Below are 57671 nucleotides of genomic sequence, written 5' to 3'. Positions count from 1 at the left end.
CTGCGCGCCATCGGTCTTCACGTTCTTGCGCACGACCTTGCCGTCGGCGCCGACCACCATCACGTAGCCGCCGGTGGTATCGCGCAGCAGGGCCTGCTGCGGCACCAGGAAGGCGTTGTTGCGCTCGCCCAGGTTGGCCTGGAAGCTGACGAAGGCGCCCGGCAGCAGGATCTGCTGCGGGTTCGGCAGCAGCGCGCGCAACGACACGGCGCCGGTGGCCGGGTCGACCGTGGTCGAGGAGAAGTCCAGCGTGCCCGGCTCACCATAGGTGGTGCCGTCGGCCAGCTTGACGTTGACCGTGGCCTTGCCGTCGCCGGACAGCGCCAGCGCGCCCTTGGCCTGCTGCGCGCGCAGCTGGGTCAGTTCGTCCACGCTCAACGAGAAGTTGACGTACAGCGGGTCGAGCTGGTCGACGGTGGTCAGCAGGGTCACATCGCCCTGGCCCACCAGCGCACCCTCGGTGACCTGCTGCTTGTTGGCCACGCCACTGATCGGCGCGGTCACTTCGGCATAGCCCAGGTTGATCCGCGAGGAGGTCACTGCCGCTTCGGCCTGCTTGACCGCGGCCAGCGCGGTGCGCTCGGCCGATTCGGCGTTGTCCAGGTCGGACTTGGAGACGAACTGCTGCGGGGCCAGCGAGCGTGCGCGGTCGGCGGCGACCTTGGCGTTGGCGTAGGTCGCGCGGGCCGAGGCCAGCTGGGCCTCGGAGGCGTTGAGCGAGGCGCGCAGCGGCGCCGGGTCGATCAGGAACAGGGTCTGGCCCTGCTTGACCTGCGAGCCTTCCTGGTAGACGCGCTTGAGCAGCACGCCGGGCACGCGTGCGCGGACGTCGGCACTGCGGAACGGCGACAGGCGGCCGACCAGCTCGCGCTGCAGCGGCAGGGTCTGCGGCTTGGCGTCGATCACGCCCACCTCCGGCGGCGGGGGCGTCTGCTGTTCCGGCTTCTTGCAGGCAGCCAGCGCGACAGCAACGGCGCACGTCAAGGCAAGGGTGCGGAGTGGGGCGGTCATCAGGAGGAACTCCGGGGTTGGTTTGTAGACGGGGCCGGCGACGGCTGAGGCGCGAAGGCGCGCAGGAAGCTGTCGACGGAGAACTCTGCCCAGCGCCGACGCAAGAGCGCGTCATCACGGTGGGGGGTATGGAAGCGCTGTTTGTCGAAATCCTGACCGGCGATCATGCTCAGCAGCAGTTCGGCCATGAAGTGCGGGTCGTCATGCCGGAGCTGGCCCTGCATGCAAACGGTTTCAATCCATTCAGCAAGATGAAGCGTCAGTGCGCCGGCGCCATGCCGGTACAGGGTACGCGCCTCTTCGGGAAACTGGGCCGCGTCGGCGGCGATCAGCCGGCAGGCCTGGCCCACGTGCGGTTGGTTGAAGTGCTCCAGGAAGTCGGTGGCGAACTGGAGCAGGCTGGCACGCAGGTCGTCAGTGCGGAGTGCACGAACCATGGCGCCGGTAGCGTGGCCGACGTGGCGCTGCATTACCCGGCGCAGCAGTTGCTGCTTGCTGCCGTAGCGCGAGTAGAGGGTCTGCTTGGAACAGCCGGCATGCTGGGCCACCGCGTCCATGCTCATCTGCATGCCCTGCTGGGCCAGCAGTTCGCGCACGGCATCGAACACGCGCTCATCGCGTGCGTCGAGGGCAACGGGAAGGTAGGCCGGGTTCACGCGGTGGACTATACCGTCCAGTTCAGGATTGTGGAATCGAATCGGTGTCGCCGCGTGTGTCTTCCGGTAACACGCTTTGCCGATCCTGTCGGCAGTGCTTAAGCAGGCGCCCGCTCCATACCGGAGCGAACTGAATAGGCGTCTAAACCGCAGCAAACCCGGATCTGCTTATTCCGTCCTGCAGCAAGGCCTTTTCGTGCGGTAGGGCTACAATTTCATTTTCCCAACTGAGCAAGCGCATCGCTCTGCCATGAAACCGCAAAAAACCGCAGCCAAGACCGTGAAAAACAAGACGAAACCAGCAGAGTCGGAGGTCGCAGTGACCGCTGGTTTCTCCCTGGAGCCGGTGTACACGGCCTTGCGCAAGCGCTACCCCGCGGCCGCACAGGCCGAAGCAGTGGCCTTCGCCACTGACTTCTACAAGCGCATGGAGTCGGACGAGTTCCCGCACCACAGCGCTGAAGAGTGGGCCGCTCTCGCGGCTGAGACGCTGGAATTCGCCCGGGCCCGCAAGGCTGGCAAGGCCAACGTCCGCGTGTTCAATCCGACCGCGAAGGCCAACGGTTGGGAATCGCCGCATACCGTGCTGCAGATCGTCAACGACGACATGCCGTTCCTGGTCGATACCGTCACCATGTCGCTGGCCGAGCAGGGCGTGGGCGTCCACGTGCTGGGCCACCCGGTACTGCGTTTCACCCGCGACAAGGCGGGCAAGCTGGTCAAGGTCGGCGAAGGTGATGCCGAGTCGGTGATGCTGCTGGAGATCGACCGCCAGCCGGCCGATGCAATGGCTGCCATCGAGCAGGCCATCAACAAGGCGCTGGATGAAGTGCGTGCGATCGTGCGCGACTGGCAGCCGATGAAGGATAAGGCGCTGGCGCTGGCCGACGACCTGGGCAGCCGCCAGCTGCCGGTCGACGACGCGTCGCGCAAGGAAGCACAGGAGTTCCTGCGCTGGGCCGCTGAGAACCACTTCACCTTCTTCGGCTACCGCGAGTACCGCGTCGAGAAGCAGGGCAAGGAAGAGGTGCTGGCGCCGCTGAACGACACCGGCCTGGGCCTGATGCGCGGCAAGGACAAGTCCGCCGCCCGTCCGGTCAAGACGCTGGCCGCGCAGGGCCTGAACACCACGTCCGGTTTGAAGGATGCGCTGATCCTGACCAAGACCAATGCCCGTTCGCGCGTGCACCGCGCCGGCTACATGGACTACATCGGCGTGCTGGAGTTCGACGCCAAGGGCAAGATCATCGGCGAGCAGCGTTTCCTCGGGCTGTTCACCTCCAGCGCCTACAACCGTCGCCCGTGGGAAATCCCGCTGGTGCGCCAGCGCCACGAGCACGTGATGAAGCAGTCCGGGCTGGCCCCCGCCAGCCACAGTGGCAAGGCCCTGCGCCATATCCTGGAAACCCTGCCGCGCGAAGAACTGTTCCAGTCCAGCGAGGACGAACTGTTCCGCACCGCGATGGGCGTGCTGGGCCTGCAGGAACGCGTGCGCAGCCGCCTGTTCCTGCGCCGCGACAAGTACAGCCGTTTCATCTCCGCGCTGGTCTACCTGCCGCGCGAGCGCTTCAACACCGACGTGCGCCTGCGCATCGAAGCAATGCTCAAGGACGCGCTGCACGGCGAGTTCGTCGACAGCTCGGTGGTGCTGGGCGAATCGCCGCTGGCGCAGGTGCACCTGATCGTGCGCCCGAAGCCGGGTGAAATGCTCGACGTTGATACCGCCGAACTGGAGCAGAAGCTGGCCCAGGTGCTGCGTAACTGGCAGGACGACCTGCGCGAAGCGCTGGTGAGCCGCCACGGCGAGACCGAAGGCCTGCGCATCGCCGCCCGCATCGGCAAGGCGCTGCCGGCCGGCTACATCGAAGACAACAGCACCGCCGTTGCCGCCAACGATGTCAGCCAGCTCGACGCGCTGACCGGCCCGGACGACCTGCGCCTGAGCCTGCAGGCCGTGCCGCGCGAAAGCGGCGATGGCCTGCGCCTGAAGCTGTATCGCCAGCTGGATGACATCCCGCTGTCGGACGCGCTGCCGATGATGGAAAACATGGGCCTGCGCGTGATCGCCGAACGTCCGTACCGCCTGTCGGTCGACAACGCGCCGGTGTACGTGCAGGACTTCGAGGTCGAGTCGACCGCTGGCGCGATCGATGCCGCCAGTGTCGATGAAGCCTTCGGTGAGACCTTCGCCCGCGTCTGGCACGGCGACGCCGAGAACGATGGCTTCAACCGCCTGGTGCTGGCTGCTGGCCTGCACTGGCGCCAGGTCGCCATGCTGCGTGGCTACTGCAAGTACCTGCTGCAGACCGGCGTGCCGTTCTCGCAGGCCTACGTGGAAGGCACCTTCGCGCGTTACCCGCTGCTGGCCCGCCTGCTGGTCGAACTGTTCGAGGCCCGCTTCGATCCGGCCACCGGCCATGAGAGCAAGGACGACATCGCGGCCGGCCAGGCCCAGCTGAAGGCCCACTTCGATGTGCTGGCCGCTGGCGACGACGCCACCCTGAAGGTGCTCAAGAGCGTGGTCGATGCCCGCAAGGGTGACCGCGACGCGCAGATGCAGGCCGCGCGCGATGCGCTGCTGAAGCTGATGGATCGCGTGTCCAGCCTGGACGAGGACCGCATCCTGCGCTCGTTCATGGGCGTGATCGACGCGACCCTGCGTACCAGCTACTACCAGACCGATGCCAACGGCCAGCACGGCCATGTCATCAGCTTCAAGTTCGATTCGGCGCTGGTGCCGGACCTGCCGAAGCCGCGCCCGTACCGCGAGATCTTCGTGTACGGCCCGCGCGTGGAAGGTACCCACCTGCGCTTCGGCGCGGTTGCGCGTGGCGGCCTGCGCTGGTCGGATCGTCGCGAAGACTTCCGTACCGAAGTGCTGGGCCTGGTCAAGGCACAGATGGTCAAGAACACCGTCATCGTGCCGGTCGGCGCGAAGGGTGGCTTCTTCGCCAAGACCCCGCCGGTGAACGGCGATCGCGACGCGATCTTCGCCAACGGCGTGGCCTGCTACAAGCTGTTCATCCAGGGCCTGCTGGACATCACCGACAACATCGTCAACAACAAGATCGTGCCGCCGGTGGATGTCGTGCGCCACGACATGGACGATCCGTACCTGGTGGTGGCCGCCGACAAGGGCACCGCGACCTTCTCCGACATCGCCAACGGCCTGGCCATCGCGCACGGCTTCTGGATGGGCGATGCGTTCGCCTCCGGTGGATCGGTCGGCTACGACCACAAGGGCATGGGCATCACCGCGCGCGGCGCGTGGGAATCGGTCAAGCGCCACTTCCGTGCGCTGGGCCGTGACAGCCAGAGCCAGGACTTCACTGCGGTCGGCGTCGGCGACATGTCCGGCGACGTGTTCGGCAACGGCATGCTGCTGTCGCGCCATATCCGCCTGGTCGCTGCGTTCGACCACCGCCACATCTTCCTGGACCCGAATCCGGATGCGGCCACGTCGTTCATCGAGCGTGAGCGCCTGTTCACCCTGCCGCGTTCGAGCTGGGCGGACTACGACACCAAGCTGATCAGCAAGGGCGGCGGCGTGTACCCGCGCAGCCTGAAGTCGATCGAGATCACCCCGCAGGTGCGTGAGGCGCTGGGCCTGGACGAGAACGTCAAGGCGCTGTCGCCGAACGATCTGATGAGCGCGATCCTGAAGGCACCGGTCGACCTGCTGTGGAACGGCGGCATCGGTACCTACGTCAAGGCTGCCAGCGAGCAGCACAGTGATGTCGGCGACCGCGCCAACAACGCACTGCGCGTGAACGGTGGCGAGCTGCGCTGCAAGGTGGTGGGCGAGGGCGGCAACCTGGGCATGACCCAGCTGGGCCGCATCGAAGCTGCCCAGGCCGGCGTGCTGCTCAACACCGACTTCATCGACAATTCGGCCGGTGTCGACACCTCCGACCACGAAGTCAACATCAAGATCCTGCTCAACGATGTGGTGCGGGCCAAGAAGCTGACCGTCGAGCAGCGCAACAAGCTGCTGGCCTCGATGACCGATGAAGTCGCCGAGCTGGTGCTCAACGACAACTATCGCCAGAACCAGGCACTGAGCCTGATGGAGCGGATGGCAGTCAAGCGCCTGGGGTCCAAGCAGCACTTCATCCGCACCCTGGAACAGCAGGGCCTGCTCGACCGCCAGATCGAGTTCCTGCCGTCCGATGCCGAGCTCTCGCAGCGCAAGGCACGCGGCCAGGGCCTGACCCGTCCGGAGCTGTCGGTGCTGCTGTCCTATTCCAAGCTGGTGGCGTTCAACCAGCTGCTGGATTCGGACATCCCGGAAGATCCGTACCTGTCCAAGGAACTGCAGCGCTACTTCCCGACCCCGCTGCAGAAGAAGTACGCCGACGCGATGGAGCGTCACCGCCTGAAGCGCGAAATCATCGCCACGGCCGTGACCAACCAGACCATCAACCGCATGGGCGCCACCTTCCTGATGCGCATGCAGGAAGACACCGGCCGTTCCATCGCCGAGGTCGCCAAGGCCTACACCATCAGTCGCGAAACGCTGGATGCGCGCGCGTTGTGGGCACAGATCGATGCCCTCGACGGCAAGGTGCCGGAGTCGGTGCAGATCGACGCCCTGGAAGTGATCTGGAAGCTGCAGCGCTCGTTCGTGCGTTGGCTGCTGTCGCGCCCGGGCGCGATGCCGGGCATCACCGAAGCGGTCAACCGCTACCAGGGACCGTTCAACGACATCCGCGTCGCTTCGGGCGTGCTGCCGGATTCGCAGCGTCCGACCTACGAAGCCCTGGTGGCCGAGTGGAAGGAAAAGGGCCTGCCGTCTGCACTGGCACAACAGCTGGCCGAACTGCACTTCCTGGAACCGGCGTTCGACATCATCGAACTGGCCCGCACCCGCAAGCTGAAGCCGGTGGACGTGTCCAAGGTCCACTTCCGCCTGGGCGATGCCCTGCAGCTGCCGTGGCTGTTCGAGCAGGTCGACGCGCTGGAAGTCAACGGTCGTTGGCACGCGGTGGCGCGTGGCGTGCTGCGTGATGAGCTTGCAGCCAACCACCGCAACCTGGCCGGGCAGGTGCTGGGCACCAAGGGCAGCAGTGCCGAGGCCAAGGTCGCTGCCTGGATGGGCCGCGACGACAACAGCCTGCGCTTCACCTTGGCGATGCTGGCCGAACTGGCCGAGCAGAAGACCCTGGACTACCCGACCGTCTCGGTCGCGGTGCAGCGCCTGGGCCAGCTGGCCGCGCATGGTGCGTAAGCGCATTCGCGCTGACGCCCCACGGATTGCTCTGCAAACCGTGGGCCCCATGCCAACCATGCTCCCAGACCCCCGCGCGGTTGGCGCGCCCCCCTGACTCAGGGGGGCTCCTGATCTGCAGCAGTTGGAGGAACGGCCCCGCGAAAGCGGGGCCGTTCTGCATTGTCTGGTAGTGCCGGCCGCTGGCCGGCAACCTCATGAATCGCAACCGGGTGCAGCAGCCGGCCAGCGGCCGGCACGACCGGGTATGCTCTTGCTGGCACACCCACCCGGATCCACCGATGAGCGACACCCCCCGCATCGCTTTCCTGGCCAGCAGCACCGAACCTGCACAGATGGCCCGCGCGGCGATGATCTCGCGTTATGGCGATCACGCGCCCGAGCAGGCCGACGTGCTGTGCCCGCTGGGTGGCGACGGTTTCATGCTGCAGACCCTGCACCGGCACGGGCACCTGGGCAAGCCGGTGTTCGGCATGAAGCTGGGCACCGTTGGCTTCCTGATGAACCATTACCGCGGTGACGATGACGTGCAGGCCCGCATTGCGCGTGCCGAGCCGGCCAACCTGCGCCCGCTGGAAATGGTGGCGCTGACCGAGTCCGGCACCAGCACCGGGTCGCTGGCCTACAACGATGTCTCGCTGCTTCGGCAGACCCGGCAGGCGGCCCATATCGGCATCGACCTCAACGGCCAGGAGCGGGTGGCCGAGCTGATCGGTGACGGCGTGCTGGTGGCCACCCCGGCCGGCAGTACCGCCTACAATTATTCCGCGCACGGCCCGGTGTTGCCGCTGGGGTCGCATACCATCGCGCTGACGCCGCTGGCCCCGTATCGGCCGCGACGCTGGCGCGGGGCGATCCTCAAGGCCGACACCGAAGTGCGCTTCCGCGTGCTCGATCCCTACAAGCGTCCGGTCAGCGTCACCGCTGATTCGCACGAGACCCGCGATGTGGTCGAGGTGACCATCCGTGAGTCGAGGGACCGTCGTGTGACCCTGCTGTTCGACCCGGAGCACAACCTGGAAGACCGGATCCTGAGCGAACAGTTCGTTTTTTGAGGACAATGGGCGGCCGGCCCCGCCGACCGCTTGAAGGACCCCCACCGATGGGCGACAACTCCCCCCGTTTGCTGACCGTCGCGGTCACCTCGCGCGCACTGTTCGACCTCGAGGAGAGCCATGCGCTGTTCGAGAGCGATGGCGTGGCGGCCTATGCCGAGTTCCAGCGCCAGCATGAGGACGACATCCTCGGCCCCGGCGTGGCCTTTCCCGTGGTGCGCAAGCTGCTGGCACTGAACCAGGGTGCCAGCCCGGAGAACCCGCGGGTCGAGGTGATCCTGCTGTCGCGCAACTCGGCCGATACCGGCCTGCGCATCTTCAACTCGATCCAGCATTACGGCCTGGGCATCATCCGTGCGACGTTCACCGCTGGCGAGCCGACCTGGCCGTACGTGAAGCCGTTCGGCACCGACCTGTTCCTGTCGGCCAACCCGGAATCGGTGCGCAGTGCGCTGCGCCATGGCATCGCGGCGGCGACCATTCTGCCCAAACCACCGGGCGAGACCGCTGCGGCAGCGGCCGACCAGATCGATACCGGTCGCCCGGCCGGCCAGCTGCGCATTGCCTTCGACGGTGACGCAGTGATCTTCGGTGACGAGAGTGAGCGCATTTCGCGCGAGCAGGGCGTGGAAGCCTTTGGCCGCCACGAACGCGAACGCGCCCGCGAGCCACTCAGTGGCGGCCCCTTCCGCGGCTTCCTGTCGGCCCTGCACACGCTGCAGGAAGTGTTCCCGGCTGGCGACAGCGCGCCGATCCGTACCGCACTGGTGACCGCGCGGTCGGCCCCGGCGCACGAGCGGGTGATCCGCACCCTGCGGGAGTGGGGCGTGCGCCTGGACGAAGCGCTGTTCCTCGGCGGCCGGCACAAGGGGCCGTTCCTGCAAGCCTTCGGTGCCGACATCTTCTTCGATGATTCGCAGCACAACATCGACAGTGCCCGCGAGCATGTGGCTGCCGGCCACGTACCGCACGGCGTCGCCAACGAGGGATAGGGCGGATTCGACCGGTAGGTGCCAAACTTGGTTGGCGCTGCCGTCAGGCCACGGGTCCGATCAAGGGCTGCCCGACATCCCCAACTGCAGGTCCACCACTTTCCAGCGCAGGCCCTGCGGCTCCAGCACCACCTTCATCGGTGGCTGGCCGGGGCCGCGATCGACATCGATCACGAAGCGATCGAACGCCTCGAAATGGTGCTCGGCGTGCTTCAACGGCCGCGCAGGTTCGGTCGCGCCGAAGGCGTCGCCACCCTGCAGTTCATTGCGGCCACGCTTCCACAGCACGTGGCCCTGCAGCATCGCGCCGATCCCGGTCGGGGTCACCATGGTTTCCACCGCGGCCCCCCCGAGCTGGTCGCCCAGGCCGTAGAGGAGGGCTCCGAACGGGCTGGCCGCCACGTCCGGGCCCGCCTGGCGCACCAGGTAATCATTGAGCTGCGCACGCAGGCTGCTGCGCACGCGCGGGAAATCGACGTAGCGCTCCAGGCGCGCGGTGTCGCGTTGCTCGATGGCCTTGGACAGGCCATTGACGGTCAGGTACGGGCCGCCGAACCACCAGGCCGCCAAGGCCAGGACCAGCAGCACAAGCAGTGCGGTGAGCTTCTTCATGCCGGACAGACTGCCGCAACGGCGGCAGTGCCGGGTGAAGACTCACTGACTGGGCGAACCACGGCCATCGCCGAAGGCATCGACCAGCCGTTGCCGTTCCGCCGGAGTCAGCGCTTCCAGCCGCGTCGCCAGCACTTCGTCCAGGCTGCGGGTGCGGGTGGTGCCGAGGATGCCGCTGGCAACGCCGGGATGGCCCAGCGCATAGGCGAAGGCGGTCTGGGCCGGGCTCTGGCTGTGGATCGCGGCCACCGCGCGCCGCATCTGACGGGCACTGCGCATCAGCTGGCGGCTGCTGGGTTTCAGCCAGGCGCGCGCCAGGTACCAGCCATCGGCCAGCCGTGGCAGGCGGGCACGCGCGGGCAGCAGGTGGCCCTGCGCCAGCACGGTGCCGGCCAGCACGCCGGTACCCACCGCCTGCAGCTGATCGATAAGCGGTTCGCGGTCCTGCTGCAGGGCGTTGTAGTCCAGCAGCACCACATCGAAGGCATCCGGATGAGCGATCATCCAGCGCAGGGTCGAGGCCGAGTGGGTGTTGATGCCGGTGTAACGGATCAACCCACGTTCGCGCAGGCGCTGCAGTGCCGCCAGCAGGTCGTCACTGATGTCGTGTTCGCTGGCGCCATGCAGCTGGTAGACATCAAGATGGTCCAGGCCGAGGTTGCGCAGCGACGCCTCGCAGCTGGCGGTGATGGCCGCGGGCGAGAAATTGCGTTGCTCGGCGCCGCTGATGCCGGCCTGGCCGGTCAGCGTGCCGCCCTTGCTTGAGATCACCAGTGAATCGCGCGGGTACTGCTTCAGCAACGGGCGCAGGATGCGGCCCAGGCGCGGCTCGGCATGGAAGCCGGAATAGTTGTGACCGGTATCGAGCAGGTTCACCCCGTGGGCAAGCGCATGCTCGACCACGGCAGCTGCCTCATGCTCGGGGAAGTGGCGATGACCCCAGAAGCCGGAGCAGCCCAATCCGATCGGTGAAACGGCCAGGCCGGTGCGGCCGAGCACGCGCCGCTGGCGGGCCAGCGGAAGATTCTGCGACATCAGAATTCCAGGTCCAGCGCAGCGCACAGGTAGTCGACGAACGGGCCGAGCGCGGCCAGGTCCTTGCCCAGCGTGGACAGCAGGCGTGGGCCGGTCATGGTGGCGTCGTCCAGCGAGCGCCACATCACCCAGTTGCGGTGCTTGAGGTCGTCGATGAACTCGAAGTCGGCCGGGAAGCCACGCGGGGGCCGCACCAGCTTCTCGCTCTCCTCGAAATCGAAGCGCTTGCGCAGGGCCGGCGCATGCGCGGCGGCCTTCCAGCTGCCCGGGTTGTCGAGGATGAAGTGGCGCACGCGGCGCTGGGTTTCCGGTTCTGGATGCCACAGGCCGGCGCCGACGAAGCTCTCGCCGGGTTGCAGGTGCACATAGAAGGACGGCGCGGCCACCTCTCGGCGGCGCTCATGGAACAGGCGCGCACCCTGCCAGGTCTTGTACGGTGACTTGTCATTGGAAAAGCGCGCGTCACGGTGGATGCGGAACAGGGAGCCGCCGACGCCGCGGGTATCGGCGCGGAAGTGCTCGCTGACCTCGGCCAATGCCGGCTGCAGGTCGCCCAGCAGGCGCAGGAACGGCTGCCGAACGTGGTCTTCATACTGCTGGCGGTGGTCGTTGAACCAGGTCTTGTCGTTGTGCCGCGCCAGGCTGCGCAGGAACTTGAAGCTGGCGTCCGAGAAATAGGTACTCACAAGGTCTCCTGCAGGTGCTCGCCCCAGTCGCGCAGCGATTGCAGCAGGGCCTGGCGCCGCGCGTCGTCGGGCGACTCGGCGGCCAGCGCATCGAGCTGTTGCTGGTACTGGGGCAGGTTGAGTTCGCCCAGGCCGCCGTCGCCGAGCAGGCGCTGGCGCCGGTAATCCTGCCAGCGCTGGCGTTCAGCCGGCGCGAGGCTGTCGGGATGATTGCGCGCACGGTAGCGGAACAGCAGCTCCGGCAGGCGCGGGTCGCGGAAGCGGCCTTCCAGCGCGGCCAGCTGCTCCGGCGCGGTGGTGCGTGCCAGCGCCAGCAGCGGCTTGTCGCCATTGCCGAGGAAGCCGTCATACAGCGAGGCATCGACATCGGCCACGGTCGCGACGCGGGGCTGGTTGTAGACCTGGCGTGCCTTCTCGGCCAGCTGTGGAGCGAACGCGCGCAGCCGTTCCACCTTGGCTTCGATCGCGGCCACGTCCAGGCCGAGGCGCGCATGGTCATCGGCGCGCAGGTGGTTCCATGCGATCAGTGCCGGCACCTTGTTCAGGTGCACTTCCTTCAGCGGCACGCGTGCCACGCCTTCGGGCAGCTCGCTGGCCCGCATGTACAGGCGCTGTGCGATCACCTCGGCCGGCAGGTCGAGCAGGTCGTCGATCTCGCCCTCCAGGTCGAACACGATCACCCGGTTGTTGATGGTCGGGTGCACGGCCAAGGGCAGAACCGGTGCGGCGCACAGGCGGCTGGCAGGGTAGCGCATGGAAATGTGCAGAACCGGCTTCATCGCCGCCACGTCCAGCAAGCCGCCGACGAAGCGCTTGTCGCGCAGCTTCAGCGCGTACTCCCACAGCCGCGGCTGCGACTGCTTGAACAGCCGTGCCATGCCGATGGTGGCGCGCACGTCTGACAGCGCTTCGTGCGCATCGCCTTCGCGCACATTGTTGGCCTCGGCCAGGTACTCGAGCTTGAACGAGGTGGCGCCGTCTTCGCGCAGCGGCCACCGGATGCCGTCCGGGCGCATGGCGCGCATCAGCCGCAGCATGTCCAGCAGGTCCCAGCGCGAGTTGCCGTTGCGCCACTCGCGCTCGTAGGGATCGTGGAAGTTGCGGAACAACCCGTAGCGGACGAACTCATCGTCGAAGCGCAGCGTGTTGTAGCCCAGCGCGCAGGTGCCGGATCGCGACATCAGTTCGTTGATGCGGTCGAAGGCTTCGGCCTCGCTGATACCCTCGGCCAGGGCCTGCTGCGGGGTGATGCCGGTGACCAGGGTGGCCATCGGCGAGGGCAGCAGGTCATCGGCCGGGCGCACGAAGAAGCTGACCGGCGTGTCGATCTCGTTGAGGTCGGCATCGGTGCGGATCGCGGCGAACTGCGAGATGCGGGTGCGCCGCGGGTCCTGGCCGAAGGTTTCCAGGTCGTAGAACAGGAAGCTGTCGGCCATCAGTGCGCGCCCTCCAGGACGGGCAACTGTGCGTGGATCTGCGCTTCCAGTGCGGCCCAGTCGATGTTGTCCAGTGAATCGTGACCGGTGGTGGCTGCAACCAGCAGGTCGCGCTGCAGTTCGGTGCGGCGCAGCGCCTCGGCGTAGGGCGTGTGCAGGAAGGTGACCATCGTGTAATGCGGCACGAAGCGGGTCGGCCAGCGCCGCTGCAGTTCCTGCTCCAGCTCGCGTTGCAGCAGGAATGCAGGGTCGGCCACGCGGTCGCGCATCTCCAGGTAGTTCTCAAGCGCCATCTGCTGGATGGCACGTGCATTCGGTTTGCGTTCGGCCTCGAACGCGGCGAACGCACCTTCCAGATCATCCGCTTCCATCAGATGGCGGGCCAGAGCCACGCAATCCTCGAACGCGCAGTTCATGCCCTGGCCGTGGAACGGCACCATCGCATGCGCAGCGTCACCGATCAGCACGGCGCGGCCCTGCTGATGCCAGCGGTCGAGGGTGAGCGTGCCGAGCAGGCCCGGCGGGTGCTGTTCCCAGTCCACGCGCAGGTTCGGGATCAACGGCAGCGCGTCGGCGAACTCGCGTGCAAACAGGGCCTCGGCCTGCGCACCGGTATTGACCGTGGCGAAGCTGGGATCGCCCTGGTTGGGCAGGAACAGGGTGACCGTGAAAGTGCCTTCGTGGTTGGGCAACGCGATGCACATGTAGTGGCCGCGCGGCCAGATGTGCAGCGCATTGCGCTCGATGCGGAAGCCGCCGTCGGCGGTCGGCGGGATCTCCAGTTCCTTGTACGAATGGTCAAGGAAGGCGATGTCCTCGCCCAGCGGCGCACGGCGGTTCATCGCCGCGCGCAGTGCCGAGCCCGCGCCGTCGGCACCGATCAGGGTGTCAAAGCGGATGTCATGCGGGCTGTCGTCACGGTCATCGATGAAACGCGCGTAGCCCGCGTCGAAATCCACGGTATGCAGGCGGCGATGGAAGTGCACGGTGGCACCGGCCTGTTCGGCCAGTTCCAGCAGCGTGGTGTTCAGATCGCTGCGATGGATCGACCAGATCACCTCGCTGTCGTCGCGGCCATAGCGCTGCAGCTGTGGTTCGCCGTCGCGCGGATGCACCATGCGCCCGCGCATCATCACCGCGCGCGCCATCACCTCGTCTTCCACGCCGGCCTGGCGCAGTGCATTGCGCCCGCGCTCGGCCAGCGCCAGGTTGATCGAACGACCGCTCTCGTAGTCGGCAATGCGGGGATCGCCACGTCGTTCGTACAGGGTGATGCGCCAGCCTTGCCGTGACAGCAGGATGGCCAGCAGGGACCCGGCAAGGCCGGCACCGATAATGCTCAACGAGCGGGAGGCGTGTGCGATCAACGAACTGTCCAGCAGCAGGGGAGGGGGCGGCTTACAGGCCGGCCCAGGCTTCCACTTCCTCGACGAAATGGTGCACGTCCAGGTAGCGGTTGTAGAGCGGGGTGGGCGAGATGCGGATCACGTCAGGCTCGCGCCAGTCGCCGAGCACGCCGATGCCGCGCAGGTGCTCGAACAGTGCACGGCCACGCTCGCGGCCACCGATCACGCGCAGCGACAACTGGCAGCCGCGGCGCTGCGGATCGGCCGGGGTAATGATGTCCAGCACCTGCGGCAGGCGTGCGCGGACCAGCGCTTCGAGCAGGCCGGTCAGCGCCAGCGATTTGCTGCGCAGCGCCTCCATGCCGGCACGCTCGAACAGGTCCAGCGAGGCACGCAGTGGTGCCAGGCCAAGGATCGGTGGATTGCTGAGCTGCCAGCCTTCGGCACCGATGGCGGGGGTAAATTGGGGCGCCATCTGGAAGCGGGTCGATTCCTCATGGCCCCACCAGCCGGCAAAGCGCGGCAGGGTGGTGTCGCGGTGGTGGCGCTCGTGCACGAACGCGCCAGCCACCGCGCCGGGGCCGCTGTTGAGGTATTTGTAGTGGCACCACACGGCGAAATCGGGCGCCACGTCATGCAGGCGCAGCGGCAGGTTGCCAACCGAGTGCGCCAGGTCGAAGCCGATGCGTGCGCCCTGCAGGCGTGCGGCGCGGGTGATCGCATCGAGGTCGAAGGCCTGGCCGGTGCGGTACTGCACGCCGGGCCACAGCACCAGTGCCAGGCGCGGGCCGTGCTCGGCGATGGCGCGTTCGATCGCGGTCAGCGAAATCGTGCCGTTGGCTTCGTCCGGCTGCACTTCCACCAGGCACTCGGCCGGGTCGAAACCATGGAAGCGGATCTGAGCTTCCACCGCGTGGCGGTCGGTCGGGAATGCGCCGGCTTCCATCAGGATCACCGGGCGCTGCGTGGTCGGCCGGTAGAAGCTGACCATCATCAGGTGCAGGTTCACGCTCAGCGTGTTCATCGCTACCACCTCGCTGGGCAGTGCGCCGACCACTCGGGCCAGCTGCGCGCTCACCAGGCGGTGGTAGGACAGCCACTGCGTCGGGCCGGTGAAGTGGCCTTCCACCGCCAGTTCGCCCCATTGTTTCATCACTTCCTGCACCGCTGCCTGCGCACCGCGCGGCTGCAGGCCCAGCGAGTTGCCGACGAAGTAGGTCTGCTCGCCGCCACCATGGCGCGGAATCAGGAATTCGCCACGCAGCGGGCGCAGCGGATCGGCGGCGTCCAGGGCGATGGCGTGGGTGCGGCTGAGCAGGTCGGACATGGTCGGGCAACAGGCTGCAACGGGACCGCCAGTGTAGCGCCTGGCGGCGTGCCTGCTGCCGAACCTGTAGCGCCGAGCCCATGCTCGGCTGCCGGGCCACGAAGCCGAGCATGGGCTCGGCTCTACAGGGCAGGTGCTCAGCCCGCCGCCGGCACCGGCAGCGGATCCACGTGCCCGCACTGGCTGCAGGTGCGCAGTTCCAGGCTGGCGTGGTAGTGCGCAAACACCTTGGGCAGGTCGGTTTCGATGTTCTGCAGCGGGAAATACTCTTCGTGCAGCTTGTGGTTGCAGCGCTCGCAGTGCCAGATCACGCCGTCCAACTCATGCGGCAGCCGCTTGCGCTCGACCACCAGGCCGATGCCCCCGGGCGGGCGGCGCGGCGAGTGCGGCACCTTCGCCGGCAACAGGAAGATCTCGCCGGCGCGGATCGGAATGTCGCGTACCGCGCCGTCCTCCTGCACCTTCAGCACCATCTCCCCTTCGAGCTGGTAGAACCACTCGGGGCCTTCGTCGTAGTGGTAGTCGGTACGCGAGTTCGGCCCGCCGACCACCATCAAGATGAAATCGCCGTTGTCGATCATCTTGTTGCCCACCGGCGGCTTCAGCAGGTGGCGGTTCTCTTCGATCCAGGCGTGCAGGTTGATCGGCGGAGCGAGCATGGTGGTCATCCGTAGGGGATCAGTCGCGACGGCCCTTGCGCGGCACGAAGGACAGCGCTTTTTCATACGCCGGCTGCAGCTCCTCCAGCGAACCGACGTCGATGCCCATTTCACGCACGCGGCCGTCTTTCAGGCTGTAGACCCAGCCGTGCACCATCAGCTTCTGGCCGCGGGCCCAGGCATCCAGCACGATGGTCGAGCGGCAGAGGTTGGCGACCTGCTCGATCACGTTCAGCTCGCACAGCCGGGCGTGCTTGAGTTCGTCGTCTTCGATGGCGTCGAGGATGCCCTGGTGCTTCTGCACCACGTCACCGACATGGCGCAGCCAGTTGTCGGCCAGGCCGACGCGGGTGTTGTGCAGGCAGGCATGCACGCCGCCGCAGCCGTAGTGGCCGACGATCAGGATGTGCTTGACCTTCAGCTGGTCCACCGCGTACTGCACCACGCTCAGGCAGTTGAGGTCGGTGTGGGCGACCACGTTGGCGACGTTGCGATGCACGAACACTTCGCCCGGCGCCATGCCGATGATCTGATTGGCCGGCACGCGCGAATCGGAGCAGCCGATCCACAGGTACTCCGGGTGCTGCTGCTTGGCCAGCTGGTGGAAGAAGTCGGGGTCCTCCTTCTCGATGCGGTCGGCCCAGTCGCGGTTGTTCTGCAGCAGCTTGTGGATGTCTTTCATGTTCGGTCCCTGGCGTCGGGTGGGGGCGCACCGCAGCCATCCGGCTGCGACGTCGCGGGAATCTGGGGTGTTCAGCCGCTGCGGGCGGCCTGTTCGCGGTGCCAGCGCATCCACTGCGCCAACTCGGTGGAGGAAGGGGTGCCCAGCTGTTCCAGTTCGGCGATCACGGCGCGCTGGTTGGCGTCGGGATGGTTCTGGCTCAGCTTCAGCTTCAGCTGCACGTGTTCGACCTGGAAACGGAAGCCGATGATGGCGCGCAGTTCCGGGCCATGTTCGGTGCGCGTGGCATCGAACTGCCAGGCCTGGCCGACGCTGGCTTCGAATCGGTCGCTGATCGCGCCGACCAGCCCGGCCAGCGCATCGGTGTCGTCGAAGGTGTGCAACTGGCCACGCAGCTCGGCGGCGGCGTAGTTCCAGGTCGGCACCCGTGCGGCAGGCTCCTTGTCCGGATACCAGCTGGCCGAGACGTAGCCGTGTGGTCCGTCGACCAGCACCTTGGCCGCACCGCTGTGGCGCGACTGCGGGTTGGCGCGGGCCCAGTGCCCGCGCAGCTCGATGCGCTCGCCCTCGCGCCGGTACAACACCGGCATCCGCGTCAGTTCCGGCAGGCCATCGCTGCCGGGGGTGAGCACGGTGACGAACGGATCGCGCGCCAGCAGGCGGTCCAGCCAGAGCAGGTCGGTCTCGGCGAAGGCGCGTGGAGTGAACATGCCTGGATCAGGCGCGCGCGCCCAGCGACTGGATCATGCGGCCGCGCAGACCCTCGTCGTTGTCGGCCTGCGGCGGCTGCACTTCGTGCAGGCTGAAGCCGCGCACCAGCGCGTCTTCCTCGTCCAGGCCGTCATACTCGACGAATTCGGCGTCGAACAGCTGCGAACGGGCGGTGTCTTCGCTGTCATAGCTCAGCGTGTTGCCATCGCTGTCGAGCACCTCAGCGGTGCCGGCCGGGCGAACGCGCAGGCGCGCCCAGATCAGGGTGTTGCCGAGGCTGGCCAGCCACCAGCTGTCGCGCGAGGCAGAAATGTCATTCATGGGGGTTACCAGAGCGAGGCCAGCCAGAGCAGGGCAGCCATGCCCAGTCCGGCCAGCAGGGTCAGCAGCGATACCCAGGCCGGCGTCGCCAGTCCGGACAGCGAGCGGTCCGGCTGCTGGCGATAGTCGCGGCGCAGCAGCCAGGCCAGGGCATCGGGCTTGAGAAAGGCACCGCTGCCGAAGCGCTCGGCGAGCGCCGGATGGCGGTCGCGCACGTGCACCAGGGTCAGCGGCCAGAAGATCACGAAGGCACTGAACCCGGCCACTGCAACGCCGACGAAACACAGGGCGAAGAACAGGGTCATGGGAGCCGTACCTCCGTGGTCGTGTGGGGCTTAGAAGTCCGCGCTGCCCGGGGCGCGCGGGTAGGGGATCGCGTCGCGGATGTTGGACAGCCCGCAGACGTACACCACCAGGCGTTCGAAGCCCAGGCCGAAGCCGGCGTGCGGCACCGAGCCATAGCGGCGGAAGTCGCGGTACCAGCTGTAGTGCTCGCGATCCAGGCCGAACTGGGCCATGCGCGCGTCCAGCACGTCCAGGCGCTCTTCGCGCTGGCTGCCACCGATGATCTCACCGATGCCCGGGGCCAGCACGTCCATCGCGGCAACGGTCTTGCCATCGTCGTTCAGGCGCATGTAGAAGGCCTTGATGTGCTCCGGATAGTTGGTCACCACCACCGGACGGCCGACATGCTCCTCGGTCAGCCAGCGCTCGTGCTCGGTCTGCAGGTCCAGGCCCCATTCCACCGGGAAGTCGAACTTCCTGCCGGACTTCTGCAGCAGGCTGACCGCATCGGTGTAGTCGATGCGCTCGAACGGTGCGTTGATGAAATCTTCCAGCTTGGTGATCGCGTTCTTGTCCACGCGCTCGGCGATGAAGGCCAGGTCGTCGCTGCGCTCGTTCAGCACGGCGCGGAACAGGTACTTCAGGAACTCTTCGGCCAGGCGTGCGTCTTCGGCCAGGTCGGCGAAGGCGATTTCCGGCTCGATCATCCAGAACTCCGCCAGATGGCGGGTGGTGTGGCTGTTCTCGGCGCGGAAGGTCGGGCCGAAGGTGTAGACCTTGCTCAGCGCCAGGCAGTAGGCCTCGACGTTCAGCTGGCCGGACACGGTCAGGAACGTTTCCTTGCCGAAGAAGTCGCGGCTGAAGTCGATCGCGCCCTTCTCGTCACGCGGCAGGTTCACCATGTCCAGGGTGGACACGCGGAACATCTGGCCGGCGCCTTCGGCGTCGGAGGTGGTGATGATCGGGGTGCTGATCCAGTTGAAGCCGTTCTCGTGGAAGAAGCGGTGCACGGCCTGGGCCAGGCAGTTGCGGATGCGGGTGACTGCGCCGAACAGGTTGGTGCGTGGGCGCAGGTGCGCCACTTCGCGCAGGAACTCCGGCGACATCGGCTTGGGCTGGATCGGGTAGGTGAGCGGATCTTCGACCCAGCCGACCACTTCCAGGGTGCTGGCCTGGATCTCGAACGACTGGCCCTTGCCCTGCGACTTCACCAGGGTGCCGGTGCCGATGACCGAGCAGCCGCTGGTCAGGCGCTTGATCTCGTCGAAGTTGGCCAGGGTGTCGTTGGCCACGACCTGGATCGGGGCGAAGCAGGAGCCGTCGCTCACATTCACGAAGGCCAGATTCGCTGAACCGCGCACCGTGCGCACCCATCCGCGTACCGTGACTTCGCCGCCTTCCGGGATCTTCCCGGCAAGCGCATGTTCAACGCTGACCACCGTCATGACTTGAATCCTCTGCTGATCGACTCGATCTGTGAACACGGGAGTTTACCGGTTGCAGCGTTCTGCTTGCGAGGCATTTTTCGCGGCAACGGCTCCTTATAATGTTCCCGTACCTCTGGAGTAGCCCCATGGCCGTCAGCCTGACCCCCATTGCCTTCGAGCGCGTGCAGCGCTTTGTCGCCCAGACCCCCGGCGCGCTGGGCCTGCGTTTCGGCGTGACCAAGACCGGCTGCTCCGGTTGGGGCCACGTGACCGACCTGGCCCGCGACGAGCGCGAGGGCGATACCGTGTTCGAGCAGGACGGCGTGAAGATCTACGTCGACGCCAAGAGCCTGGCGCTGGTGGACGGCACCGTGATCGACTTTGGCAAGCAAGGCCTGAGCGAGACGTTCACGTTCAGCAACCCGAACGCCACCGCCGAGTGTGGCTGCGGCGAGAGCTTCACCACCGACGCCGACAAGGCCTGAGGCCGGTTCTGGCGCCCGCCGGGCATGGCCGGGCGCTGGGGGGGGGGGCAGGTTCAGCCGCCGCGGGCCGGTTGCCCGGCACCCTCATCTGCGCCATAATGCGCGGCTTCCTGCCTTCCTGGCGGGAATCCTTGCCCCACCGCGGTCTCAACGGCGGGGGGCTGTCCGGCCGCGAGGCCACATCCGAAAGGTAGAAAAAACATGAGTCGTCATTACGAAATCGTGTTCATGGTCCACCCGGACCAGAGCGAGCAGGTCCCGGCCATGATCGAGCGCTACAAGTCGCTGGTCGAGAACGGCAACGGCACCATCCACCGTCTGGAAGACTGGGGCCGCCGCCAGCTGGCGTACCCGATCCAGAACCTGGTGAAGGCCCACTACGTGCTGATGAACATCGAAGCCGACCAGGCCGTTCTGAACGAACTGACCGAGAGCTTCCGCTTCAACGACGCCGTGCTGCGCAACCTGGTCATCAAGCGTGACGAGGCTGACACCGAGCAGTCGCTGATCATGAAGAGCAAGGACGAGAAGGGTGACAAGCCGGAGCGCGGTGAGCGCCGTCGTCGTGACGACGAAGAAGGCGAGTCCAACAACACCGCTGACAACGAAGCCGGCGACGACGCCGCTTCCGCCGCCTAAGGAGCCTTCCCATGTCCAAGTTCTTCCGTCGCCGCAAGTTCTGCAAGTTCACTGCTGAAGGTGTGAAGGAGATCGACTACAAGGATCTCAACACCCTGCGCCAGTACCTGACCGAGAACGGCAAGATCGTGCCGAGCCGCGTCACCGGTACCAAGTCGAAGTACCAGCGCCAGCTGGCGACCGCCGTCAAGCGCGCTCGCTTCCTGGCCCTGATCCCGTACACCGACAACCACGACGTCTGATGCCGGCGGGGCGGCCCGGTGCCGCCCCCGCTGTGCCAGCTATTCGGACAGCCTTTGTTGCGGGGCATCGCCTCGCTAACGAATAACTCATCTGGAGCAATACCATGCAGCTGATCCTCCTGCAGAAAGTCACCAACCTCGGCAACCTGGGCGACCTGGTCGACGTGAAGCCGGGCTACGGCCGTAACTTCCTCGTGCCGCAGGGCAAGGCCGTGCCGGCCACCGAGAGCAACAAGGCCGAGTTCGAAGCCAAGCGCGCCGAGTACGAAGCCAAGGCTCAGGCCATCCACGCAGAAGCTGAAGGCCGCAAGGCCAAGCTGGAAGGCGCGAGCGTGACCATCGCCGCCAACGCTTCGACCGAAGGCAAGCTGTACGGCTCGGTCGGCCCGCGCGACATCGCCGAAGCCTTCACTGCCGCCGGCCTGCCGCTGGAGAAGAGCGAAGTCATCCTGGGTGAAGGCGCCTTCCGCAACATCGGCGAATACGACGTGCTGGTCCACCTGCACGCCGACGTCGAGACCACCGTCAAGGTCGTCGTCGTCGCCGAAGCCTGATCCCACGCCGCAAGGCCTGGCATCACCGCAGAACGGGCGCCCGCAAGGGTGCCCGTTTTGTTTTATGGTTCCGTTTCGCCAGCTCGGGCCACGTGCGGCCGGCGGGGCAGGGCCGGGCAATGTTCCACGCCCATTCGTAGAACACGGCCACATCGGTATACTCAGGGCGTCACACCCGTTCCACGGGCATCGATCCCAACAGGATCAATGACTTGGAGGGTAAACGCAGGCCGCTTGCCGGCCCCAGTCCGGAACCCCTATGCGTCTTTCCACGATCAAGCTGTCCGGCTTCAAGTCGTTCGTCGATCCGACCACCCTGCACCTGCCGACCAACATGACCGGCGTGGTGGGCCCCAATGGCTGCGGCAAGTCGAACATCATCGACGCCGTGCGCTGGGTCATGGGCGAGAGCTCGGCCAGCCGCCTGCGCGGCGACTCGCTGACCGACGTGATCTTTTCCGGTTCCAATGCCCGCAAGCCGGTGTCGCAGGCCACGGTCGAGCTGATCTTCGACAACTCCGACCACACGATCTCCGGCGAGTACGCCTCGTTCAACGAAATCTCGGTCAAGCGCACGGTCAGCCGCGACGGTACCAGCAACTACTACCTCAACGGCACCAAGTGCCGCCGCCGCGACATCACCGACCTGTTCCTCGGCACCGGCCTGGGCCCGCGCAGCTACTCGATCATCGAGCAGGGCATGATCAGCCAGATCATCGAGGCGCGCCCGGAAGACCTGCGCGTGTACCTGGAAGAGGCGGCCGGCATCTCCAAGTACAAGGAGCGCCGCAAGGAAACCGAGACCCGCATCCGCCACACCCGCGAGAACCTGGACCGGCTGGGCGACCTGCGCGACGAGATCAGCAAGCAGCTGGAGCACCTCAAGCGCCAGGCCAAGCAGGCCGAGCAGTACCAGGCCTTGCAGGAAGAGCGCCGGGTCAAGGACGCCGAGTGGAAGGCGCTGGAATTCCGCGGCCTCGACGGACGCCTGTCCAAGCTGCGCGAAGGGTTGTCGCAGGAAGAAACGCGGCTGCAGCAGCTGATTGCCGACCAGCGTGATGCCGAAGCCCGCATCGAAACCTCGCGTGCGCGGCGCGAAGAGGCTGCCGACGCGCTCAACACCGCGCAGGCGGCGGTCTACCAGGTCGGCAGTACGCTGGCGCGCCTGGAGCAGCAGATCCAGCACCGGCGCGAGCTGTCGCAGCGCCTGCACAAGGCGCGCGATGAAACGCAGCAGGCGCTGGCCGAACTGGGCCAGCACATCAGCGGCGACGAGGCCAGGCTGAGCGTGCTGCGCGAGGCGGTGGAGGCCGCCGCCCCGCAGCTGGAAGCACTGCAGGAAGAGAACGAGATCAAGCAGGAAAGCCTGCGCGAGGCTGAAGAACGGCTGGCCAGCTGGCAGCAGCGCTGGGAACAGCACACCTCGCAGAGTTCGGAGGCCTCGCGCGCCGGCGATGTCGAGCGCACGCGCGTGGACTACCTGGACAAGCAGATCCTCGATGCCGACCGGCGTCGTGAAGCCCTGGCCGCCGAGCGTGCCGGGCTGGACGTGGACGCGCTGGAAGAAGCCTTCGAGCAGCTGCACCTGCAGCACGACACGCAGAAGGCCGCGCTGGATGAACTGAGCGAAGACGTCGAGCTGCGCAAGCAGGGCGTGGCGGCGGTGCAGGAACAGCAGCGCAATGGCCAGAACGAACTGGCCGAACTGCGCAAGCAGGCCAACGGCCTGCGCGGTCGCCTGGCCTCGCTGGAAACCCTGCAGCAGGCCGCGCTGGGCCAGGAGCAGGGCGCGGCAGTCGCCTGGCTGAAGGCGCGCGGGCTGGATTCGGCGGCGCGTGTCGGCGAACGCCTGGATGTCGATGCCGGTTGGGAAAACGCGGTGGAAAGCGCGCTTGGCCAGTTGATCGAAGGCGTGCTGGTCGATGACCCGGCCAGCCTGGTCGACGCGCTGGGCGAACTGGGCGAGGGCCACATTGCACTGGTCGCCAACGATGGCGCGGACCTGAAGGTCGCGCCGACCTCGCTGGCTGCACGCGTGCGTGGCCCGGCAGCGATCCGGCGCCTGCTGGCGCACCTGCACGGTGCCAGGGATCTGGCCGAAGCCAAGGCGCTGCAGGCCAGCCTGCCCGAAGGCGATTCGATCATCACCCAGAGCGGCGAGCGCCTGGGCCGGGGCTGGCTGCGCGTGTCGCGCTCCGGTGCCGCCGAGCAGGGCGCGCTGCTGCGCGAACGTGAGATCCAGGAACTGCGCGAGCAGATCGAACAGCTGCAGGACCGCGAGGCCGAACTGGAAGACCAGCTGGCCGGTTTCCGCGAGCAGCTGCAGGCGGCCGAACAGCAGCGCGAGGACGCGCAGCGCGCGCTGTACCAGGCCCATCGCGCGGTGTCCGAACTGGCCGGCCAGTTGCAGGGCCAGCAGGGCAAGGTGGAGGCTGCACGCACGCGCATCGACCGCATCGAAGGCGAGCTGAAGCAGCTGCAGGAAACGATTGAAGCCAACAACGAGCAGGCGCGCGAAGCGCGCTCGCGGTTGGAGAACGCGGTCAGCAGCATGGGTGACCTGGAGTCGACCCGGCAGCGGCTGGAGGGCGAGCGCCGCCAGCTGACCGAGGCCCGCGACCTGGCCCGCGATGCCGCCCGTGCGGTGCGCGAGCGCTCGCATGCGCTGGCACTCACCCTGGAATCACAGCGCGCGCAGCTGGCCTCGTTGAGCCAGGCGCTGGAGCGCATGGGCACCCAGCGTGGGCAGTTGGATGCGCGACTGGGCGAGCTGCACTCGCAGCTGGACGAAGGTGATTCGCCGGTCGAAGCGCTGCAGGCCGAACACCAGAACGCGCTGGAAGAGCGCGTGCGCGCCGACCGCGTGCTGACCGAGGCGCGGACGCTGCTGGACGGCATCGACGCCGAGTTGCGCAACTACGAGCAGACCCGCCACCAGCGCGACGAACAGGCGTTGGCCCAGCGCGAGCGCATTTCGCAGCGCAAGCTCGACCAGCAGGCCTTGGTGCTCAGCGCCGACACCCTGCAGGCGGCGGTGGAAAAGGCCGGCTTCGTGCTGCAGGACGTGCTCAATGCACTACCCGAGGACGCCCGCCTGGGCGACTGGGAGCAGGCCGTGCACCAGATCGACGCACGCATGCGCCGGCTGGAGCCGGTCAACCTGGCCGCCATCCACGAGTACGGCGAGGCTTCGCAGCGTTCGGACTACCTGGATTCGCAGCACGCCGACCTGACCACGGCGCTGGAAACACTTGAGGATGCCATCCGCAAGATTGATCGCGAGACCCGCGGGCGCTTCAAGGACACCTTCGACCGCGTCAATGCCGGCGTCCAGGCGCTGTATCCGCGCCTGTTCGGTGGTGGCCACGCCTACCTGGAACTGACCGGAGAAGACCTGCTCGACACGGGTGTGACCATCATGGCGCGCCCGCCGGGCAAGCGCGTGTCCAGCATCTCGCTGCTGTCCGGCGGCGAGAAGGCGATGACCGCAGTGGCGCTGGTGTTCGCCATCTTCCAGTTGAATCCCGCCCCGTTCTGCCTGCTGGACGAGGTGGACGCGCCGCTGGACGAAGCCAACGTCGGCCGCCTGGCCAACATGGTCAAGGAAATGAGCGAGAAGGTGCAGTTCCTGTTCGTCAGCCATAACAAGGCGACGATGGAGGCCGCGCACCAGCTGTCGGGCGTGACCATGCGTGAGCCGGGCGTCAGCCGCCTGGTCAGCGTGGACCTGGAAGAAGCGGCGCGATTGGCGGGCGCGGCCTGACGTGCCATCCTAGTTACCTGAATGAATTAGCCGGAGAACCTATCGAATGTCCGACACGGCACTGTTGCGCATCGGCATCCTGGCCGCCGGCCTGCTGTTGATCGCCGCGATCTTCCTGTTTGGCCGTCCGAAGAAGAAGCCCCAGGGCCGTCGCGTGGAGAACACGGAACCGGCCAGTGGCGAGCGCCGCGAACCGGTCCTGGGCGAGGACGGCGTCGTGGTGGCTGAGGGCCGCGTCGAACCGGGCATGCGCGGGGAAGGCGAGCAGGCCGAACTTGGCCTGGCCGACACTGACCCGGGCGCGGCCAACGACCTCGGCAAGCGCACTACCCAGGATTTCGACAAGATCGTCTCGCTGTTCGTGGCCGCCCGTGCCGGCGAGCAGCTCCGCGGCGAAGACATCGTGGTGGCGGCCGAGAAGACCGGCCTGGTATTCGGCCACATGAACGTGTTCCACCGCCTGGTGGAAGGCCACCCCGAGCGCGGCCCGATCTTCTCGATGGCCAGCATCATGAAGCCGGGCAGCTTCGACATGGCCAACATCCGTGCCATGGAAACCCCGGCCATCGCCTTCTTCCTGACCCTGCCGGCGCCGCTGACCGCGCTTGATGCCTGGGAGAAGATGCTGCCGACCGTGCAGCGCATGGCCGAGCTGCTCGATGGCGTGGTGCTGGATGACAGCCGCAATGCCTTGGGCCGCCAGCGCATCGCGCACATCCGCGACGAGCTGCGTGCCTACGACCGCCAGCACCAGGCACCGCCGCTGACCAAGACCCCGCGCTGGTAAAGCCTGTTGTGCCGGCCAACGGTCGGCACCCACCCCGGAAGATCCACGCCATGCGTGAATGGAGCGAACCAAGGTTCGCCCCCGCCAACAGGGTCAGGCCGGTACGCCGGCCACCTTGGCGAACGCACGGCGGAATGCGGCCATCTCGTCTTCGGTGCCGACGGTCACGCGCACGCGCTGTGGCCAGATCGGCCAGCTGCGGCCAATGATCACGCCGTTGTCTGCCATCGCCTTGGCAAAGGCGGCACCGTCGCGCTGCACATCCACCACGAAGCAGTTCGCTTCCGACGGCACGCAGCTGAAACCACGCTTGCCCAGCCATGTGATGGTGGCCTGCCGCACCTGGGCATTCTGCAGGCGCCGCTGCGCGATCAACTGGGGATCCTGCAGGCTGGCCAGTGCCGCGGCCAGTGCTGGCACGGGCAGCGGGTTGTCGCCCAGGCTGGCCAGTTCGCGCAGGCGGTCGGGGTGTGCGGCCGCCACGCCCAGGCGCAGGCCGGCCATGCCGTACAGCTTGGAGAACGTGCGCAGCACGATCAGGTCATCGCGCTGCGTCACCCGGGTGATCAGGCTCGGCTGCTCGCTGTACTGCAGGTAGGCCTCGTCGACCAGCACGCGGGTCGATGCGGGCTTGTGGGCCAGCAGCCAGGCGAGCTCATCCGGTGGGCTGATCGAACCGGTCGGGTTGTTCGGATTGCACACGTACAGCAGCCCGGTCGGGCGTGCGTGCGCGGCGGCGACCATTGCACGCAGGTCATGCGCGCCGTCGTCGCGCAGCGGCACTTTCTGCACGTGCGCACCGTGTGCGGCGGCGACCTCGCCCAGCGTCTCGAAGGTCGGATCGGCGACTACCAGTCCTGCCTGCGGGCCGGTCCACACCATGGCGGCGCGGTTCAACGGCTCGCTTGAGCCGGGATAGAGGCGCACGTGGTCGGCCGGAATGCGTGCCTGCTTGATGAAGGCATCGCGCACCTGTGCAGCCAGGGCGAAGCGGTAGCGGCCGCAGCTGGCGATACTGTCGCGCGCGGCCTGCTGGGCCGCCGGCGAGGGGCCGTAGGGGCACTCGTTGAAGTTCAGCAGTACCACGCCTTCGGTGGGGGCAGGAGCGGCGGCCGTTGCGGGTTGGGTCTGGCCAAGCTGCGGCAGCCCGCTGCCGGCGACGGCGAGGCCAGCACCGGCCAGTTGCAAGAAGCGTCGACGGGAAGCAGGCAGGGTCACGGGCAGGATTCCGAAGGGCAGACCGTCGCACGCTAGCGCTGGTTGCGGTGGGCGGCAAGCCCGCTTTCTGTAGTACCGAGCCATGCTCGGCTGCAGGTGTGCCAACCAAGGTTGGCACCTGCCGGGGCGGGGAGAAGGTCGGCATCCACCAGGGCAGGGGAGCGCCCGTCGAGCATGGCTCGGCGCTGCGAAGGGGGGGCATTACAGGGCCTGACGGCCGAGCGCGGTAGAATCCCCGGCCATCCCAGAACCACCGGATTCCGATGAGCTCCAGCCCCGCCGAACGCGCCGAAGATCTCCGCCGGCAGATCGCCCAGGCCAACCGCGCCTACCATGAGCTGGACGCCCCGGAGATCCCCGACATCGACTACGACCGGATGGTGCGCGAGCTGGAAGCACTGGAGCGCGAACATCCGGAACTGGCCCGGGCCGACAGCCCGACCCAGCAGGTCGGCGCGCGTCCCTCCGGCCGTTTCCCCGAAGTCCGCCATGCGGTGCCGATGTTGTCGCTGTCCAACGCCTTCAGCGATGAGGAAGTGGCGGATTTCGTGCGCCGCATTGACGAACGCCTGGGCCGCCGCAGCCTGCAGTTCTCGGCCGAGCCGAAGATGGACGGCCTGGCGATCAGCCTGCGCTACGAGGATGGTCATTTCGTGCTCGGCGCGACCCGCGGCGATGGCAGCACCGGCGAGGACGTGACCGCCAACCTGCGCGAGATCGGCGATGTTCCCAAGCGGCTGCACGGCAAGGACTGGCCGGACGTGCTCGAGGTGCGCGGCGAGGTCTACATGGCGCGTGCCGATTTCGAGGCCTACAACGAACGTGCGCGCCTGCACGGCGGCAAGGTGCTGGCCAACCCACGCAATGCGGCGGCTGGATCGCTGCGCCAGCTCGACCCGAAGATCAGTGCGCAGCGCAGGTTGAGCTTCTTCGCCTACGGTACCGGTGAAGTGCAGGGCGGCGAGCTGCCCGATACCCATTCGGGCACGCTGGCGCAGCTCGGCGCCTGGGGTTTCCCGGTCAGCGCGCTGTGCAAGGTGGTGGAAGGCACCGACGGCCTGCTCGGCTACTACCGCGATATCGGCGAGCGCCGCGACAGCCTGCCGTTCGATATCGATGGCGTGGTCTACAAGCTCGATGACCGTGCCGGCCAGCAGGCGATGGGCTTCGTCTCGCGCGCGCCACGCTGGGCCATCGCGCACAAGTTCCCGGCGCAGGAACAGAGCACTACCGTGGAGGCGATCGAGATCCAGATCGGCCGTACCGGTGCGGCCACGCCGGTCGCGCGCCTGGCGCCGGTGGCCGTGGCCGGCGTGATCGTGTCCAACGCCACCCTGCACAACGCCGACCAGATCGCACGCCTCGACGTGCGCGTCGGCGACAGCGTGATCGTGCGCCGCGCCGGCGACGTGATCCCGGAAGTGGTCAGCGTCATCCTCGATCGCCGCCCGCAGGGCACCACGCCCTGGCAGATGCCGACGCGCTGCCCGGTGTGCGGCTCGGAGATCGTGCGCGAGGAAGGGGCGGCCGCATGGCGCTGCTCGGGCGAGCTGTCCTGCCCGGCGCAGCGCAAGGAAGCCATCGCCCATTTCGCTTCTCGCCGCGCGATGGACATCGACGGCCTGGGCGACAAATACATTGAAACCCTGGTCGACGCTGGCATCGTCAAGAGCGTGGCCGACCTGTACCGGCTCACTCGTGACCAGCTGCTGCACCTGAAGCTGGTGCTGGACGCTGAAGATCCCTCGGCGCTGGCCGCCGCACTGAAGCTGCACCTGCCGGCCGAAGGCAGTGGCGCGGTGCTCAATGCGGTGCTCAGGCTGGACGGCAACGATCCGGGCTGGCGCGCGCAGGCGCTGGCGCAGCCGGCCCGCTTCGAATGGAACACGAAGAAGATCGCGACCAAGTGGGCCGACAACCTGATCGCGGCCATCGACGCCAGTCGTGCCGCCACGCTGGAACGGCTGCTGTTCGCGCTGGGCATCGAGCACGTGGGCGAGAGCACGGCCAAGGCGCTGGCGCAGTGGTTCGGTGACCTGGAACTGATCCGCCACCTGCCGTGGCCATTGTTCAAGCGCGTGCCGGACATTGGTGGCGAAGTGGCGCGCTCGCTCGGCCACTTCTTCGAACAGCAGGGCAACCAGCAGGCCATCGATGACCTGCTGCAGGTCGGCCAGGTTCGCATCAGCGATGTGCACGCGCCCAGCGCGAGGCTGCGCGAGGGGCTGGACCTGGCGCAGCTGTTGGTCGAATCAGAGATTCCCGGCATCACCCGCCTGCGCGCGGAGAAACTGGTGGCCGCGTTGCCCGGTGCCCAGGCGGTGCTCGACGCCGAGCATGGGCAGTTCGTCAACGCCGGATTGCCGGACGACACCGCGCGTGGCCTGGCCCAGTGGCTGGACAGCGAGGGCCACGGCGCAATGCTGCTGGCAGCCGAGAAGGCGATGCAGCAGATCCTGGCCAAGGCACCGGCGCTGGCCGAGATCGTGGCCGGCCCGCTGGATGGGCAGACCGCGGTGCTGACCGGCACCCTGGCCCAGCTCACGCGCGACGCCGCCAAGGAGCGCCTGGAGGCCCTCGGTGCAAAGGTCTCCGGCAGCGTCTCGAAGAAGACCAGCTTCGTGGTCGCCGGTACCGAGGCCGGCTCCAAGTTGGACAAGGCGCAATCGCTGGGCGTGCCGGTATGGGACGAAGACCGCCTGCTGGCTTATCTGGCCGAACACGAATGATGACCCCGCCCGGTGCATGGCGCCCGGCATGAAACACAAAGGAACACCGATGCAGACCGCCCCGCTGGATTTCCGCCTGGCCACCCGTGCCGACGAGGAGCTGTTGATCGCGCTGATGCGTGAGTTCTACGCCGAAGACAGGATCGACTTCGATGACGGGCGCGTGCGTCGCGGCGTGGACGCGTTGCTGGCCGATCCGCGCAATGGCGAAGTGCTGTTGTGGTTGGACGAGGCGGGCGAGGTGGTCGGCTACGCGGTGATCGCGATGGGCTTCAGCCTGGAGCAGGGCGGCCACTTCATGCTGCTGGACGAACTGTACCTGAGCCATCGCGCGCGCGGTCGTGGCCGCGGCAAGCAGGCGCTGGCCATCTGCGAACAGCGCGCTCGCGGTCGTGGCGTCAGCCGCCTGCGCCTGGAAGTGAACCACCACAACGAACTGGCACGCCGCCTGTACCTGGCCAGCGGCTACATCGACGATACGCGCGATCTGCTGACCTTGCCGCTCGACCATCCGCGCCCGGAGGGCATCCTGTGAGCGAGGCCCTGCTGCGCGCGCTGCAGCAGCGCGCCGTGCTCAACGCGCTGGTGCGCCGCTTCTTTGCAGAACGCGATGTGCTGGAGGTGGAAACGCCGATCCTGTCGGTGGCAGGCAACACCGAGCCGAACATCGACAGCTTCCATACCGATTTCACCGGGCATGTCGATGCCGGCGGACGCCGCCGCTGGCTGCGCACCTCGCCGGAGTATCCGCTCAAGCGCCTGCTCGCTGCCGGCGTGGGCGACTGTTACGAACTGGGCCGGGTGTTCCGCAATGGCGAGGCCGGTGGTCGCCACAACCCGGAATTCACCATGCTGGAATGGTATCGGGTCGGCTGGGACCACCATCGGCTGGTACAGGAGACCGCCGAGCTGATCGGACAGGCGCTGGCCCTGGTTGGACGCCGTGCGACCCTGCGCGTGCTGAGTTACCGCGAGCTGTTCCAGCAGCACCTTGGCGTGGATCCGTTCGAGGCGGATGAGTCCACGCTGCGTGCCGCGTTGGGCGAGGTGCACATTGACCCGGTCGGATTGACCCGTGATGACTGGCTCGATCTGTTGATGACCCATCGTATCCAGCCGCATTTCGATGACGCGGTCATGACCGTGGTGCATGACTGGCCAGCCAGCCAGGCCGCGCTGGCACGCATCCGCGCCGGCACACCGCCGCTGGCCGAGCGTTTCGAGCTGTACCTGGGTGCAGTGGAGCTGGCCAACGGCTATCACGAACTGAACGACGCCGACGAGCAGCGCGCCCGCTTCCAGCGCGACCAGCAGCGCCGCCACGAACGTGGGCAGGTGCAGCCGCCACTGGATGAGGCGCTGCTGGCGGCATTGCCAGCATTGCCGGCCTGTGCCGGCGTTGCGCTGGGGGTCGACCGCCTGCTGATGGCGATGAACCGCACACCCCGCATTGCAGATGTGTTGGCCTACGACTTCGCCCACGCGTGACCATCACGCGTTGCTGAACATCCCAGGCTGAACGAAACGCGGGTTCTGCGCGCTTGCGTCGGCAAGCGGGATGATGCTTTTATCACGGCCAATGCCGGACACTGGCATGCAGTTCATCCATTCCTGCTGGGGAAGGCTTTGGTCAAGTGGTTTGCGGTTGTCGCTGCACCGGTGTACTCCATCGCGCTCTGGGGTGCCTGGCTGCCGTCGCCGGCGTCGGCCCAGCAGGTGGGCTACGACGATGAAGTGGTGACCTGCGAGTCCCGCGACATGGGCTGGGTGCACTGCGACATCGATGTGGCCAACGGCGTCGATCTGGTGCGCCAGCTGTCGAGCAACAGCTGCATCCGCGGTAGCGAGTGGGGCACCGACCGCAGCGGCGTGTGGGTCACCCTTGGCTGCCGCGCCGAGTTCCGTGCGCGCCGTGCGCAGGGTGCGGCACCTGCGGCAACGGAAGGCAAGCGCCTGGTGCGCCGCGTGGTGCGCTGCGAATCCAATGGCCGTCCGCAGAGCTGCCCGGTGCGCCTGGATGGCGCCCCCGTGCGCCTGCTGCGCCAGCTGTCGGTGCTGCCATGCCGCGAGGGGCAGGGCTGGGGCTACAAGCGCAATGAGATCTGGACCAGCCGTGGTTGCCAGGGCGATTTCGAGGTGGCCGACGAGGATGGCCGCTTCGTCGATGTGCCGCGTCGCCTGACCTGCGAATCGAAGTCGAAGAAGCGGCGTTTCTGCGGCGCCAGCATCTCCGTTGGCGCGGTCGTTTCCGAGCAGCTGTCGAGCACGCCCTGCGAGGAAGGCAGTACCTGGGGCTGGAGCCGCAACGGCATCTGGGTGGACGGCGGCTGCCGCGCCGAATTCTCGGTGAATTGAGCCCGGGCGGGCTCCAACGCTGCCGGGCGTGGCCCTACAATGGGCCCATGAACACTGCCTCCGACATCGACTACGCCCGTTATGACCACATCCGCCCGATCCTGTGGACCGGCGATGCCCTGCAACTGCTGGACCAGCGCAAGCTGCCGTTCGTGGTCGAGCATGTGGTCTGCCATGACAGTGACGAGGTTGCCAGCGCCATCCACGCGTTGACCGTGCGCGGCGCGCCGGCCATCGGCATCGCCGCCGCCTGGGGCGTGGTGCTGGCCGCGCGCGAGGTGCAGGCCGCCGACGGTGCGCATGCCCTGCAGCAGCTGGAACCGGCACTGCAGCGCCTGAACGCATCGCGCCCCACTGCGGTCAACCTGGCCTGGGCGCTGGCGCGCATGCGCCGTTGCCTGCACGCCGCCGGCGCCGACTGGAAGGCACTGCTGGAGGCCGAAGCGCAGGCCATCGCCGAGGAAGACCTGGCCGCCAATCGCCACATGGGCGCGCTGGGCGCTGGCTTGATCGAGGCCGGCAGCGGTGTGCTGACCCACTGCAATACCGGCTCGCTGGCCACCGCCGGCTTCGGTACCGCGCTGGGCGTCATTCGCGCCGGCATGGCCCAGCACCGCATCGCGCGCGTGTTCGCCGGCGAGACCCGGCCGTGGCTGCAGGGCGCGCGCCTGACGGTGTGGGAGCTGCAGCAGGATGGAATCGACGCCACCCTGATCGCCGACTCGGCGGCCTCGCACCTGATGAAGACCGGTGCCGTGCAGTGGGTGATCGTGGGCGCAGACCGCATCTGCGCCAATGGTGATACCGCCAACAAGATCGGCACCTACCAACTGGCCATTGCCGCGCGCCACCATGGCGTGAAGTTCATGGTGGTGGCGCCGTCCTCGACCGTGGACATGGAGACCGTGGACGGCAGTCAGATCGAGATCGAGCAGCGTGATCCGGGCGAGCTGTACGGCGTGGGCGGCACCCGCACCGTCGCCGAGGGCATTGCCGCCTGGAACCCGGTGTTCGACGTCACCCCGGGCGAGCTGATCGACGCCATCGTGACCGAGCGCGGGGTGATCCTGAACCCGACCGCCGAGAACATGCGCGCCGCCTTCGGCGGCTGAGGCGGGCAGGACCGCGGACGTCTGTAGAGCTGAGCCCATGCTCGGCTGCGGCGGATTGCCGGCCGAGCCGGGCATGGGCTCGGCCCTACAGCATCGGTAGGGTCCCTAAGTTCCTGATTTGTGCCGGTAAAATCCCCGTAAAGGCAGGCGGAAAATAGCCCGTTGTGGTAGTATCCACAGGTTGAATCGAGGTTCCGGCGCGACCCCCTCCCGCAGAGGGCTGCGCCGGACTGGACCGCTACCAGACAACGGAACCCGAATGGCAGAAACCGCCAAGGAAATCATCCAGGTCAACCTGGAAGACGAGATGCGCAAGAGCTACCTCGATTACGCCATGAGCGTGATCGTGGGCCGCGCGCTGCCGGATGCGCGCGACGGCCTCAAGCCGGTGCATCGTCGCGTGCTGTACGCGATGAATGAACTCAACGCGCACAGCAACAAGCCCTACTTCAAGTCGGCGCGTATCGTCGGTGACGTCATCGGTAAGTACCACCCGCATGGCGATCAGTCGGTGTACGACACGCTGGTGCGCCTGGCACAGCCGTTCTCGCTGCGCTACATGCTGGTCGACGGCCAGGGTAACTTTGGTTCGATCGACGGCGACTCCGCCGCGGCGATGCGATACACCGAGGCGCGCATGTCGCGCCTGGCGCATGAGCTGATGGCCGATATCGACAAGGAAACCGTCGATTTCCAGCCCAACTACGACGAAAAGGAACTGGAGCCGACGGTCATGCCGACCCGGTTCCCGAACCTGCTGGTCAACGGCTCGGCCGGTATCGCGGTGGGCATGGCGACCAACATCCCGCCGCACAACCTGAGCGAATCGATCAACGCCTGCATTGCGCTGATCGACAACCCGGAGATCGACGTCGACGGCCTGATGGAGTACATCCCGGGCCCGGATTTCCCGACTGCCGGCATCATCAACGGCACCGCCGGCATCGTCGCCGGCTACCGCACCGGCCGTGGCCGCGTGCGTATCCGTGCCAAGGCCGACATCGAAGTGGCCGATAACGGCCGCGAGTCGATCATCGTCACTGAAATTCCTTACCAGGTGAACAAGGCGCGTCTGATCGAGAAGATCGCCGAGCTGGTCAAGGAAAAGAAGATCGAAGGCATCAGCGAGCTGCGCGATGAGTCCGACAAGGACGGCATGCGCATCTACATCGAGATCAAGCGCGGCGAATCTGCCGAGGTTGTGCTGAACAACCTGTACCAGCAGACGCAGATGGAATCGGTGTTCGGCATCAACATGGTGGCGCTGGTCGACGGCCGCCCGCAGTTGATGAATCTGAAGCAGATGCTGGAGGCGTTCGTCCGCCACCGTCGCGAAGTGGTCACCCGCCGCACCGTGTTCGAGCTGCGCAAGGCGCGCGCCCGTGCCCACGTGCTGGAAGGCCTGACCGTCGCGCTGGCCAACATCGACGAGATGATCGAACTGATCAAGACCTCGCCGAACCCGAACGAAGCACGCGAGCGCATGCTGGCGCGCGTGTGGGAGCCGGGCCTGGTCGGTGCGATGCTGGGTGCCGCCGGTGCCGAAGCCTCGCGCCCGGAAGACCTGCCCAAGGGCGTGGGCCTGATCGAGGGCGGCTACCAGCTGACCGAGATCCAGGCCACCCAGATCCTGGAAATGCGCCTGCACCGCCTGACCGGGCTGGAGCAGGACCGCCTGACTGACGAGTACAAGCAGCTGCTGGAAGTGATCGCCGGGCTGATCCACATCCTGGAAGATCCCGACCGCCTGCTGCAGGTGATCCGCGAGGAGCTGGTCAACGTCAAGGCCGAGTTCGGTGACGAACGTCGCACCGAAATCCGCCACAGCGAAGAAGACCTGGACATCCTCGACCTGATCGCACCGGAAGACGTGGTGGTCACCGTGTCGCATGCCGGCTACGTGAAGCGCCAGCCGGTCAGCGTGTACCGCGCGCAGCGCCGCGGCGGCCGTGGTCGCAGTGCGGCGGCGACCAAGGAAGAGGATTTCATCGAACAGCTGTGGCTGGTCAACACGCACGATACGCTGCTGACGTTCACCAGTTCGGGCAAGGTGTTCTGGTTGCCGGTCTACCAGCTGCCGGAAGCGGGCTCCAACGCCCGCGGCCGTCCGATCATCAACTGGATTCCGCTGGAACCCGGCGAACGCGTGCAGGCCGTGCTGCCGGTGCGCGAGTACGCCGATGGCCAGTTCGTGTTCTTCGCCACGAAGAACGGTACGGTCAAGAAGACTCCGCTGGGCGAGTTCGCCTTCCGCCTGGCCCGCGGCAAGATCGCGATCAACCTCGATGAGGGCGATGCCCTGGTCGGCGTCGGCCTGACCGACGGCCAGCGCGACATCCTGCTGTTCGCCTCCAACGGCAAGACCGTGCGCTTCGGCGAGGACAAAGTCCGCTCGATGGGCCGTACCGCAACTGGCGTGCGTGGCATCAGGATGCCGGCCGGCGAGGAAGTGGTCAGCCTGATCGTGGCCGAAAGTGCCGGTGGCATCGAGGACGAGAACGAGGACGACAACGGTGTCGAGGAAGCCACCGCCACGGGCGATGCGGTGGTCGATAGTGCCGACGACGCCAGCGTGCAGTACATCCTCACCGCCACCGAGAACGGCTACGGCAAGCGCACCCCGCTGCCCGACTACCCGCGCAAGGGCCGTGGCACGCAGGGCGTGATCGGCATCCAGACCACCGAGCGCAACGGCAAGCTGGTCGCCGCAGTGCTGATGGGCTCCCGCGACGAAGTCCTGCTGATCTCCGACGGCGGTACGCTGGTGCGTACGCGTGGCTCGGAAATCAGCCGCGTCGGCCGCAACACCCAGGGCGTGACCCTGATCCGCCTGTCCAAGGACGAGAAGCTGCAGGCGGTGGAGCGCATGGACGCCTCGATCGACGAGGACGAGGACGAGGTGGCTGCCGCCGCCCCGGCCACGACCGACGGCGCAACGGCTGCTGCCAGCAGCGAGGACGCCGCGCAGGAGTGATCCTGCCGCGAGCCTGGGGTACCCGACGACGCCGGCCCTGTGCCGGCGTCGTCGTATCCGGATGCCACGCATACGCGCGCGCTTCACACAGGCGGTGGGATAACGGCGCATGCTGCCCCCGGAGATCGACGATGTCCGCCACGCCGCAGTCCGTTCCTGCTCCCGTCCGCGCCTCACGGCACCCTCTCGTTACCGTGCTGTCGCTGCTGCTGGTCGTGCTCGGCCTGGTCATCGGCGGGCTCGGCGCGTGGCTGCTCAGCCTGGGCGGGTCGGCGTACTACGCCATCGCCGGGGCCGGCCTTCTGGCCAGTGGCCTGTTGTTGTTCGGCAATCGCCGCAGCGGCGCGCTGCTGTATGCGCTGGTGTTCGTCGGCACGCTGCTGTGGACCTGGTGGGAATCGGGCAGCGACTACTGGCGCTGGGTGCCGCGGCTGGGCCTGGTGACCGCGCTCGGCATCGTGCTGGCGCTGCTCGCGCCGACCCTTCGCGAACCGGTTTCAAAGCGCCTGTCGCGCAGCGTGGCGGGCGTCCTGATGCTGGTGTTCGTCGCTGCCTTCGGGTTGGCGTTCGCACCGCATGGTGAAGTGGACGGGCACCAGCCGTTCCCGGAAGGCGCGGCCAGCGCCGGACTGGAACCCACGCGGGATACCACCGGCCTGCAACCGGCCGACCAGCCTGCCGAGGGAGACTGGCCGGCGTGGGGGCGCAGCAATGCAGGCACCCGCTATTCGCCACTGCAGCAGATCACCCCGGCCAACGTGGCCACGCTGCAGCCCGCCTGGCAGTTCCGCACCGGCGATATGCCGAAGAAGCGCTGGGGTGCGGAAACCACGCCGCTGAAGATCGGCGACCGCCTGTACCTGTGCACTGCCCGTAACCGCCTGACCGCGCTCGACGCCGCCAGTGGCAAGGAAGTGTGGCGCTTCGATCCGAAGGTGAAGGACGCCTCGATCCCGTACACCGCCGCCTGCCGTGGTGTGAGCTACTACGAGCAACCGGCAACGCCGATCCTGGCCGATGCCACCCTGGCCGATGCCGCGGCCGATCTGGCGTTGCCCGAACCGCCGCCCAGCGTGAGCCGCAGCGCTGCACCGGGCAGTCGTCCGGCGTGCTGGGCGCGCATCATCGAAGGCACGCTGGACGGGCGCATCATTGCAGTGGATGCAGATAGCGGCCGTCCCTGCGCGAATTTCGGCAACAACGGCCAGGTCGACATCACCCTCGGGATGGGTGAGGTGCCACCCGGCTACGTGTCGATCACCTCGCCCCCGGCCATCGTGCGCGGCGTGATCGTCACCGGCCACCAGGTGCTGGATGGTCAGCGCCGCGACGCGCCATCGGGCGTGATCCAGGCGTACGACGCGATCACCGGCAAGCTGCGCTGGGCGTGGGACATGGACCAGCCCGAGCGCAGCGGCCTGCCGCCGCATGGGCAGACCTACACGCGCGGCACGCCGAACATGTGGACCACCGCGACCGGTGATGAGGCGCTGGGGCTGGTCTATCTGCCGCTGGGCAATTCTGCGGGCGACTACTGGAGTGGCTCGCGTACGGAAAACCAGAACCGCTATGCGACGTCGCTGGTGGCGATCGATGTGGCCACTGGCAAGCCGGCCTGGCATTTCCAGGCCGTGCGCAAGGATGTGTGGGACTACGACCTCGGTTCGCAGGCCAGCCTGATCGACTACCCGACGGCGGCAGGCAAGGTGCCGGCGATCCTGCTGCCGACCAAGCAGGGTGACATCTACATTCTCGACCGCCGCAACGGCCAGCTGCTGACCGCTGCCGAAGAGCGCAAGGTGCCGGTCGGCGGTGTCGAACCGGAACAGCGTTCACCCACCCAGCTGTTCTCGCTGTACCACACGCTGCGCCGCGAGCATGATCTGACGGAGCGCGACATGTGGGGCATCACCCCGATCGACCAGCTGATCTGCCGCATCCAGTTCCGCAAGGCCTATTACGAAGGCTTCTACACGCCGCCGAGCAGTGATCGCCATTCCATCGAATACCCCGGCTACAACGGCGGTTCGGATTGGGGCAGTGTGTCCATCGACACGCGCCGCGGCGTGATCGTGGCCAACTACAACGACATGCCCAACTACAACCGGCTGGTGCCACGTGCCGAAGCCGACCGCCTGGGCTGGCTGCCGCGCGAAAAGATCCGTGCCGACAGGGGCGGTGGCGAGGGCGCCGGCGATCCGCAGGTGGGAACGCCGTATGGCATCCAGGTCAACGCTGGCTGGCGGCTGCCGTTCACGGGTCTGCTGTGCAAGCAGCCTCCCTACGGCGGCATCCGCGCCATCGACCTGCGCACCGGCAAGCTGTTGTGGGATCGTCCGTTTGGCAGTGCGCGCGGCAATGGGCCGTTCGGCATCCGTTCCGGCCTGCCGATCGAGATCGGCACGCCGAACAACGGCGGTTCGGTGGTGACCGCCAGCGGGCTGATCTTCATCGCCGCCGCCACTGATGATCTGCTGCGTGCCATCGACCTGAAGACCGGCAAGGAACTGTGGCACGCGGCGCTGCCCGCGGGCGGGCAGGCTACGCCGATGGTGTATGAACAGGACGGACGCCAGTTCGTGGTGATCATGGCCGGCGGCCACCATTTCATGGAAACCCCGAACGGCGATTACGTGATGGCCTTCGCCCTGCCCAGATAGGGCCGACAGGGTACAACCGGCTGGGTAGAGTCGACTGTTAGTCGACTATCGCGCGAAGCGCGGGCTTTCCAGCGTGGGAGAGAAGAGCAGTCGATTAACAGTCGACTCTACCCAGTCCACTCCACATCCCCGGACGCTGTATCGGGATGATTCCTGATTCTGGCATTGGTAGTGAACCGATGCCGGAAATCCATGCGGGCGGGCATTCTCGAACTCATGCCAAGTCCCCAACTGCTTTCCGGGCGGCGATCCATCGCCGGCAATGTCTACACCATCACCATGGTGTGCCGGAATCGCTATCGCGTATTCGATTGCCCTGCCAATGCCCACCTTGCCATGCAGCTCCTCGGATCGATGGATCGGGAAGGCCTGACTGCATCACTTGCCTGGATCATCATGCCGGATCACATTCACTGGCTGGCTCAACTTCGTAGTCATTCGCTGGGCTACTGCGTGCAGCGTTTCAAGGCACGCAGCAGCTTTTTAATAAACCGACGGCGAGGGAGCCGGGGTGCAATCTGGCAGGCAGGCTACTACGATCATGCAATCCGCAGTGATGCATCGCTGCACAGGCACGCTTGCTACATTCTGGCAAATCCCGTTCGAGCCGGTCTTGCCGCGCAGATCGGTGACCATCCGTATGGATGGTGCCGCTGGCCGTTGAGCGAGCTTGAGCCGGCAGGCGAGCGCGAATGGTGATGGCACCGGCCGGGTGGCGTCTACCGGGTAGAGTCGACTGGGTAGAGTCGACTGCCTTTCTCAACCACAGCCAAAGAGCCCACGCTGCGCGCGTTACTCGACTAACAGTCGACTCTACCCAATCAATGTTGCTCGGTTGGTGCCGGTACCCGCACCATCTTCGTCATCAAGTGTTCCACCACACCCGCCGGGTCCGCAGTGCGGCCGACATGCGTGCTCGACATCTGCACAACCGAGCTGCGCTTGGCGGTGAGGAAATGAAAGCGGGCGCGCGCGGGCAGCTGTGCGATCGGTCCGGCGCTGGCGTCGCCACGGCAGATGGCCACGATCGCATCCAACCACGGTTGCAACGCATCCTGATCAAGCGCTGGAGCGAACGCGTGCAGGCGTGCTGGATCGATCTCGATGGCCGCTTCCAGATGGCGCGCGCCGGGGCAGGAGACGATCACTCCGACGTTGATGAACTCCTCGCGTTCCACCCGCGGTACCACGCGGATGACCGCATAGTCATACGTGTGCAGCGTGGGCACGGACGGCCTCCTGCACGAACACCGCACGCACTTTCAGGCGGTGCTTGAGATAGTCGATGTAGCCTTGGCGATAGGCCTGCGGACTGTCGAATGCCGGCTCGTTGACCAGCCAGCTGTCCGGCACCAGGCCGACGATGCGCTCGATCTCGGCATCGCTCAGGCGCGCGGCCAGTTCGGTATCCACCTCGGCGATGCGGCTGGCGAACGACAGCAGCACATGGTCGCGGATCAGCACGAACGGCTTTTCGCAGGCATCGCCGGCATTGGCCCAGTCGTGGTGGAAGTACATCGCCGCGCCGTGGTCGATCAGGTACAGCTTGCGGTGCCACACCATCAGGTTGGGGTTGCGGGTGGTGCGATCGACATTGCTGGTGAACGCATCGAACCAGACGATGCGGGAGGCAAGGTCGGCGTCCACCGGCATCGCCGCCGGATCGTAATTGATCGCACCCGGCAGGTAGTCCAGGCCCAGGTTCAGGCCCTCGCTGGCGCGGATCAGCTCCTGGATCTCCGGGTCGGGTTCGGTGCGGGCGAACTCGCGATCCAGCTCGACGAACAGGATTTCCGGAATCGGCAGGCCCAGCGTGCGTGCCATCTCACCGGCAATCAGCTCGGCGATCAACGCCTTCGGGCCTTGGCCGGCGCCGCGGAACTTCAGCACGGCCATGCCGTCGTCGTCGGTCTCGACCACGGCGGGCAGGGAGCCGCCTTCCCGTAACGGGGTGATGTAGCGGAGGGCATGTACGGTGCGCATGGGCGCATTCTAGCGTGGGTGCAGGTACAACCCTCTGATCGGCGAGGACCGATTTCGGCCTTCACCTGTCCCTTCCGCCTGCGATGGCAGCATCGTGCTCCAGGAACCCTTGGGTTCATGGGCGCACTGGCACTCTCGATGCCGAGGCTTCGGGCTGGGCACCTGCTCGGCTGCCAGCGACGCGCACTGCGAAGCGGAAACCTCATCCACGATGTCCAGCAGGCTACGGAGGTGCACCGATGAGCGATGAATTCACTCCCATGCTGCCGCCCTTGGACGATGCCAAGGTCGAGGAAATGATCGGCAAGGTGGTGCTGGTGGGCGTCACCCGCTATGGCGGTGACGGCCAGGTGCAGGGGCTGGAACAATACGCCGGTACGGTGCTGCGCATCAGCGCCGACGAAGGCGTGGTGCTGGCGGACGAGAATGACGGCCATGAGCGCTATCTGCCCCCGATGCTCGACCAGTACCTGCCCGCCGAGCCCGGCGAGTACCGCATGCGGAACAGTGGCATGATCGTGGTCGACCCCGATTACCTGACTGCCTGGGACCTGCACGCCCAGCAGTGACGACAGACCACGCCTGGCAGATGCCGGTCCATTGCCGGCCTCTCCGGGCGTGTTCCACTTTGCCCCATCCGGCCACTAGCCCTTCCGGCCCATTCACGACAACCCCTGCGGTGCTAGATTCGGGACCTTGCCCGATTCCGGGTACCCATTCACACCCAGGGGATAAGGATGCTCATCCGTCGAACCTCTCTGGCGGCGGCCGTTGCCGTTGCCACCTTCGGCCTGCTGGCCGCTGGCCCGGCGCTTGCAGACTACGCGAAGCCGCCGGAGCACCTGCTCAAGGTGTTGAAGGCACCGCCGCCGCCGGCGCCGAACGTGGCCCCGGGTGGCCAGCGCCTGCTGCTGACCACTGCGCAGACCTACCCGTCGATCAGCCGTGTCGCCCAGCCGTACCTGAAGCTGGCTGGCGTGCGCCTGGAACCGAAGAACCGCAGCCGCCATGACACCCCCGGTGGCTATGGCATCCCGGCCTGCGTGGCCGACTTCACCCTGGTCGACATCGGCAGTGGCCAGCAGACCAAGGTCAACCTGCCGCAGGGCTGCGCCACCGGCGCGCTGTGGTCGGCCGATGGCAGCCACTTTGCGTTCCAGAACGCGGTCGATACCAGCGTGCAGCTGTGGGTGGGCGATGCCGCTACCGGCCAGGTGAAGCAGGTGCCGAATGTGCAGCTGAACCCGATTTTCGGCTATACCGTGCAGTGGCTGGGCGGCAGCCAGAACCTGCTGGTGAAGCTGGTGCCGGCCAACCAGGGCCCAGCACCGTCCAACGGTGACGTACCGACCGGCCCGGATGCACAGGAGTCGCTGGGCAGCAGTGGCGAGAGCAGCACCTACGAAGCCCGCGACACGCTGACCAGCGTGCATGACGAGAAGCTGTTCGCTTATTACGGCGCCTCGCAGCTGGCCGTGGTCGATACTGCCGCCAACGGCGTGCGTCCGGTCGGGCAGCCGGCGCTGTTCAACGAAGTCAGCGCCGCGCCCGATGGCGTGCACGTGCTGACCGAATCGATCAAGGCGCCGTACTCGCATGCGGTGACCTACCAGCGCTTCGCCAACGACGTGGCCGTGCTGGATATCGCCAGCGGCAAGTCCACGCCGATCGCCAGCCTGCCGCTGGCCGACCGCGTGCCGGTGCACGGCGTACCGGAAGGCCCGCGTGGTTTCGACTGGCGTGCCACCGATCCGGCCACCCTGGTCTATGCCGAAGCGCTGGACAAGGGCGACTGGAAGGTCAACGTGCCGCATCGCGATCGGGTGCTGATGCTGAAGGCGCCGTTCAACGGCAAGCCGGTCGAGATCACCCGCACCGCACAACGCTTCGAAGGCTTCGCATGGACTGCCGACCCGGCCGTGGCGTTCCAGTTCGAGAACGACGAGAACCGCCACTGGATGCAGACCCGCATCGTCGATGTGGACCAGCCGAAGAAGGAAGGCCGCCTGCTGTGGGACATGTCCAGCGATGAGCTGTACGGCAACCCCGGCAACCTGGTCTTCACCCGCCTGCCGAATGGTGCGCAGGTCGTGCGCCGGGAGGGCAACCATGTTTTCCTCAGCGGCCGTGGTGCCTCGCCGCAGGGCGACCGTCCGTTCCTCGACCGCCTCGACCTCGGCACGCTGAAGAGCGAGCGCCTGTTCCGCAGCAGCGCCGATGCCTACGAGCAGTTCCTTGGTTTCAGCAATACGCCTGGGCGCTACCTGACCTGGCACCAGTCGGTGATCGATCCGCCGAACGCCTTCATCCGTCAGCAGGGTGAGGCGGTGGCCGATGCGAAGACCGGCGAGGCGCAGTTCGCGTCCACCGCGACCGCGCTGACCAAGCTGGTCGACCCGACTCCGGAAGTGCGCCAGATCAAGAAGCAGCTGGTGACCTACAAGCGTGCCGATGGCGTGGACCTGTCGTTCACCCTGTACACGCCGCCGGGCTACAAGGAAGGCCAGCGCGTGCCGGCGATCCTGTACGCCTACCCGGCCGACTTCGCCAACGCCGCTCAGGCGGGGCAGGTGTCCGGTTCGCAGCAGACCTTCACCCGCCTGCAGCCGTACCGCCTGATGCTGCTGGCCGGCTACGCGATCATCGACAACGCCTCGTTCCCGATCGTGGGTGACCCGAAGAACGCCTACGACACCTACCTGGAGCAGCTGGAAGCTGACGCCAGGGCGGCGGTGGACAAGGCGGTGGACATGGGCGTGGTCGATCGCAACCGCATCGGCGTGACCGGCCACAGCCATGGCGGCCTGATGACCGCCAACCTGATCGCCCATACCAACCTGTTCAAGGCTGGCGTGGCGACCAGCGGTTCGTACAACAAGACCTTTACCCCGTTCGGCTTCCAGAACGAGCGTCGCTCGGTGTGGCAGGCGCAGGACGTGTACCTGAAGGCCTCTCCGTTCTTCTATGCCGACAAGATCAAGCTGCCGCTGCTGCTGGTCCACGGCGAGGACGACGCCAACCCGGGCACTGAGCCGTTCCAGTCGCGCAAGCTCTACCAGGCGATCCGAGGCAACGGCGGCATCACGCGGTTGGTGATGCTGCCGAACGAACCGCACTGGTACACCGCATTGGAATCGAACGAGCAGCTTGTGGCGGAAATGCTGAACTGGTTCGACACCTACGTGAAGAACGCCAAGTAAGGAGACGGGAAGGCCGCCCCAGGGCGGCCTTGCTGTATCGGGATGTGAGTGGGTAGACGGCCTGGATCCGGATGCGCAATCGGGAATCGGGAAGCCACCTGCCATGCGGCATCCGGGTCCACCCGGGCTGCTAAGCTGGGAGTGGAAACAGACCAGGAGACATCGATGCATCGCAATGGGATGCGCGCCATCACTTTTGTCATCGCGACGCTGTTGGCCGGGATGACACACGGAGTGGAAGCGCAGGCTCTGCGGGCAGATGACCGCAGCTACTTTGGCAGCGCCTCCCAGGAACGTGAGGCGTGGAAGAACCTCGAGCGGAGGACCCATGCCCTCAAGGCACTTCATGCGCCGCCAGACGTGAGGTTCCAGCAGGCCGAACAGCTGTATGGCGAGTGCCTCCGGCACCATGGCTACCTGCATCTTCAGGCAGCGCGTAATGCCGACGATGCCCGGCTGACCAACACCCAGGGCGAAGTGGCCGGCACATGTGGACGCATCGCGGCGATTGCCAAGCAGGCATTACGTGATGCGCCCGCGCACGCTGCCTGGATCGAGCCGCATGCCGACCTGCGTGAACGGGCGTTGCGGGAGGGTGTGCAGCGGGCCAATGCAGCGCTGGTGGATGCGGTCGACACGTTGGCCGACCCGGCGCTGGACAGCTTCGGGCGACTGCACCGGCAGCTGCTGCAATCGGCGCCCTTTGCGCGCTTCGAACATGAAGGCGGCACGTTTGACAGCCGCACCGATGCGCGAGCCCTTTCCCGCCTGCCGGACCGTTCACTGCGCGAAGCGGCATGGCGTGCTTACTGGCAGGGAATGGCGTTGCGGCGCAGCGAAATGGCAACGGTGCTGCTGGGCCTGGTCCGCCTCAACGAGCAAGCGTCGGAACTGCAGGGCGATGGAACTGCGCCCGACCGCAGCTACCGGCACATGGGCCTGGATCAGGCCGCCGTCGACGCAACACTGGCGGCGGTAGCGCGCCACGCGCCGCTGCGACGCAACTATCAACAGATGCAGTTGACCCATCTTGAGCGCATGGGCCAGGCCTCTCCAAGGATCTGGGACATGGGCCTGCCTGATGCGGGCTATATCCCTCCGCCGCTTGACCTGGCGCAATTGCGTGATGCGGCGGCGGCATCAATGCAGGTGCTGGGGCCGGATTACGTGACAGGGCTGCGCGGACTGCTCGATCCTGCGGGCGGACACATGGATCTGGGTGGATCGGCAGAGCGGCGCGCGATGGATGCGTTTTCGATCAGCGCCCCTGGCGCGCCTTCGCTGCTGTTCGTTGGTCATCGACAGGGCGATTTGGAGGGGGATGTCCAGATCGCTCACGAAGCCGGCCATGCCATGCATGGCCAGTTGATGCAGCGCGGCGGCGCATCATCATTCCAGCGCAACGGCAACAAGTGGTTGACCGAGGCCTTCGCCATCTACAACGAACTGAAGTTCCGCGATCAGCTCTACCGGCAGGCCAGTGATCCACGTGCCAAGGCGTATTACCTGAAGTCGTTGCTCGATGACATCATCCTGCAGCTGTTCGTATCGTCTGAAGAGGCCGATCTGGAACAGTCCATCTATCAGGACGTGGCCGCCGATGAGGTTGGCAACGCAGACGCGCTTGATACGCTGACGATGAAGGTGCTGGGCAGGTACGGGGGCGCATCGGAGCAGTATCCCGAGCTGCGCAGCACCTGGATATCCAAGCGGCTGATGTATGAGGATCCGCTTTACCTGGCCAATTACCTGTATGCCGGACTGATTGCGGTGCAGCTCTTCGCCCAGGACCAGCAGGATCCGGAGGGATTCAGGGAGCGCTACCTGGCCGTCCTGGGCGAAGGGTTTGATCGCCCGCCGCAGCAGCAGGTCGAGCAGTTGCTGAATGCGAAGCCCGACTGGCCACGCCTGGTCGAGGAGGATCTGGGCATCTTCCAGCAGTACCTGGCGCAGCTGCAGGTACTGCACGCGGAAATCGAGCGCCAGCGCGGTCGCTGAGTCGACAGCCTGCTGCTGACCGGCACCCGGGTGATGTACGCGGTGCGCAGCGAGCCGGACGCGCTTTCCGCGGTCCTCGACTCGGCCAGCAATGCGCCGGCCGCGCGTGAAGCGAACCGGATGCGGCCCCAGGGTGACCTCGTGTCATTGGCCGTTGCGGTTGCGTAACCATATGTGATGCGGGTGCCATGGCGTGCAGAAGCTGCGATACGCTGCAGGTCTGTTGCTGTCTGCCATGGGTTTCACCAATGAAGTCCAAACGTGTTGCCGCAGTGTTGGCGCTGGTGATGACGCCGATCCTGCATGCCCAATCACTCCCCTCCGAACTGGCGCAGCTGGGCATTGTTGCCGGCATGCCCTATGCCAAGGCCAAGCGCCTGATGGATGCGGCAGGGTGGCAGGCGAGTCCGGTCCAGGGCGCGCCTGAGTCACTCGAGGGCTTTCCGGAAGTTGGATGCCAGAAGGACGCCAAGCAATGCGCAACAACCTTCGAAAAGGGCGGGCAGCAGGTCGCGATGCGATTGGGCACTACCCTGGCAGGGCAGCCGTTCGTGCAGGGCGTGGACTGAGCGCGCGTTGCGTTCAGGCCAGCGGTAGGCGGTCCTGCGCGTGCGACAGCCGATCGTGCAGCTCGCGCACATGCTCGGCCTTGGCATGCACCCGGGAGGTGTCGCCGAAGCTGCGCAGGTAGGTGCACGCGGCAAAGCCGGCACTCTTCTTTTCGTACTCGGCAATCCAGGCCAGTCGATCCGGATTGTTGGCCTGTTCGGCTGACCACGCGGCCACCGGCGGCCGGATGCGGTACTTCAGGCCGACGCGCCACGGCTTCGGTGTCAGTCGCGCACGGAAACAATGCTGCAGCCGGCACATGCGCGCGTACAGGGTGTCGGTGCCCAGTGCCTTGAAGAATGCCTGGAGCTGCTCGTCCTCCGGTGAGAACGTGGCATGCATCGCCAGCACGCGCAGCCCGGCGGGTGTGCGGTAGGCACGCAGGTGCCAATCGGGATGCTGTTCGCTGAACGCGTCCACGCGTTTCAGCGCAAGCCCCTCAGCACCGCCGGCGGCGGCCAGGCGCTGCTTCCGCCGCATCAGCAATGCCGCGTTGACCAGCAGCACTGCCGCCACGCCCAGTACCAGGCCCACCAGCCAGTGCCAGAGCAGGGTGCCGATGATGGCGCCGGCAAGCAGCAGGATCGCAGCGACGATGGCCGGTATCACGCAGCCGGCCGGTGGCTGCGCATGATCGATGTCGGCAAACAGCACGTCGGGGCTGTTGAGGCACAACGCGCCATAGCTGTTGCGGGTGATGATGACATCGCCGTCGCGCTGCACGATCTGCTCGCGGATTGGCACACCCTCCACGCCATAGTTGCTGCGCACCTCGCGACGCGGCAGCACCTGCCCGGCGAGGATGGCATTGAGGGCTTCGTTGGCGCGGCGGTCGGCGTGGGCCTGGGCCTGGGCAGGTCCCTCATCGGACCAGCCGAAGCGGCGCACGACCACCGGCCGGCCACGGAAACGGGCCTGCAGGCGGGCTTCGGCCCAGTACGCGGGAACGATCATCATCGTGCGGTGCTCCATCATCCATGGCAGGTGCCTGAGTGAGTCTGGCACAGCCCCGAAGGGCCTGCATGTGCCCGCTGCGGTGGCCGGGGCGGAGTGATAGATTGCGCGCTTCGCATGCACTCCACCAAGGACGGAGCGATGTCCAGTTTCCCGCGTTGCCTGCTTGCCCTGGCCTGTGCCGGGACGGTCGGCGTGGCACAGGCGGGTACTCCGCCGGGGCCGCAGATCCTCACCACCGATGCCAGCCGCTTCTACGCGCTCTACGACAGCACCGGCGGCAAGCCCAGCGTCGCCCAGCTGGCCGGTTACCTGGCCGAAGGCAGTACGGGCCTGGGTGAACTGGCGAAGGCGCGCCGGGTCACGCCCGAACGCATTGCCGAAGCCATTGCCAGCCAGCCCGGGGTGTATGCGCAGGGCCGCAGCTGCCTGGCGGAGCTGCCGGCGGTGAAGCAGCGCCTGGTGCAGGTGTTCGGCAACCTGCAGGCGATCTATCCGCAGGCCGCGTTTCCTCCGGTGACCCTCGCGGTCGGCCGTGGTCGGCCGGTCGGGTTGACCTCGAAGAGTGGGGTGATCATCGGCCTGGAAGCGCTGTGCGCAGCCGATTTCATGAATCCCAACGTGCCGGACCGTTTCGTGCACGTGATCGCGCACGAGTACGTGCACATCCAGCAGACCGGCCTGAACGATTTCGAGCCCGGCGACCCGCATGCGACGGTGCTGCGTGTTTCGCTGGGCGAAGGTATCGCCGAATTCATCGCCGAATTGATTTCCGGCAACGTCGGCAACAGTCGCCATGCGGCGTGGACGCGCGGCCGCGAGGTCCACATTGAAAGCGCCTTTGCGCTGGATGTGGACAGTACCGATCTGTCGCCGTGGCTGTACAACTACAAGCCCGGTTCGCAGGAGCCCTATGACCTCGGGTACTGGGTGGGCTACCGCATCGCCAAGGCCTATTACCTGCAGGCCAAGGACAAGCGCGATGCGGTGCGTGCGCTGATCCAGCAGGACAACCCGAAGGCGATCCTGGCCGCCAGCGGCTGGACGCCCGGCATGTGGATGCCGGCCAAGGTGACCGGCGTGGCAGCGCGCGCGGCAGCACGCTGATTGCAGGCCGGGGCGCTAGACTGCCACCGTGAACCGGGAGAGTCTCCATGCGTATTCCTGTTGTGCTTGCCGGAACGTTGGCCATCGCCTTCAGCATTGGCTTGACCGTTCCGACCGCGGCTGCTGAAACGGGCGCGGTCAATCCGATGCTGCTCAAACCCGTAAAGCAGCTGCGCCCTGATGAGATTCGTTTCATGCAGCAGCGCCTGGCCGATTGGCCGCAACTGCAGCGTTATCGCGACGCCAACGCACGACTGCTTGCCGCTGTACCGGGGCAACCACGCGTGGTGTTCTACGGTGATTCCATCACCGAGGGCTGGGGCAGGGAAGGCAGCGCATCGTTCTTTCCCGGCAAGGGCTGGCTCAACCGCGGCATCAGTGGCCAGACCACGGCGCAGATGCTGGTGCGGTTCCCGCAGGACGTGCTGGCACTGAAGCCGCAAGTGGTGGTGATCCTGGCCGGCACCAACGACATTGCCGGCAACACCGGCCCGTCCACGCAGGCGATGATTGAAGACAACCTGCACGCGATGGTGGACCTGGCACGCGCACATGGCATCGCCGTGGTACTGGCATCGGTGCTGCCGGTCAGCGATTACCCGTGGTTGCCGGGCACGGCACCTGCTCCCAAGGTGCGCGCATTGAACGCGGCATTGAAGCGCTATGCCGATGTGAAGCAGCTGGTCTATCTGGACTACTACACGCCGATGACCAATGCCGCCGGAGGGCTGGATCCGCAGCTGGCCGAGGATGGCGTGCATCCCACGGCGAAGGGCTATGCGGTGATGGCGCCGCTGGCGGAGGCTGCAATCAGGCGCGCAATGGCGCCGGACTAGGCACAGCACCCGCAATGCACAGCGTCCAGCCCGTCGAGGTAAAATGGCCCTGGAGCTGGCCACGCAGCGTGGCCGCCAGGGACGATGGGGTGGGTGATGCGGAAGGGAATCCAGGGATGGCTGCGCCGCAGCGGCGCAACGATGGCACTGCTGCTGGCGGCCGTACCGGCGTTCAGTGCAGACACGGCGGCGCCTTCGCCGCTGACGCGTGAGCCGGTGGCCGGAGTTTCACTGGCCGAATGGACCGCCCGCTGGTGGCGCTGGGCCGATGCCCAGGGCGGCGCGCCCTATCTCGACCCGGATGGCCGTGTATGCGATGTGGGCCAGGAAGGCCCGGTCTGGAACCTGGCCGGCACCAATGGCCGTTTCCGGCCACATCGCGAATGCGTGGTGCCGGCGGGCAAGTACCTGTTGCTGCCGATCATCAACATGGCGCACTACCAGGTGGATGAGTCTGTGTCCTGCAAGGAGCTGCAGGCCGGGGCGGCGGTCAACAACGATTACCTGATCAGTGCAGTGGTGCTGCTGGATGGGCAACCCCTGGGCGACATGCGCATGCATCGGGTGCGCAGTGAAGGCTGCTTCCGCATGGATGCCGATGACGCAGACTCACGGCTGGCCGCCGCCGACGGCTACTGGGTGATGCTCAAGCCGTTGCCGCCGGGCCGGCATACCCTCAGCGTGGGTGCCAACTACGGCGTGCCGGAGGGCGGCGCGTACAGCCGCATGCGGCAGTCCTTCGAGTACGTGCTGCACGTGGGAGGGCGTACCCAGGTCGTATCGCGCGGACAGCACATGATGCCGGTGGCGGCTCCCTGAGGCTCAGGCGTCGTCCTGCTTCAACGCTGCGTCGGCGGCCAGCAGCGCTTCGGCGGCCGCACTGAGCGGCGGCGAGGGCGGGGCGACCACGCCGATCGCTTCCATCATCTTCGGCATGCCCAGGAACTTGCGCGCGCGACGGTCGTAGATGCCGGTGACCAGCAGCGCGCGCGTGGCGATCTTCTGCTCGGCACCGATCAGCACGCGCTGCTCCATGATGCCGCGCGAGCCGACCCAGCCCACCAGTCGTGTTTCCAGGGTGAAGCGCTGGAACGGCTTCAATTCGCGGCGGAACTGGATGGTGCCGGCGCCGACGATCGGCGCCCATTTCTCGCGCAGCGCCACCTGGCCCAGGCCCATGCGCAGGATCAGGTCCAGCCGGCCCAGGTCGAAGATGTTCCAGTAGCGGCCGTTGGTCATGTGCAGGTTGCTGTCCAGGTCGTTGGGCAGCACCCGGAACTGCAGCCGCGAGACGCCGAACGGGGCCTCCAGCTTCGGCCGGAACAGGCTGCACAGCAGCAGGTGGAGCAGACGGAACCAGAGATTCATGGCTATGACGACTGTTATAGAATCGCCGGTACGCTAATCTATGACGATTGTCTTAGCAAGGAGACCGCCGTGAGCCCGCGACCGTCCGATGCCCCACAGCGCGTGATCGATGCCGCGGCGCAGATGCTGGCGCGGGTAGGCCTCAATGCCACCAGCATCCGTGAGGTGACCAAGCTGGCCGAGGCGCCGTTGGGTTCCACCTACCATCACTTTCCCGGAGGCAAGCAGGAGCTGCTGGCGCGCGCCACCCACATGGCCGGCGACAAGGTGGAGGTGCTGCTGATGGAGCTGCTGAAGGATGGGGCGGTGCAGGGCCTGCAGCAGTTCCTGGCGATGTGGCGCGAGCGTCTGCTGCGCTCCGATTTCCGCGCCGGCTGCCCGGTGCTGGCCGCTGCCGTGGAGGAGCCGGTGGAGGCCACGCCCAGCCAACCCCGCGCGGCGGCGGCCGAGGTATTCATGCGCTGGCAGGGGCATCTTGCCTCGGCGTTCGTCGCTGAAGGGCATGCCCCGGCAGCGGCGGGTGAACTGGCCAGCCTGGTGATCGCCAGCGTGGAGGGCGCGGTAGCGATGTGCCGTGCGCTGCAGGACATCGCCCCGTTCGACCAGGTGGCCGTGCAGCTGCTGAAGGCGGCCACGCGGCCTTGATCGGCCGGTGCGGGCAGGCCAGACTCGCCAGCAGCCCACGACTGGATGCCGCCATGGACGAATTGCACCATCGTCAGTTGATCGAGCACTACCTGCAGGCCTACAACCGCTTCGATATCGACGCCATGCTGGCCGTGCTGGCGCACAACGTACGCTTTGAGAATCACAGTGGCGGCCAGCTGACGATGGTCACCGAAGGCGTCGATGCCTTTGGCGAGCTGGCACGCCAGTCTGCGCGCCTGTTCCGGGAGCGCGAACAGCGCTTGCTGGCGCTGGTTTTCGATGGTGATCGGGCGACGGCGACGATTGGCTGGCGCGGCGTGTTCGCGCAGGATGGTCCCGATGGACCGCGTGCGGGCACCGAGCTGGAACTGCAGGGCCAGAGCGAGTTCGTGTTCGCGGGAGGCCGCATCGAACGGATCATTGATCGCAGCTGAGGATCGGCCGCTTGGAACCGCCGTCTGGACAGCGGAGCTGCCCGCGGTAGAATCCGCCCAACATCGCCTACGCGTGCCCGGCAAGGATGTCCGCATGCAGCATCAGGTTCCCGAGGTCCCTGGCCGCGATGCCTCCCGCCCCCTGGCGGCGGCATGAAGCGCTCGCGCCATTTTTCACGCAGCCCACTGACATTGCCGATGAACCGCGGCAGCGAAGTCGTGCGTGCGCGCAGGCACTTGCAGCAGCGCGGTTGGCCACGCCTGCAGATGGCGCTGATCGTCGCCCTGACCGGCGCTGCAGGTTTTCTTGCCTCGCACCTGCTGCGCCTGGCCGGTATCGACGCGATGTGGTTTCGCTACCCGATGGCCGTAGTGCTGGCCTACGGCGTGTTCCTGCTGCTGATGTGGATCTGGATCCGCTGGCGTTGGGACAACGTGCTGGATGGCCTGTCGCCGGATGTGGGCGGTGGCAGCCCATCCCCTCGCGGCAGTGCCGTGGAATCACCGTGGAGCGGCGCCGGCGGCCGTTCCGGCGGTGGCGGTGCGTCGGCCTCGTGGAACGAGCCGGCATCGGTGAGCAGTGGCGACGCCGGAGAGCTGCCGTTGGCCGGACTCGCTGAAGACGAAGCGGGCTTGCCGTTGCTGGCCACCCTCGGCATCGTCGCGCTGGTGGCGACCGTCCTGCTGGCCAGCGTGTGGGTGGTGTGGTCGGCGCCGGTGCTGATGGCCGAACTGCTGGTGGACGCGGCGATCGCCGGCGGCCTGTACCGGCGCATGCAGGGCATGCACGAGCAGGGATGGTGGCGGGTATGCGTGTCGCACACGGTCTGGCCGCTGATCGGCCTGTTGCTGTTCTTCGCGGTGCTGGGCTGGCTTGCTCAGGAACTCGTGCCGGGTGCGAGCCACCTGCTGCAGGTCATCCAGGGGCTGTAATGCGGTTGCTTCCTGGCCTGGTCCCGACCTGTTTTCAGCCGCCCTGAACAGTGGGCTATGATCGCGGTCGCCGAGGATTCGTATCCTGGCGGTTTCACCTATCCGGAGCTTGTCGTACTGCATCGGGAACCGGGGCGCTGGATGGCCGAACGCCCACTGAGACACACAACCACTGACGAGGAAGAGCGCATGGATGTCGCTGCACGCAGGAACAGGACGTTGTTTCGTTGGATCATGGTGACGCTGCTGGCGGTGTTGTTGCCGTTTGCAGCACTGGCGCAGCCGGCAGCCGGGCAGGGCGATGGCGCTGAAGCCGGCACTGCCGCGGAAGAGGCGCAATGCCGCGCCTGCGCCTATGAGCGCATTGGACCGAAGGTTGATATCGGCCTGGTGGCACTGGTGTCGCTGCTGGTGGTGGGTCTGCTGGTAGCGGTGTCCCGCGAGTGGGGAACCACCTCGCAGCGCTGGACCTGCCGCACGCTGTCCCTGTTGCTGGTGGGCATCGGCGCAGCGTTGCTGTGGTGGGCCGGCAGCATCCTCTACCTGGGTTACAACCCTTGGCAGGAGCAGCTCGCACCCAGCGACGGCTCGCTCGGTTCGACGCTGCTGAGTACGTCGCCGAAGTGGCTGGCGGCACTGGTGCTGGTCGGCTTCGCGCCTTCCATCTGGAAGCGCAGCGAGCGCCTGCCGCCCTGGCGTATCGGCTGACCCTGGAACGACGGCGCCGGATCACACCCGGCGCCGCCTGCAGCAATCACTCAAAGCGCCAGCGCACGCCCGCGTAGACGCCGCGGCCTTCGCCCGGCGTCGAACGCGCGACATCCTTGCCGGCGTCGTCATAGCCTGGCGTGACGGTGGCGACGTAGCGGCGATTGCCTAGGTTGCGCATCTCTGCCCAGGCCTGCCAGCGGCCACCGGGTGCGTCGTAGCCGATGCGGCTGCCGAAGATCACATGGCTGTCGGCCCAGTAGCTGTTGGCGTAGTCCACCGCGATGCGCGAGGCGTATTCGGTATTGAGCGCCGCGTACAGGCCGGATGCATGATCGAAACGCAGCTCGGCCTGGTAGGCGTGGCGCGGCAGGCCGGGCAGGCGGTTGCTGCCGAAACGTGCATCGTGGCGGTAGCGGAAATCGCTGAAGGTATACGCCTGGCGCAGCGACAGGCGGCCCGGTGCAGCCTGCCACAGCGTGCTGTCCAATCCGGCTTCGATACCGCGGTGCACGGTGGGGCTGGCATTGTTCTCGGCGATGAACAGGTTCGGCACCGGTTGCAGTTCGACGCTCAGCAGTTCGTGGTTCACGTGGGCGTAGTAGCCGGTCAGTTCCCAGCGGCCCAGCGCCGCGTCACCGCGCGCGCCCAGTTCCAGCGTGGTGGCGGTCTGGTTCTGCACCGGCACCGGCGCGCGCTGGCGGCCGGTAGACGGGCCATTGCCCGGCCCGAAGTACTGGTTCGAGCCCCAGATCATCGACCATGGGTGCGGTGCCTCCACCGAACGGCTGAGGTTGCCGAACCACTGGGTCTGCGCGCTGTGCTGCCAGGTAAAGCCCAGTCGCGGTGCGTAGTCCCAGTCGTGCTCGCGCAGGCGGCCGCCGCTGCTCGGCCAGGTCACCTGCACATCGCGACGGGTGTTGATCAGTGCCAGCCCAGCCTGCATGCGCAGGCGGTCATTGAAGGTGAGGGTGTTGCTGACGTGCAGTGTGCTGTCGGTGCCGTGGTGGCGGAAGTCGCGCGTGCGCGTGCCGGCGGCATAGCCGTTGCTGGCAAAGCGCAGCGACTCGCGCACATCGGCGTCCAGATCGTGGGTGGCGCGCAGGCCGACCGTGGTCTCGCTGTCCAGGCCGAACAGCCGGTGGCGATGGCGGTAGTCCAGCGTGGCGTTGAGGTTGGCGTAGTCCAGCTGCTGCCGGTACAGGCTCTCGTTCAAGTCCATCGGGTAGGAGTGGTAGACAAGCCCGGCCTGCAGCGACGAGTCCTCATCGATCTGCAGCGTGGTGACATTGCCTACCCAGGTGCTGCCCGGCTGCGGGCGGCGCGCATCGATGGCCAGGTTGGCCGCATTCGCGGCGTGTGGATCGTTGCGGATCTGGTCGCGGGTCAAGCGACCGGGCGTTTCGTGCCTGGTCTCGCGGTAGCGCACGAAGAAGCGCGTCTGCAGGTCGGGCGTGATCTGCCAGCCGATGTTGGCCATCGCGCCCTTGCCGTCGCCGCGCGCATGGCGCTGGTAACCGTCGAACTCGGTATCGGTGTAGGCCAGGAAGTAGTCGACATCGCCGTTGACGCCGCCCCAGCTGAGGCCACGCTTCTGGTAGCCACGGCTGCCGGCTTCGTAGTGCAGCTGCACGCCCGCCGAATCACGGCCGCTGCGGCTGACGTAGTCGATGGCACCGCCCAGCGCCAACGCGCCGCGCTCGAAGCCGTTGGCGCCGCGCAGGACTTCCACGCGCGACAGCCACAGCGGTTCCAGCAGCTCGTAGGGCGTGCCACCTGGGCCGGTCAGCGGCAGGCCGTCGATCGACACCGCAATGCCCGAGGCATGCGCGCCCGGCCCCCGGTTGATGCCCGACCCACGGATCGAGATCTTGGTGCCCTCGTTGCCCGGCGACTGCGCGCTGATGCCCGGCTGATAGGCCAGCACATCCGCACTGGAGGACAGTCGGCTGTCGGCCTTGGCCACGTCGATGACGTTGCTGGCGCCGGGTACGCGCTTCAGCGTCTCGCGCGCCTGCGCGCTGGCATCGCCAGCAGCGGTGACCTGCACCGCATCCAGCGTGGTGGCCTGCGGGGCTGCAGCGGCGGTGGAGGCGAGGCCAAGGGAAACGGCCAGGAACAGCAGCGAGGGGGTGGGGCGGTACGACGAGAGCGACATGCGCAAATACTGTAAACCACCAAAGTGGCGCGCAAGTTAACAGGTCGGCGGAGCCACGTCACCCACCGGCGGCGTATGGCCGCCCGCGGTGTTCCTGTAGAGTCGAGCCCACGCTCGGCTAATCGCGTGCAGCGCGGGTTGTCTGCCATCGCGACGAAGAGCAGCCGAGCATGGGTTCGGCTCTACAGCAGGGTTTATGGCGAGGGTTTCGTCAGCGTCTTCGACTTTGCGTAGAGCTGATCAGCTGCTTCCTTCTCGCCCAATGCCGCATGACACTCGGCCAGGCTGTCCCACACATTGGCCGAATCCGGATACAGCTCGGTGTTGAGGGCGAATACCTTCAACGCCCTGCGTGCACCCAGGCTCTGGCGGATGGCATAGCCGCTGGCGTTGATCGCACGTTCCAGCTCGCTGCCCGTCACCCGGTTGTTATCGCGCAACCAGCTGCGTATCGCCTGGGCGGCGCCTGCATCATCATCCAGCGCATACGCGACCAGCCCCTCGGACAGCACCGCGTGCGGAAACGCCTGCGGCGCCGCGACCGCCATCGTGCTCTCCACCAGCGTGCTGGACCAGACATTGCGGGCGCTGCCGTTGGTCAGGTACACGAACACCCAGTAGCCGTCGGCCAGCGTGTCCTTGTACGCCAGCCGCGCACGTACACGGGTGCCGCCATCATGGCCGACCTGGGTGTAGCCGTCGCTGCGGGTGGTGTCCCATCCGGTGGAGAAGAAATTGCTGCCGCCACCGCTCAGTTTCTGCGGCTGCCAGAACTTTTCCAGGGTCGCCGTGCGCACCAGCTTACTGGTCGCCAGCGCCTGCAGGAAGCGGTTCATGTCGCCCACGGTGGTCTGCAGATCGGCATGGCCCCAGCCGTAGTCCGGCCAGGGATCTTCATTGGCAGGCTGCAGTTGGCCATCCTTGCCGATGTACGGCACCGCCGCGCGCCGGGCCGGCACGCTGGCAACGCCCCACGAGGTGCTGGCCATCTTCAATGGCTGCAGGATGCGTTCGCGCGCGATGGCCGGGTAGGGCTTGCGGTAGTGCGCTTCCAGCAGCGCCGTCAGCACCAGGTAGTTGGCCTGGGTGTACTGCACGCGGCTGCCGGTGGCGAACTGCATCGGTGCAGCGCCGGCCACCTTCAGCGCAGTGCCAAGGTCAGGCGCTACACCGGGGTAGCCCGTGCTCACCCAGCGGTTATCCACCCGGTCGTAGTACTCGCCGATGCCGGAGCTGTGGTTGAGGAAATCACGCACGTGGATTGCCTGCCATGCTGCAGGCAGGTCCGGCACATAGCGGCTGGCCGGTGTATCCAGATCCACCTTGCTCTGATCGACCAGTTGCATCACCAGTGTGCTGGTCAGCAGCTTGGCCATCGACTGTGCGGCGAAGATGGAATCGACGGTGGCAGGTGTGTGCGTAGCGCGATCACATTCGCCGCTGGCGCCCTGGTACAGCACCTGGCCGTTGTGGGCGACCAGTACCGCCTGGCCGGCAATGCCGTAGCGCTCGCGGTTGACCTGCAGTTGGGCGTCGAGCTGGGTAGAGAGGCCGGCGGAGAGGTCATTCGCTGATGCGGGCGGAGCAGCGAACAGGACGCAGAGCAATGCAGCAGCAAAGGTGCGGTACATCGCGGTGATCCATCAGCGGTGATGGCGCATGGTGGTCACGACGGAAGAGCGGGTCAAGGGCACCGATTCCCGCATCAGGGAGAGCCGGCCAGCGGCCGGCACTACCGGAACGTGTGGT

49 protein-coding genes (1 of these 49 cut by a window edge) are annotated in these 57671 nt (G+C 66.8%); 28 read left to right on the top strand and 21 right to left on the bottom strand.

All coding sequences use genetic code 11. From position 1 onward, the window contains the following. On the bottom strand, positions 1-1011 hold the 5' portion of the coding sequence (locus tag ACM0PK_RS00380) for an efflux RND transporter periplasmic adaptor subunit (protein ID WP_414607301.1). It extends 258 nt beyond the left edge of the window; the window shows 1011 of its 1269 coding nt (coding positions 1-1011); its start codon is at positions 1009-1011; its stop codon lies off the left edge, out of view. Further along, complete coding sequence (locus tag ACM0PK_RS00375; protein ID WP_061480087.1) at positions 1011-1667, bottom strand: TetR/AcrR family transcriptional regulator; 657 nt, start codon at positions 1665-1667, stop codon at positions 1011-1013. Before ACM0PK_RS00375 ends, ACM0PK_RS00380 begins: the two co-directional genes overlap by 1 nt. Before the next feature lie 250 nt (positions 1668-1917). Between ACM0PK_RS00375 and ACM0PK_RS00370 the strand changes: the two genes are divergently transcribed. The 3 genes from ACM0PK_RS00370 (at position 1918) to ACM0PK_RS00360 (ending at position 8941) form a co-directional block, all read left to right on the top strand. Beyond that, positions 1918-6894 carry an NAD-glutamate dehydrogenase gene (locus ACM0PK_RS00370; protein WP_111201565.1) on the top strand — a complete coding sequence of 1659 codons (4977 nt, stop codon included), beginning with the start codon at positions 1918-1920 and terminating at the stop codon, positions 6892-6894. A gap of 281 nt (positions 6895-7175) precedes the next feature. Beyond that, positions 7176-7949, top strand: coding sequence for an NAD kinase (locus ACM0PK_RS00365; RefSeq protein WP_111201564.1), 774 nt, complete (start codon positions 7176-7178; stop codon positions 7947-7949). A 47-nt stretch (positions 7950-7996) separates the two neighbouring features. Next, positions 7997-8941, top strand: a complete 945-nt coding sequence (locus ACM0PK_RS00360; RefSeq protein ID WP_005417414.1) for a 5'-nucleotidase — start codon at positions 7997-7999, stop codon at positions 8939-8941. A gap of 60 nt (positions 8942-9001) precedes the next feature. Here ACM0PK_RS00360 and ACM0PK_RS00355 read toward each other — a convergent pair whose 3' ends face one another. From ACM0PK_RS00355 to asnS, 12 genes are all read right to left on the bottom strand, one after another. Beyond that, positions 9002-9553 carry a DUF2939 domain-containing protein gene (locus ACM0PK_RS00355; RefSeq protein ID WP_111201563.1) on the bottom strand — a complete coding sequence of 184 codons (552 nt, stop codon included), beginning with the start codon at positions 9551-9553 and terminating at the stop codon, positions 9002-9004. Positions 9554-9595: 42 nt separating this feature from the next. Further along, positions 9596-10588 (bottom strand): aldo/keto reductase, encoded by a 993-nt coding sequence (locus ACM0PK_RS00350; protein WP_111201562.1) that lies wholly within the window; start codon positions 10586-10588, stop codon positions 9596-9598. Continuing rightward, positions 10588-11274: a DUF2461 domain-containing protein gene (locus ACM0PK_RS00345; protein ID WP_053500718.1), complete on the bottom strand. Its 687-nt coding sequence runs from the start codon at positions 11272-11274 to the stop codon at positions 10588-10590. The genes ACM0PK_RS00350 and ACM0PK_RS00345 overlap by 1 nt, the downstream gene beginning before the upstream one ends. After that, positions 11271-12710, bottom strand: coding sequence for an exodeoxyribonuclease I (gene sbcB, locus ACM0PK_RS00340; protein WP_414607300.1), 1440 nt, complete (start codon positions 12708-12710; stop codon positions 11271-11273). Before sbcB ends, ACM0PK_RS00345 begins: the two co-directional genes overlap by 4 nt. Then, the gene (locus ACM0PK_RS00335; protein WP_111201560.1) at positions 12710-14077 is read right to left on the bottom strand and encodes an FAD-dependent oxidoreductase; all 1368 of its coding nucleotides are present in this window, start codon (positions 14075-14077) and stop codon (positions 12710-12712) included. Before ACM0PK_RS00335 ends, sbcB begins: the two co-directional genes overlap by 1 nt. Positions 14078-14108: 31 nt before the next feature. Further along, positions 14109-15383 carry a kynureninase gene (gene kynU / locus ACM0PK_RS00330; protein ID WP_088497051.1) on the bottom strand — a complete coding sequence of 425 codons (1275 nt, stop codon included), beginning with the start codon at positions 15381-15383 and terminating at the stop codon, positions 14109-14111. Between the two features lie 137 nt (positions 15384-15520). Further along, entirely contained in the window at positions 15521-16042 is a 522-nt protein-coding gene (locus ACM0PK_RS00325) for a 3-hydroxyanthranilate 3,4-dioxygenase (protein ID WP_414607299.1), read from the bottom strand. Between the two features lie 19 nt (positions 16043-16061). After that, positions 16062-16724 (bottom strand): carbonate dehydratase, encoded by a 663-nt coding sequence (gene can / locus ACM0PK_RS00320; RefSeq protein WP_005417406.1) that lies wholly within the window; start codon positions 16722-16724, stop codon positions 16062-16064. Between the two features lie 71 nt (positions 16725-16795). Then, on the bottom strand, positions 16796-17434 hold the full coding sequence (locus ACM0PK_RS00315) for an FMN-binding negative transcriptional regulator (RefSeq protein ID WP_111201559.1): 639 nt from the start codon (positions 17432-17434) through the stop codon (positions 16796-16798). A 7-nt stretch (positions 17435-17441) separates the two neighbouring features. After that, complete coding sequence (locus tag ACM0PK_RS00310; RefSeq protein WP_005417404.1) at positions 17442-17756, bottom strand: hypothetical protein; 315 nt, start codon at positions 17754-17756, stop codon at positions 17442-17444. Positions 17757-17761: 5 nt separating this feature from the next. Next, positions 17762-18061, bottom strand: coding sequence for a hypothetical protein (locus ACM0PK_RS00305; protein WP_005417403.1), 300 nt, complete (start codon positions 18059-18061; stop codon positions 17762-17764). A gap of 30 nt (positions 18062-18091) precedes the next feature. Next, complete coding sequence (gene asnS / locus ACM0PK_RS00300; RefSeq protein ID WP_414607298.1) at positions 18092-19486, bottom strand: asparagine--tRNA ligase; 1395 nt, start codon at positions 19484-19486, stop codon at positions 18092-18094. A gap of 128 nt (positions 19487-19614) precedes the next feature. On the opposite strand from asnS, the gene ACM0PK_RS00295 reads away from it, so the two are divergent. From ACM0PK_RS00295 to zipA, 6 genes are all read left to right on the top strand, one after another. Continuing rightward, on the top strand, positions 19615-19953 hold the full coding sequence (locus ACM0PK_RS00295) for a HesB/IscA family protein (RefSeq protein ID WP_111201558.1): 339 nt from the start codon (positions 19615-19617) through the stop codon (positions 19951-19953). A gap of 201 nt (positions 19954-20154) precedes the next feature. Beyond that, positions 20155-20592, top strand: coding sequence for a 30S ribosomal protein S6 (gene rpsF, locus ACM0PK_RS00290; RefSeq protein WP_005410228.1), 438 nt, complete (start codon positions 20155-20157; stop codon positions 20590-20592). An 11-nt stretch (positions 20593-20603) separates the two neighbouring features. Further along, on the top strand, positions 20604-20834 hold the full coding sequence (gene rpsR, locus ACM0PK_RS00285) for a 30S ribosomal protein S18 (RefSeq protein WP_002804494.1): 231 nt from the start codon (positions 20604-20606) through the stop codon (positions 20832-20834). Positions 20835-20938: 104 nt separating this feature from the next. Beyond that, positions 20939-21388, top strand: coding sequence for a 50S ribosomal protein L9 (rplI, locus tag ACM0PK_RS00280; RefSeq protein ID WP_005417398.1), 450 nt, complete (start codon positions 20939-20941; stop codon positions 21386-21388). A 259-nt stretch (positions 21389-21647) separates the two neighbouring features. Continuing rightward, positions 21648-25151: a chromosome segregation protein SMC gene (gene smc / locus ACM0PK_RS00275; RefSeq protein WP_414607297.1), complete on the top strand. Its 3504-nt coding sequence runs from the start codon at positions 21648-21650 to the stop codon at positions 25149-25151. A gap of 46 nt (positions 25152-25197) precedes the next feature. Then, the gene (gene zipA, locus ACM0PK_RS00270) at positions 25198-25938 is read left to right on the top strand and encodes a cell division protein ZipA (RefSeq protein ID WP_061480035.1); all 741 of its coding nucleotides are present in this window, start codon (positions 25198-25200) and stop codon (positions 25936-25938) included. 93 nt (positions 25939-26031) lie between these two features. Here the strand turns inward: zipA and ACM0PK_RS00265 are convergent, their stop codons facing one another. Further along, a complete protein-coding gene (locus ACM0PK_RS00265; protein WP_414607296.1) occupies positions 26032-27156 on the bottom strand; it encodes a pyridoxal phosphate-dependent aminotransferase in 1125 nt (374 codons plus the stop codon). Positions 27157-27413: 257 nt separating this feature from the next. On the opposite strand from ACM0PK_RS00265, the gene ligA reads away from it, so the two are divergent. The 8 genes from ligA (at position 27414) to ACM0PK_RS00225 (ending at position 39685) form a co-directional block, all read left to right on the top strand. Continuing rightward, positions 27414-29885 carry an NAD-dependent DNA ligase LigA gene (ligA, locus tag ACM0PK_RS00260; RefSeq protein ID WP_414607314.1) on the top strand — a complete coding sequence of 824 codons (2472 nt, stop codon included), beginning with the start codon at positions 27414-27416 and terminating at the stop codon, positions 29883-29885. 49 nt (positions 29886-29934) lie between these two features. After that, complete coding sequence (locus ACM0PK_RS00255) at positions 29935-30420, top strand: GNAT family N-acetyltransferase (protein ID WP_061480038.1); 486 nt, start codon at positions 29935-29937, stop codon at positions 30418-30420. Next, a complete protein-coding gene (gene epmA, locus ACM0PK_RS00250; RefSeq protein WP_414607295.1) occupies positions 30417-31373 on the top strand; it encodes an EF-P lysine aminoacylase EpmA in 957 nt (318 codons plus the stop codon). The genes ACM0PK_RS00255 and epmA overlap by 4 nt, the downstream gene beginning before the upstream one ends. 138 nt (positions 31374-31511) lie before the next feature. Continuing rightward, positions 31512-32240: a DUF3011 domain-containing protein gene (locus ACM0PK_RS00245; protein ID WP_227836983.1), complete on the top strand. Its 729-nt coding sequence runs from the start codon at positions 31512-31514 to the stop codon at positions 32238-32240. A 47-nt stretch (positions 32241-32287) separates the two neighbouring features. Then, positions 32288-33352, top strand: coding sequence for an S-methyl-5-thioribose-1-phosphate isomerase (mtnA, locus tag ACM0PK_RS00240; protein WP_111201551.1), 1065 nt, complete (start codon positions 32288-32290; stop codon positions 33350-33352). Positions 33353-33611: 259 nt separating this feature from the next. Next, positions 33612-36326 (top strand): DNA gyrase subunit A, encoded by a 2715-nt coding sequence (gene gyrA, locus ACM0PK_RS00235; protein WP_414607294.1) that lies wholly within the window; start codon positions 33612-33614, stop codon positions 36324-36326. A 131-nt stretch (positions 36327-36457) separates the two neighbouring features. Next, positions 36458-38986, top strand: a complete 2529-nt coding sequence (locus ACM0PK_RS00230; protein ID WP_414607293.1) for a membrane-bound PQQ-dependent dehydrogenase, glucose/quinate/shikimate family — start codon at positions 36458-36460, stop codon at positions 38984-38986. A gap of 216 nt (positions 38987-39202) precedes the next feature. Next, positions 39203-39685, top strand: coding sequence for an REP-associated tyrosine transposase (locus ACM0PK_RS00225; protein ID WP_180869922.1), 483 nt, complete (start codon positions 39203-39205; stop codon positions 39683-39685). A gap of 122 nt (positions 39686-39807) precedes the next feature. On the opposite strand, the gene ACM0PK_RS00220 is transcribed toward ACM0PK_RS00225, so the two are convergent. Together ACM0PK_RS00220 and ACM0PK_RS00215 are read right to left on the bottom strand one after the other, a co-directional pair. Further along, positions 39808-40215, bottom strand: a complete 408-nt coding sequence (locus tag ACM0PK_RS00220) for a DUF3037 domain-containing protein (RefSeq protein WP_061480045.1) — start codon at positions 40213-40215, stop codon at positions 39808-39810. Beyond that, positions 40193-40969 carry a HipA family kinase gene (locus tag ACM0PK_RS00215; protein WP_072168136.1) on the bottom strand — a complete coding sequence of 259 codons (777 nt, stop codon included), beginning with the start codon at positions 40967-40969 and terminating at the stop codon, positions 40193-40195. The genes ACM0PK_RS00220 and ACM0PK_RS00215 overlap by 23 nt, the downstream gene beginning before the upstream one ends. Positions 40970-41208: 239 nt before the next feature. Between ACM0PK_RS00215 and ACM0PK_RS00210 the strand changes: the two genes are divergently transcribed. From ACM0PK_RS00210 to ACM0PK_RS00195, 4 genes are all read left to right on the top strand, one after another. Continuing rightward, entirely contained in the window at positions 41209-41538 is a 330-nt protein-coding gene (locus tag ACM0PK_RS00210) for a hypothetical protein (RefSeq protein ID WP_061480047.1), read from the top strand. A 168-nt stretch (positions 41539-41706) separates the two neighbouring features. Continuing rightward, the gene (locus ACM0PK_RS00205; RefSeq protein WP_414607292.1) at positions 41707-44169 is read left to right on the top strand and encodes a S9 family peptidase; all 2463 of its coding nucleotides are present in this window, start codon (positions 41707-41709) and stop codon (positions 44167-44169) included. 165 nt (positions 44170-44334) lie between these two features. Then, entirely contained in the window at positions 44335-46167 is a 1833-nt protein-coding gene (locus ACM0PK_RS00200; RefSeq protein WP_414607291.1) for a M3 family metallopeptidase, read from the top strand. A 248-nt stretch (positions 46168-46415) separates the two neighbouring features. Beyond that, a complete protein-coding gene (locus tag ACM0PK_RS00195; RefSeq protein ID WP_134970689.1) occupies positions 46416-46736 on the top strand; it encodes a hypothetical protein in 321 nt (106 codons plus the stop codon). A gap of 13 nt (positions 46737-46749) precedes the next feature. On the opposite strand, the gene ACM0PK_RS00190 is transcribed toward ACM0PK_RS00195, so the two are convergent. Further along, positions 46750-47733: a hypothetical protein gene (locus ACM0PK_RS00190; RefSeq protein WP_111201576.1), complete on the bottom strand. Its 984-nt coding sequence runs from the start codon at positions 47731-47733 to the stop codon at positions 46750-46752. A gap of 138 nt (positions 47734-47871) precedes the next feature. On the opposite strand from ACM0PK_RS00190, the gene ACM0PK_RS00185 reads away from it, so the two are divergent. From ACM0PK_RS00185 to ACM0PK_RS00175, 3 genes are all read left to right on the top strand, one after another. After that, positions 47872-48837: a DUF2268 domain-containing putative Zn-dependent protease gene (locus ACM0PK_RS00185; RefSeq protein ID WP_414607290.1), complete on the top strand. Its 966-nt coding sequence runs from the start codon at positions 47872-47874 to the stop codon at positions 48835-48837. 47 nt (positions 48838-48884) lie between these two features. Next, positions 48885-49673, top strand: coding sequence for an SGNH/GDSL hydrolase family protein (locus tag ACM0PK_RS00180; RefSeq protein ID WP_414607289.1), 789 nt, complete (start codon positions 48885-48887; stop codon positions 49671-49673). A gap of 96 nt (positions 49674-49769) precedes the next feature. Then, the gene (locus ACM0PK_RS00175; RefSeq protein WP_245885050.1) at positions 49770-50492 is read left to right on the top strand and encodes a hypothetical protein; all 723 of its coding nucleotides are present in this window, start codon (positions 49770-49772) and stop codon (positions 50490-50492) included. Positions 50493-50495: 3 nt separating this feature from the next. Here ACM0PK_RS00175 and ACM0PK_RS00170 read toward each other — a convergent pair whose 3' ends face one another. Continuing rightward, on the bottom strand, positions 50496-51041 hold the full coding sequence (locus tag ACM0PK_RS00170; RefSeq protein ID WP_088497069.1) for a thioesterase family protein: 546 nt from the start codon (positions 51039-51041) through the stop codon (positions 50496-50498). A 69-nt stretch (positions 51042-51110) separates the two neighbouring features. Here ACM0PK_RS00170 and ACM0PK_RS00165 point away from each other — a divergent pair, with 69 nt between their 5' ends. The 4 genes from ACM0PK_RS00165 (at position 51111) to ACM0PK_RS00150 (ending at position 53764) form a co-directional block, all read left to right on the top strand. After that, positions 51111-51686: a TetR/AcrR family transcriptional regulator gene (locus ACM0PK_RS00165; RefSeq protein WP_414607288.1), complete on the top strand. Its 576-nt coding sequence runs from the start codon at positions 51111-51113 to the stop codon at positions 51684-51686. Between the two features lie 53 nt (positions 51687-51739). After that, the gene (locus ACM0PK_RS00160; protein WP_414607287.1) at positions 51740-52123 is read left to right on the top strand and encodes a nuclear transport factor 2 family protein; all 384 of its coding nucleotides are present in this window, start codon (positions 51740-51742) and stop codon (positions 52121-52123) included. A gap of 153 nt (positions 52124-52276) precedes the next feature. Continuing rightward, positions 52277-53056: a hypothetical protein gene (locus ACM0PK_RS00155; protein ID WP_414607286.1), complete on the top strand. Its 780-nt coding sequence runs from the start codon at positions 52277-52279 to the stop codon at positions 53054-53056. Between the two features lie 189 nt (positions 53057-53245). Further along, entirely contained in the window at positions 53246-53764 is a 519-nt protein-coding gene (locus ACM0PK_RS00150; protein WP_414607285.1) for a hypothetical protein, read from the top strand. Positions 53765-53810: 46 nt separating this feature from the next. Here ACM0PK_RS00150 and ACM0PK_RS00145 read toward each other — a convergent pair whose 3' ends face one another. Beyond that, a complete protein-coding gene (locus ACM0PK_RS00145) occupies positions 53811-55922 on the bottom strand; it encodes a TonB-dependent receptor family protein (RefSeq protein ID WP_414607284.1) in 2112 nt (703 codons plus the stop codon). A gap of 194 nt (positions 55923-56116) precedes the next feature. Next, positions 56117-57553 carry a serine hydrolase domain-containing protein gene (locus ACM0PK_RS00140; RefSeq protein ID WP_414607283.1) on the bottom strand — a complete coding sequence of 479 codons (1437 nt, stop codon included), beginning with the start codon at positions 57551-57553 and terminating at the stop codon, positions 56117-56119. Positions 57554-57671 lie beyond the last annotated feature (118 nt).

Origin of the sequence: Stenotrophomonas sp. FR010, from assembly GCF_047520755.2 — a bacterium.
GTDB classification, from domain to species: Bacteria; Pseudomonadota; Gammaproteobacteria; order Xanthomonadales; family Xanthomonadaceae; genus Stenotrophomonas; species Stenotrophomonas sepilia.
Note: the sequence above shows the minus strand (reverse complement) of the source record. Positions and strands in the feature narration are given on the sequence as shown.

Bases quoted from the DNA above. Each gene is read 5' to 3' on its own strand.
- ACM0PK_RS00370 (WP_111201565.1), top strand. From the start codon at position 1,918: ATGAAACCGCAAAAAACCGCAGCCAAGACCGTGAAAAACAAGACGAAA.
- ACM0PK_RS00365 (WP_111201564.1), top strand. From the start codon at position 7,176: ATGAGCGACACCCCCCGCATCGCTTTCCTGGCCAGCAGCACCGAACCT.
- ACM0PK_RS00360 (WP_005417414.1), top strand. From the start codon at position 7,997: ATGGGCGACAACTCCCCCCGTTTGCTGACCGTCGCGGTCACCTCGCGC.
- ACM0PK_RS00355 (WP_111201563.1), bottom strand. From the start codon at position 9,553: ATGAAGAAGCTCACCGCACTGCTTGTGCTGCTGGTCCTGGCCTTGGCG.
- ACM0PK_RS00350 (WP_111201562.1), bottom strand. From the start codon at position 10,588: ATGTCGCAGAATCTTCCGCTGGCCCGCCAGCGGCGCGTGCTCGGCCGC.
- sbcB (WP_414607300.1), bottom strand. From the start codon at position 12,710: ATGGCCGACAGCTTCCTGTTCTACGACCTGGAAACCTTCGGCCAGGAC.
- kynU (WP_088497051.1), bottom strand. From the start codon at position 15,383: ATGTCCGACCTGCTCAGCCGCACCCACGCCATCGCCCTGGACGCCGCC.
- ACM0PK_RS00325 (WP_414607299.1), bottom strand. From the start codon at position 16,042: ATGCTCGCTCCGCCGATCAACCTGCACGCCTGGATCGAAGAGAACCGC.
- can (WP_005417406.1), bottom strand. From the start codon at position 16,724: ATGAAAGACATCCACAAGCTGCTGCAGAACAACCGCGACTGGGCCGAC.
- ACM0PK_RS00315 (WP_111201559.1), bottom strand. From the start codon at position 17,434: ATGTTCACTCCACGCGCCTTCGCCGAGACCGACCTGCTCTGGCTGGAC.
- ACM0PK_RS00310 (WP_005417404.1), bottom strand. From the start codon at position 17,756: ATGAATGACATTTCTGCCTCGCGCGACAGCTGGTGGCTGGCCAGCCTC.
- ACM0PK_RS00305 (WP_005417403.1), bottom strand. From the start codon at position 18,061: ATGACCCTGTTCTTCGCCCTGTGTTTCGTCGGCGTTGCAGTGGCCGGG.
- asnS (WP_414607298.1), bottom strand. From the start codon at position 19,486: ATGACGGTGGTCAGCGTTGAACATGCGCTTGCCGGGAAGATCCCGGAA.
- ACM0PK_RS00295 (WP_111201558.1), top strand. From the start codon at position 19,615: ATGGCCGTCAGCCTGACCCCCATTGCCTTCGAGCGCGTGCAGCGCTTT.
- rpsF (WP_005410228.1), top strand. From the start codon at position 20,155: ATGAGTCGTCATTACGAAATCGTGTTCATGGTCCACCCGGACCAGAGC.
- rpsR (WP_002804494.1), top strand. From the start codon at position 20,604: ATGTCCAAGTTCTTCCGTCGCCGCAAGTTCTGCAAGTTCACTGCTGAA.
- rplI (WP_005417398.1), top strand. From the start codon at position 20,939: ATGCAGCTGATCCTCCTGCAGAAAGTCACCAACCTCGGCAACCTGGGC.
- smc (WP_414607297.1), top strand. From the start codon at position 21,648: ATGCGTCTTTCCACGATCAAGCTGTCCGGCTTCAAGTCGTTCGTCGAT.
- zipA (WP_061480035.1), top strand. From the start codon at position 25,198: ATGTCCGACACGGCACTGTTGCGCATCGGCATCCTGGCCGCCGGCCTG.
- ACM0PK_RS00255 (WP_061480038.1), top strand. From the start codon at position 29,935: ATGCAGACCGCCCCGCTGGATTTCCGCCTGGCCACCCGTGCCGACGAG.
- mtnA (WP_111201551.1), top strand. From the start codon at position 32,288: ATGAACACTGCCTCCGACATCGACTACGCCCGTTATGACCACATCCGC.
- gyrA (WP_414607294.1), top strand. From the start codon at position 33,612: ATGGCAGAAACCGCCAAGGAAATCATCCAGGTCAACCTGGAAGACGAG.
- ACM0PK_RS00230 (WP_414607293.1), top strand. From the start codon at position 36,458: ATGTCCGCCACGCCGCAGTCCGTTCCTGCTCCCGTCCGCGCCTCACGG.
- ACM0PK_RS00225 (WP_180869922.1), top strand. From the start codon at position 39,203: ATGCCAAGTCCCCAACTGCTTTCCGGGCGGCGATCCATCGCCGGCAAT.
- ACM0PK_RS00215 (WP_072168136.1), bottom strand. From the start codon at position 40,969: ATGCGCACCGTACATGCCCTCCGCTACATCACCCCGTTACGGGAAGGC.
- ACM0PK_RS00210 (WP_061480047.1), top strand. From the start codon at position 41,209: ATGAGCGATGAATTCACTCCCATGCTGCCGCCCTTGGACGATGCCAAG.
- ACM0PK_RS00205 (WP_414607292.1), top strand. From the start codon at position 41,707: ATGCTCATCCGTCGAACCTCTCTGGCGGCGGCCGTTGCCGTTGCCACC.
- ACM0PK_RS00200 (WP_414607291.1), top strand. From the start codon at position 44,335: ATGCATCGCAATGGGATGCGCGCCATCACTTTTGTCATCGCGACGCTG.
- ACM0PK_RS00195 (WP_134970689.1), top strand. From the start codon at position 46,416: ATGAAGTCCAAACGTGTTGCCGCAGTGTTGGCGCTGGTGATGACGCCG.
- ACM0PK_RS00190 (WP_111201576.1), bottom strand. From the start codon at position 47,733: ATGATGATCGTTCCCGCGTACTGGGCCGAAGCCCGCCTGCAGGCCCGT.
- ACM0PK_RS00185 (WP_414607290.1), top strand. From the start codon at position 47,872: ATGTCCAGTTTCCCGCGTTGCCTGCTTGCCCTGGCCTGTGCCGGGACG.
- ACM0PK_RS00180 (WP_414607289.1), top strand. From the start codon at position 48,885: ATGCGTATTCCTGTTGTGCTTGCCGGAACGTTGGCCATCGCCTTCAGC.
- ACM0PK_RS00175 (WP_245885050.1), top strand. From the start codon at position 49,770: ATGCGGAAGGGAATCCAGGGATGGCTGCGCCGCAGCGGCGCAACGATG.
- ACM0PK_RS00170 (WP_088497069.1), bottom strand. From the start codon at position 51,041: ATGAATCTCTGGTTCCGTCTGCTCCACCTGCTGCTGTGCAGCCTGTTC.
- ACM0PK_RS00160 (WP_414607287.1), top strand. From the start codon at position 51,740: ATGGACGAATTGCACCATCGTCAGTTGATCGAGCACTACCTGCAGGCC.
- ACM0PK_RS00155 (WP_414607286.1), top strand. From the start codon at position 52,277: ATGAAGCGCTCGCGCCATTTTTCACGCAGCCCACTGACATTGCCGATG.
- ACM0PK_RS00150 (WP_414607285.1), top strand. From the start codon at position 53,246: ATGGATGTCGCTGCACGCAGGAACAGGACGTTGTTTCGTTGGATCATG.
- ACM0PK_RS00145 (WP_414607284.1), bottom strand. From the start codon at position 55,922: ATGTCGCTCTCGTCGTACCGCCCCACCCCCTCGCTGCTGTTCCTGGCC.
- ACM0PK_RS00140 (WP_414607283.1), bottom strand. From the start codon at position 57,553: ATGTACCGCACCTTTGCTGCTGCATTGCTCTGCGTCCTGTTCGCTGCT.